This window comes from Pseudanabaena sp. UWO310, from assembly GCF_006861605.1.
Lineage (GTDB): Bacteria > Cyanobacteriota > Cyanobacteriia > Pseudanabaenales > Pseudanabaenaceae > Pseudanabaena.
The window spans coordinates 1-54,482 of record NZ_SELU01000028.1 but is presented as its reverse complement, the minus strand read 5'-3'; the positions used below and the strand labels follow the sequence as shown (position 1 = coordinate 54,482).

Annotated in this window: 65 protein-coding genes, 1 tRNA gene and 1 pseudogene (1 of these 67 running past the window's edge); 24 read left to right on the top strand and 43 right to left on the bottom strand. The window is 42.7% G+C overall.

Annotation, left to right across the window (positions count from 1 at the left end; all coding sequences use genetic code 11):
* On the bottom strand, positions 1 to 302 hold the beginning of the coding sequence (sfnG, locus tag PseudUWO310_RS11275; RefSeq protein ID WP_142601245.1) for a dimethylsulfone monooxygenase SfnG. Its footprint begins 796 nt before the window's first position; 302 of the gene's 1,098 nt are visible here — the first part of the coding sequence; its start codon is at positions 300 to 302; its stop codon lies beyond the left edge, outside the window.
* 362 nt (positions 303 to 664) lie between these two features.
* Between sfnG and PseudUWO310_RS11270 the strand changes: the two genes are divergently transcribed.
* Positions 665 to 1,651, top strand: a complete 987-nt coding sequence (locus PseudUWO310_RS11270; protein WP_223805625.1) for an alpha/beta hydrolase — start codon at positions 665 to 667, stop codon at positions 1,649 to 1,651.
* Between the two features lie 115 nt (positions 1,652 to 1,766).
* Here PseudUWO310_RS11270 and PseudUWO310_RS23615 read toward each other — a convergent pair whose 3' ends face one another.
* Positions 1,767 to 3,302, bottom strand: a complete 1,536-nt coding sequence (locus PseudUWO310_RS23615) for a tyrosine-type recombinase/integrase (RefSeq protein WP_142601213.1) — start codon at positions 3,300 to 3,302, stop codon at positions 1,767 to 1,769.
* Between the two features lie 19 nt (positions 3,303 to 3,321).
* A complete protein-coding gene (locus PseudUWO310_RS11260) occupies positions 3,322 to 3,507 on the bottom strand; it encodes a hypothetical protein (RefSeq protein WP_009627018.1) in 186 nt (61 codons plus the stop codon).
* 284 nt (positions 3,508 to 3,791) lie between these two features.
* On the opposite strand from PseudUWO310_RS11260, the gene PseudUWO310_RS11255 reads away from it, so the two are divergent.
* The 5 genes from PseudUWO310_RS11255 to PseudUWO310_RS11235 all read left to right on the top strand — a co-directional run bounded on the left by PseudUWO310_RS11255 (position 3,792) and on the right by PseudUWO310_RS11235 (position 7,499).
* The gene (locus PseudUWO310_RS11255) at positions 3,792 to 4,460 is read left to right on the top strand and encodes a cytochrome b/b6 domain-containing protein (RefSeq protein WP_142601211.1); all 669 of its coding nucleotides are present in this window, start codon (positions 3,792 to 3,794) and stop codon (positions 4,458 to 4,460) included.
* A gap of 185 nt (positions 4,461 to 4,645) precedes the next feature.
* A complete protein-coding gene (locus PseudUWO310_RS11250; RefSeq protein ID WP_142601208.1) occupies positions 4,646 to 5,200 on the top strand; it encodes a hypothetical protein in 555 nt (184 codons plus the stop codon).
* Between the two features lie 266 nt (positions 5,201 to 5,466).
* Complete coding sequence (locus tag PseudUWO310_RS11245; protein WP_009627100.1) at positions 5,467 to 6,429, top strand: ParA family protein; 963 nt, start codon at positions 5,467 to 5,469, stop codon at positions 6,427 to 6,429.
* 81 nt (positions 6,430 to 6,510) lie between these two features.
* Positions 6,511 to 6,726 carry a hypothetical protein gene (locus PseudUWO310_RS11240; RefSeq protein WP_142601205.1) on the top strand — a complete coding sequence of 72 codons (216 nt, stop codon included), beginning with the start codon at positions 6,511 to 6,513 and terminating at the stop codon, positions 6,724 to 6,726.
* Positions 6,727 to 6,761: 35 nt separating this feature from the next.
* Positions 6,762 to 7,499, top strand: a complete 738-nt coding sequence (locus PseudUWO310_RS11235) for a FecR domain-containing protein (protein ID WP_142601203.1) — start codon at positions 6,762 to 6,764, stop codon at positions 7,497 to 7,499.
* 310 nt (positions 7,500 to 7,809) lie between these two features.
* Here PseudUWO310_RS11235 and PseudUWO310_RS11230 read toward each other — a convergent pair whose 3' ends face one another.
* The 10 genes from PseudUWO310_RS11230 to PseudUWO310_RS11185 form a co-directional block, all read right to left on the bottom strand.
* Positions 7,810 to 8,169: a hypothetical protein gene (locus PseudUWO310_RS11230; RefSeq protein WP_142601200.1), complete on the bottom strand. Its 360-nt coding sequence runs from the start codon at positions 8,167 to 8,169 to the stop codon at positions 7,810 to 7,812.
* Positions 8,162 to 10,630, bottom strand: coding sequence for an AAA family ATPase (locus tag PseudUWO310_RS11225; protein WP_142601197.1), 2,469 nt, complete (start codon positions 10,628 to 10,630; stop codon positions 8,162 to 8,164). The genes PseudUWO310_RS11230 and PseudUWO310_RS11225 overlap by 8 nt, the downstream gene beginning before the upstream one ends.
* A gap of 61 nt (positions 10,631 to 10,691) precedes the next feature.
* Entirely contained in the window at positions 10,692 to 11,093 is a 402-nt protein-coding gene (locus tag PseudUWO310_RS11220) for an ASCH domain-containing protein (protein ID WP_142601194.1), read from the bottom strand.
* Positions 11,094 to 11,156: 63 nt separating this feature from the next.
* The gene (locus tag PseudUWO310_RS11215) at positions 11,157 to 11,408 is read right to left on the bottom strand and encodes a hypothetical protein (protein WP_142601192.1); all 252 of its coding nucleotides are present in this window, start codon (positions 11,406 to 11,408) and stop codon (positions 11,157 to 11,159) included.
* A gap of 94 nt (positions 11,409 to 11,502) precedes the next feature.
* Positions 11,503 to 12,048 (bottom strand): hypothetical protein, encoded by a 546-nt coding sequence (locus PseudUWO310_RS11210; RefSeq protein WP_142601190.1) that lies wholly within the window; start codon positions 12,046 to 12,048, stop codon positions 11,503 to 11,505.
* The gene (locus PseudUWO310_RS11205; RefSeq protein ID WP_142601188.1) at positions 12,045 to 12,245 is read right to left on the bottom strand and encodes a hypothetical protein; all 201 of its coding nucleotides are present in this window, start codon (positions 12,243 to 12,245) and stop codon (positions 12,045 to 12,047) included. The genes PseudUWO310_RS11210 and PseudUWO310_RS11205 overlap by 4 nt, the downstream gene beginning before the upstream one ends.
* A 34-nt stretch (positions 12,246 to 12,279) precedes the next feature.
* Entirely contained in the window at positions 12,280 to 12,612 is a 333-nt protein-coding gene (locus tag PseudUWO310_RS11200; RefSeq protein ID WP_142601186.1) for a hypothetical protein, read from the bottom strand.
* Positions 12,612 to 12,881 carry a hypothetical protein gene (locus PseudUWO310_RS11195; protein WP_142601183.1) on the bottom strand — a complete coding sequence of 90 codons (270 nt, stop codon included), beginning with the start codon at positions 12,879 to 12,881 and terminating at the stop codon, positions 12,612 to 12,614. Before PseudUWO310_RS11195 ends, PseudUWO310_RS11200 begins: the two co-directional genes overlap by 1 nt.
* Before the next feature lie 4 nt (positions 12,882 to 12,885).
* Positions 12,886 to 13,113, bottom strand: a complete 228-nt coding sequence (locus tag PseudUWO310_RS11190; protein ID WP_142601181.1) for a hypothetical protein — start codon at positions 13,111 to 13,113, stop codon at positions 12,886 to 12,888.
* A gap of 61 nt (positions 13,114 to 13,174) precedes the next feature.
* Positions 13,175 to 13,366 (bottom strand): hypothetical protein, encoded by a 192-nt coding sequence (locus PseudUWO310_RS11185; RefSeq protein WP_142601178.1) that lies wholly within the window; start codon positions 13,364 to 13,366, stop codon positions 13,175 to 13,177.
* A 116-nt stretch (positions 13,367 to 13,482) separates the two neighbouring features.
* Between PseudUWO310_RS11185 and PseudUWO310_RS11180 the strand changes: the two genes are divergently transcribed.
* Genes PseudUWO310_RS11180 through PseudUWO310_RS11170 form a run of 3 tightly spaced genes read left to right on the top strand, consistent with a single transcriptional unit; the run spans position 13,483 to position 14,637 of the window.
* Positions 13,483 to 13,833 carry a helix-turn-helix domain-containing protein gene (locus PseudUWO310_RS11180; protein ID WP_223805624.1) on the top strand — a complete coding sequence of 117 codons (351 nt, stop codon included), beginning with the start codon at positions 13,483 to 13,485 and terminating at the stop codon, positions 13,831 to 13,833.
* A 5-nt stretch (positions 13,834 to 13,838) separates the two neighbouring features.
* Positions 13,839 to 14,273 carry a hypothetical protein gene (locus PseudUWO310_RS11175; RefSeq protein ID WP_142601172.1) on the top strand — a complete coding sequence of 145 codons (435 nt, stop codon included), beginning with the start codon at positions 13,839 to 13,841 and terminating at the stop codon, positions 14,271 to 14,273.
* 49 nt (positions 14,274 to 14,322) lie between these two features.
* Positions 14,323 to 14,637: a hypothetical protein gene (locus PseudUWO310_RS11170; RefSeq protein WP_142601170.1), complete on the top strand. Its 315-nt coding sequence runs from the start codon at positions 14,323 to 14,325 to the stop codon at positions 14,635 to 14,637.
* 42 nt (positions 14,638 to 14,679) lie between these two features.
* On the opposite strand, the gene PseudUWO310_RS22900 is transcribed toward PseudUWO310_RS11170, so the two are convergent.
* From PseudUWO310_RS22900 to PseudUWO310_RS11130, 9 genes are all read right to left on the bottom strand, one after another.
* Entirely contained in the window at positions 14,680 to 14,841 is a 162-nt protein-coding gene (locus tag PseudUWO310_RS22900) for a hypothetical protein (protein ID WP_190315987.1), read from the bottom strand.
* A gap of 200 nt (positions 14,842 to 15,041) precedes the next feature.
* Positions 15,042 to 15,203 carry a hypothetical protein gene (locus PseudUWO310_RS22895; protein WP_190315986.1) on the bottom strand — a complete coding sequence of 54 codons (162 nt, stop codon included), beginning with the start codon at positions 15,201 to 15,203 and terminating at the stop codon, positions 15,042 to 15,044.
* A 1-nt stretch (position 15,204) separates the two neighbouring features.
* Positions 15,205 to 15,453, bottom strand: a complete 249-nt coding sequence (locus PseudUWO310_RS11160) for a hypothetical protein (protein WP_055077663.1) — start codon at positions 15,451 to 15,453, stop codon at positions 15,205 to 15,207.
* On the bottom strand, positions 15,453 to 15,830 hold the full coding sequence (locus PseudUWO310_RS11155) for a hypothetical protein (protein ID WP_142601167.1): 378 nt from the start codon (positions 15,828 to 15,830) through the stop codon (positions 15,453 to 15,455). Before PseudUWO310_RS11155 ends, PseudUWO310_RS11160 begins: the two co-directional genes overlap by 1 nt.
* On the bottom strand, positions 15,808 to 16,026 hold the full coding sequence (locus tag PseudUWO310_RS11150) for a hypothetical protein (protein WP_142601165.1): 219 nt from the start codon (positions 16,024 to 16,026) through the stop codon (positions 15,808 to 15,810). Before PseudUWO310_RS11150 ends, PseudUWO310_RS11155 begins: the two co-directional genes overlap by 23 nt.
* Positions 16,027 to 16,028: 2 nt before the next feature.
* A complete protein-coding gene (locus PseudUWO310_RS11145; protein ID WP_142601163.1) occupies positions 16,029 to 16,574 on the bottom strand; it encodes a hypothetical protein in 546 nt (181 codons plus the stop codon).
* Positions 16,575 to 16,668: 94 nt separating this feature from the next.
* Positions 16,669 to 17,595, bottom strand: coding sequence for a hypothetical protein (locus PseudUWO310_RS11140; protein ID WP_142601160.1), 927 nt, complete (start codon positions 17,593 to 17,595; stop codon positions 16,669 to 16,671).
* A complete protein-coding gene (locus PseudUWO310_RS11135; protein WP_142601158.1) occupies positions 17,558 to 19,483 on the bottom strand; it encodes a hypothetical protein in 1,926 nt (641 codons plus the stop codon). The genes PseudUWO310_RS11140 and PseudUWO310_RS11135 overlap by 38 nt, the downstream gene beginning before the upstream one ends.
* Before the next feature lie 31 nt (positions 19,484 to 19,514).
* Positions 19,515 to 19,823: a hypothetical protein gene (locus PseudUWO310_RS11130; protein WP_142601156.1), complete on the bottom strand. Its 309-nt coding sequence runs from the start codon at positions 19,821 to 19,823 to the stop codon at positions 19,515 to 19,517.
* Positions 19,824 to 20,115: 292 nt separating this feature from the next.
* On the opposite strand from PseudUWO310_RS11130, the gene PseudUWO310_RS11125 reads away from it, so the two are divergent.
* From PseudUWO310_RS11125 to PseudUWO310_RS11110, 4 genes are all read left to right on the top strand, one after another.
* Entirely contained in the window at positions 20,116 to 20,451 is a 336-nt protein-coding gene (locus tag PseudUWO310_RS11125; RefSeq protein ID WP_142601153.1) for a hypothetical protein, read from the top strand.
* Positions 20,452 to 20,689: 238 nt separating this feature from the next.
* A tRNA-Leu gene (locus PseudUWO310_RS11120) sits at positions 20,690 to 20,772 on the top strand.
* A gap of 96 nt (positions 20,773 to 20,868) precedes the next feature.
* On the top strand, positions 20,869 to 21,219 hold the full coding sequence (locus PseudUWO310_RS11115; RefSeq protein WP_142601151.1) for a Spx/MgsR family RNA polymerase-binding regulatory protein: 351 nt from the start codon (positions 20,869 to 20,871) through the stop codon (positions 21,217 to 21,219).
* A gap of 175 nt (positions 21,220 to 21,394) precedes the next feature.
* Positions 21,395 to 21,607 carry a hypothetical protein gene (locus PseudUWO310_RS11110; RefSeq protein ID WP_142601148.1) on the top strand — a complete coding sequence of 71 codons (213 nt, stop codon included), beginning with the start codon at positions 21,395 to 21,397 and terminating at the stop codon, positions 21,605 to 21,607.
* Positions 21,608 to 21,617: 10 nt separating this feature from the next.
* On the opposite strand, the gene PseudUWO310_RS11105 is transcribed toward PseudUWO310_RS11110, so the two are convergent.
* Positions 21,618 to 22,079 (bottom strand): VOC family protein, encoded by a 462-nt coding sequence (locus tag PseudUWO310_RS11105; RefSeq protein WP_009627075.1) that lies wholly within the window; start codon positions 22,077 to 22,079, stop codon positions 21,618 to 21,620.
* Positions 22,076 to 23,611, bottom strand: a complete 1,536-nt coding sequence (gene purF, locus PseudUWO310_RS11100) for an amidophosphoribosyltransferase (protein WP_142601146.1) — start codon at positions 23,609 to 23,611, stop codon at positions 22,076 to 22,078. Before purF ends, PseudUWO310_RS11105 begins: the two co-directional genes overlap by 4 nt.
* Positions 23,612 to 23,950: 339 nt before the next feature.
* Between purF and glpX the strand changes: the two genes are divergently transcribed.
* Both glpX and PseudUWO310_RS11090 read left to right on the top strand, forming a co-directional pair.
* Positions 23,951 to 24,994 (top strand): class II fructose-bisphosphatase, encoded by a 1,044-nt coding sequence (gene glpX / locus PseudUWO310_RS11095; protein WP_142601144.1) that lies wholly within the window; start codon positions 23,951 to 23,953, stop codon positions 24,992 to 24,994.
* A 250-nt stretch (positions 24,995 to 25,244) separates the two neighbouring features.
* A complete protein-coding gene (locus PseudUWO310_RS11090; RefSeq protein ID WP_142601141.1) occupies positions 25,245 to 26,546 on the top strand; it encodes a glutamyl-tRNA reductase in 1,302 nt (433 codons plus the stop codon).
* Positions 26,547 to 26,663: 117 nt separating this feature from the next.
* On the opposite strand, the gene PseudUWO310_RS11085 is transcribed toward PseudUWO310_RS11090, so the two are convergent.
* The 7 genes from PseudUWO310_RS11085 to PseudUWO310_RS11055 form a co-directional block, all read right to left on the bottom strand.
* Positions 26,664 to 27,131 (bottom strand): response regulator, encoded by a 468-nt coding sequence (locus tag PseudUWO310_RS11085; RefSeq protein WP_142601138.1) that lies wholly within the window; start codon positions 27,129 to 27,131, stop codon positions 26,664 to 26,666.
* On the bottom strand, positions 27,128 to 29,191 hold the full coding sequence (locus PseudUWO310_RS11080; protein ID WP_223805623.1) for an ATP-binding protein: 2,064 nt from the start codon (positions 29,189 to 29,191) through the stop codon (positions 27,128 to 27,130). The genes PseudUWO310_RS11085 and PseudUWO310_RS11080 overlap by 4 nt, the downstream gene beginning before the upstream one ends.
* Before the next feature lie 393 nt (positions 29,192 to 29,584).
* On the bottom strand, positions 29,585 to 30,970 hold the full coding sequence (locus tag PseudUWO310_RS11075; protein ID WP_142601134.1) for an FtsX-like permease family protein: 1,386 nt from the start codon (positions 30,968 to 30,970) through the stop codon (positions 29,585 to 29,587).
* 99 nt (positions 30,971 to 31,069) lie between these two features.
* The gene (locus PseudUWO310_RS11070; protein WP_142601131.1) at positions 31,070 to 32,335 is read right to left on the bottom strand and encodes an ABC exporter membrane fusion protein; all 1,266 of its coding nucleotides are present in this window, start codon (positions 32,333 to 32,335) and stop codon (positions 31,070 to 31,072) included.
* Positions 32,336 to 32,606: 271 nt separating this feature from the next.
* Positions 32,607 to 33,818, bottom strand: a complete 1,212-nt coding sequence (argJ, locus tag PseudUWO310_RS11065) for a bifunctional ornithine acetyltransferase/N-acetylglutamate synthase (RefSeq protein ID WP_142601128.1) — start codon at positions 33,816 to 33,818, stop codon at positions 32,607 to 32,609.
* Positions 33,819 to 33,966: 148 nt separating this feature from the next.
* Positions 33,967 to 34,443: an acyl-CoA thioesterase gene (locus PseudUWO310_RS11060; RefSeq protein ID WP_142601126.1), complete on the bottom strand. Its 477-nt coding sequence runs from the start codon at positions 34,441 to 34,443 to the stop codon at positions 33,967 to 33,969.
* Positions 34,444 to 34,520: 77 nt separating this feature from the next.
* Positions 34,521 to 34,904: a DUF3110 domain-containing protein gene (locus PseudUWO310_RS11055; RefSeq protein ID WP_142601123.1), complete on the bottom strand. Its 384-nt coding sequence runs from the start codon at positions 34,902 to 34,904 to the stop codon at positions 34,521 to 34,523.
* A 256-nt stretch (positions 34,905 to 35,160) separates the two neighbouring features.
* Here PseudUWO310_RS11055 and PseudUWO310_RS11050 point away from each other — a divergent pair, with 256 nt between their 5' ends.
* Positions 35,161 to 35,706, top strand: a complete 546-nt coding sequence (locus PseudUWO310_RS11050) for a WcaF family extracellular polysaccharide biosynthesis acetyltransferase (protein ID WP_142601120.1) — start codon at positions 35,161 to 35,163, stop codon at positions 35,704 to 35,706.
* A 40-nt stretch (positions 35,707 to 35,746) separates the two neighbouring features.
* Positions 35,747 to 36,694 carry a class I SAM-dependent methyltransferase gene (locus PseudUWO310_RS11045; RefSeq protein WP_142601118.1) on the top strand — a complete coding sequence of 316 codons (948 nt, stop codon included), beginning with the start codon at positions 35,747 to 35,749 and terminating at the stop codon, positions 36,692 to 36,694.
* A gap of 222 nt (positions 36,695 to 36,916) precedes the next feature.
* Here PseudUWO310_RS11045 and PseudUWO310_RS11040 read toward each other — a convergent pair whose 3' ends face one another.
* The 3 genes from PseudUWO310_RS11040 to PseudUWO310_RS11030 form a co-directional block, all read right to left on the bottom strand.
* Complete coding sequence (locus PseudUWO310_RS11040) at positions 36,917 to 37,693, bottom strand: hypothetical protein (protein WP_223805622.1); 777 nt, start codon at positions 37,691 to 37,693, stop codon at positions 36,917 to 36,919.
* 401 nt (positions 37,694 to 38,094) lie between these two features.
* The gene (locus tag PseudUWO310_RS11035; RefSeq protein WP_142601113.1) at positions 38,095 to 39,153 is read right to left on the bottom strand and encodes a pentapeptide repeat-containing protein; all 1,059 of its coding nucleotides are present in this window, start codon (positions 39,151 to 39,153) and stop codon (positions 38,095 to 38,097) included.
* Between the two features lie 153 nt (positions 39,154 to 39,306).
* A complete protein-coding gene (locus PseudUWO310_RS11030) occupies positions 39,307 to 41,637 on the bottom strand; it encodes a serine/threonine-protein kinase (protein WP_142601110.1) in 2,331 nt (776 codons plus the stop codon).
* 583 nt (positions 41,638 to 42,220) lie between these two features.
* Here PseudUWO310_RS11030 and PseudUWO310_RS11025 point away from each other — a divergent pair.
* Entirely contained in the window at positions 42,221 to 42,466 is a 246-nt protein-coding gene (locus PseudUWO310_RS11025; RefSeq protein WP_009625854.1) for a hypothetical protein, read from the top strand.
* Here the strand turns inward: PseudUWO310_RS11025 and PseudUWO310_RS11020 are convergent.
* Positions 42,463 to 43,269: a rhodanese-related sulfurtransferase gene (locus PseudUWO310_RS11020; RefSeq protein WP_142601107.1), complete on the bottom strand. Its 807-nt coding sequence runs from the start codon at positions 43,267 to 43,269 to the stop codon at positions 42,463 to 42,465. The two genes, PseudUWO310_RS11025 and PseudUWO310_RS11020, sit on opposite strands and share 4 nt — an antisense overlap.
* A gap of 261 nt (positions 43,270 to 43,530) precedes the next feature.
* On the opposite strand from PseudUWO310_RS11020, the gene PseudUWO310_RS11015 reads away from it, so the two are divergent.
* The 4 genes from PseudUWO310_RS11015 (at position 43,531) to PseudUWO310_RS11000 (ending at position 45,909) form a co-directional block, all read left to right on the top strand.
* A complete protein-coding gene (locus PseudUWO310_RS11015; RefSeq protein ID WP_142601104.1) occupies positions 43,531 to 44,127 on the top strand; it encodes a glutathione S-transferase family protein in 597 nt (198 codons plus the stop codon).
* A gap of 110 nt (positions 44,128 to 44,237) precedes the next feature.
* A complete protein-coding gene (locus tag PseudUWO310_RS11010) occupies positions 44,238 to 44,816 on the top strand; it encodes a pyridoxamine 5'-phosphate oxidase family protein (RefSeq protein WP_142601101.1) in 579 nt (192 codons plus the stop codon).
* A 69-nt stretch (positions 44,817 to 44,885) separates the two neighbouring features.
* Positions 44,886 to 45,428 carry a protein tyrosine phosphatase family protein gene (locus PseudUWO310_RS11005; RefSeq protein ID WP_142601098.1) on the top strand — a complete coding sequence of 181 codons (543 nt, stop codon included), beginning with the start codon at positions 44,886 to 44,888 and terminating at the stop codon, positions 45,426 to 45,428.
* A 58-nt stretch (positions 45,429 to 45,486) separates the two neighbouring features.
* The gene (locus PseudUWO310_RS11000; protein ID WP_142601096.1) at positions 45,487 to 45,909 is read left to right on the top strand and encodes a DUF1348 family protein; all 423 of its coding nucleotides are present in this window, start codon (positions 45,487 to 45,489) and stop codon (positions 45,907 to 45,909) included.
* A gap of 6 nt (positions 45,910 to 45,915) precedes the next feature.
* On the opposite strand, the gene PseudUWO310_RS10995 is transcribed toward PseudUWO310_RS11000, so the two are convergent.
* The 4 genes from PseudUWO310_RS10995 to PseudUWO310_RS10980 form a co-directional block, all read right to left on the bottom strand.
* A complete protein-coding gene (locus tag PseudUWO310_RS10995) occupies positions 45,916 to 46,476 on the bottom strand; it encodes a hypothetical protein (RefSeq protein ID WP_055073658.1) in 561 nt (186 codons plus the stop codon).
* Between the two features lie 104 nt (positions 46,477 to 46,580).
* Positions 46,581 to 47,003, bottom strand: a complete 423-nt coding sequence (locus PseudUWO310_RS10990) for a hypothetical protein (RefSeq protein WP_142601094.1) — start codon at positions 47,001 to 47,003, stop codon at positions 46,581 to 46,583.
* An 18-nt stretch (positions 47,004 to 47,021) separates the two neighbouring features.
* The gene (locus tag PseudUWO310_RS10985; protein ID WP_142601092.1) at positions 47,022 to 47,462 is read right to left on the bottom strand and encodes a hypothetical protein; all 441 of its coding nucleotides are present in this window, start codon (positions 47,460 to 47,462) and stop codon (positions 47,022 to 47,024) included.
* Positions 47,463 to 47,730: 268 nt separating this feature from the next.
* A complete protein-coding gene (locus PseudUWO310_RS10980; RefSeq protein WP_142601089.1) occupies positions 47,731 to 47,913 on the bottom strand; it encodes a hypothetical protein in 183 nt (60 codons plus the stop codon).
* A 126-nt stretch (positions 47,914 to 48,039) separates the two neighbouring features.
* Here PseudUWO310_RS10980 and PseudUWO310_RS10975 point away from each other — a divergent pair.
* Positions 48,040 to 48,997: pseudogene (locus PseudUWO310_RS10975) on the top strand (Rpn family recombination-promoting nuclease/putative transposase).
* Positions 48,998 to 49,346: 349 nt separating this feature from the next.
* Here the strand turns inward: PseudUWO310_RS10975 and PseudUWO310_RS10970 are convergent.
* The 4 genes from PseudUWO310_RS10970 to PseudUWO310_RS10955 all read right to left on the bottom strand — a co-directional run bounded on the left by PseudUWO310_RS10970 (position 49,347) and on the right by PseudUWO310_RS10955 (position 53,135).
* On the bottom strand, positions 49,347 to 50,555 hold the full coding sequence (locus PseudUWO310_RS10970; RefSeq protein ID WP_142601087.1) for a WG repeat-containing protein: 1,209 nt from the start codon (positions 50,553 to 50,555) through the stop codon (positions 49,347 to 49,349).
* A gap of 15 nt (positions 50,556 to 50,570) precedes the next feature.
* Positions 50,571 to 51,614, bottom strand: coding sequence for a DUF2778 domain-containing protein (locus PseudUWO310_RS10965; RefSeq protein WP_142601084.1), 1,044 nt, complete (start codon positions 51,612 to 51,614; stop codon positions 50,571 to 50,573).
* A 256-nt stretch (positions 51,615 to 51,870) separates the two neighbouring features.
* Complete coding sequence (locus PseudUWO310_RS10960) at positions 51,871 to 52,596, bottom strand: hypothetical protein (RefSeq protein ID WP_142601082.1); 726 nt, start codon at positions 52,594 to 52,596, stop codon at positions 51,871 to 51,873.
* A 230-nt stretch (positions 52,597 to 52,826) separates the two neighbouring features.
* The gene (locus PseudUWO310_RS10955; protein ID WP_142601080.1) at positions 52,827 to 53,135 is read right to left on the bottom strand and encodes a hypothetical protein; all 309 of its coding nucleotides are present in this window, start codon (positions 53,133 to 53,135) and stop codon (positions 52,827 to 52,829) included.
* A gap of 107 nt (positions 53,136 to 53,242) precedes the next feature.
* Here PseudUWO310_RS10955 and PseudUWO310_RS10950 point away from each other — a divergent pair, with 107 nt between their 5' ends.
* Positions 53,243 to 54,136, top strand: a complete 894-nt coding sequence (locus tag PseudUWO310_RS10950) for an Rpn family recombination-promoting nuclease/putative transposase (RefSeq protein ID WP_142601078.1) — start codon at positions 53,243 to 53,245, stop codon at positions 54,134 to 54,136.
* Positions 54,137 to 54,482 lie beyond the last annotated feature (346 nt).

Genomic DNA, 54,482 nt, shown 5'->3' with positions numbered 1-54,482 from the left:
GCACCAATCTTGGCGACTACACCAGGATGCCAGAGTCCTGGATGGACGGCGGCAATTAGCTTGATCTTTTTGGTGACAGGGGCTAAGGCTGCAACTGTAGTTAAGGCTTCAAGTTGATATTCTGCTCCATAGCTAGCAATAAAGCGTGCTTGAGCCAAGGCATACTCAAACCCAACTTCTTCAGCCGTTTGAGCTAGCCAAGCATTGTAGTCATAGCTCCAATCGGTGCGTTGGGGAATTTTACTGACGACTAGCCCACCACTAACATTTGGTACCCAGTATGCAAATTTAATATCGACCACGATCGATCCTCTTTGAATGAAATTTGGAGATAAATTCACAGACACCAGTTTTGACGGTTGAACTGGCGCGTGAATTTTGGCAGCTTTAGCAGTTTTTGATATGCCCGAATCATAGAGACAGGGCAATCCAAAGGATTTGTATCATCATGACTGCTTAATCTACGGTAACTCGATAGAGAAACCGTAGTAGAGTGAGTATGCCAGATTTTTTACAGAAAAACAAGTAAATAAAAAAAGTAAATAAAAGTAAATAAAAAAGTAGATCGCCACTTATCTATTTGGTTGGGATTTGTCCTCAGCAAAACTTGCATTGCTACTCCCTTCCCAGTGAAGAATTAGACATTGCGGCGCGAAGCGCTGCAATGTCTAATTCTGGGAGTATATTTGATCAAGCAGAAAGCGAGGTAGGGGCAATGGCAGCATTGAAGTTTTTTAGACTCGGAGAAAAAACTAGAAAGATTCTGTTCCTATTTGTATTGGTGTTCTTCTTATCCTTAAATGCTTTGTCTTACTTGGGCGCTTATGTGCTAACCCACTATAGTTCCTCTGGACATTGGGGTTTAGGAATTCCTAAATCTACCAGTTCCACAATTCCCAGTGATATTGGGCTTGAATATGTCACACAACGTATCCCTATCAATCAAACTGAGTGGCTAGAGACTTGGTTTATTCCCACGCAAATGCCTGTATCTAGTGGCACTGTTTTGCTTTTTCCTGGTAATGCAGGAAGTAAAGCTATACAACTTCTAGCTCCAGCCAAGGCGTTTCATCATTTGGGCTACGATACTTTGCTTATTGATTTCCGAGGTTTAGGAGGTTCTAGTGGAAATACGACAACTCTAGGCGTACGGGAAGCTAAAGATGTTGCTCTCGCTCTTAATCATGCTCAACGTTTAAATTTTCAGCGTCCCTTTATTCTCTATGGTGTGTCAATGGGAAGTGCGGCGATTCTTAAAGCAGTGGCTGATGAAAAAGTTCATCCTGATGCTGTGATTCTTGAACTTCCTTTTGCACGACTTTTAGACGCTGTTAGAAGTCGATTGAGAGAAAACTGGATTCCACCATTTCCGATCGCTGAGATGATTGTCTTTTGGGGAAGTGTTCAGCATGGGATCAATGGTTTTACGCATAATCCAGTGAATTACGCCAAGCAAGTTCAATGTCCTGCTTTGTTATTACATGGAAGGCTCGATAAATGGATTACGTTAGCGGAGATCGATCGCATCTTTCAGAATTTACAAGGTTCTAAGAAACTAACCATTTTTCCGAACGCGGATCATAGCTTGCTCGTTACGGTTGATAAAGAACTGTGGCAGCGAAGCGTTGAGCAATTTTTAAAGGGAGTTTAGAATAAATATTATTGCAGTACAAGGCACCTCATTTATTTTTTTTGATGTAGAGCTTTCCAGAGAATTGCCCCGCATATTGAACTTGCGGGGCAATTACGGGCAAAGTAATCGATTTTCAAATTAGATCGCCTAGTAAACTTGACAATTCGCCTTGCATATTCGTGCGATTGTCGTCGTAGAGCATGAGGGTGTCTAGCTTCTTATGTCGCGATAATTTTTGCACTTTGCGAACGTTGCCATTGGTGGCATCAAGGGCGGCGGTGATCGCGGAGTGGCGGATGCGGTGGGGAGACATTTTTTTAGCAATTCCTGCATCTTTAGCACGTAGATCAACAATTTGGTAAATTGCTGTACCCGTTAGTCTGTGACCGTAATTAGCAGGATCCAGAGAATGGAATAAAGGGCGATCGCTATTTTGAGTCTTAATCTGAGATAGCCAGTCTTGAATTGCGCTTGATGTTCCCAAGCTAAGACTAATGAGACTCTTTTGAGAGCCGCGTCCCTTACCTAAAATTTGAAGCGATCGCCCTTCACCATCAAAATCACCGATATTTGCGCTCACAACTTCATTACGACGCAAGGCATTATCCCAAAGCAGTCGCAAAATCGCAAAATCGCGTTTTCCCTTGGTAGTACTTCTATCTATTTTTAAAAGCATGGCACGGATAGATTCGGGCTTAATCCCTGTGGTATCGCGGTAAGTTTGGACAGTCTCGGTTTGGACATCATCGAGATTCCATTCGCATTTACCTAACTTAGCGGCGAAATTTACCAAGGATTTTAGAGCCGATAAACGACGATTAATTGTGGATTCTTTTAGCCCTTGAGTAATGAGATCTGACTTGTAGCGCAGGGCGATCGCGATCGCCTCAAATCGATTTAACTGTAAAAATTGCGCTATGACTGATTCGGTGGGCTTTTGTCCGTAGGCAGCAAGAAAGAAGTAACGTAAATCCTTCTCATAGGCGCGTCTAGTGTTGAGACTACGTTTGTCAGATAGAAGAGAATTGAGAATGTCTGGTTGAAATTCGGTCAGAGCGTAGGGAATGGTGCTTATTTGCGTCTCATGGGTATCGAAATGAGTCCTATCTTGATTCTCATAATCCAATTTAGATACTATTTTAGATACTATAGGCGATCTCATATGAGTCTCACTAGTCTCTCTTATAGTCTTATTTTGCGTCTCAATATCTTGATTTAAGGCATATTTTTCTTGGCTGAAGCGCAACTGTTCAGGGGCGATCGCTTCAGCGATCCCTGCTTTGGTTGCAGCCCGTTTGACAATGCCATAGATGGCTGTCCCCGTAAGCCTATGACCATACTTTGCGCGATCTAGGGATATAAATAGCGGTGCTTGAAGGGCGCTAGTATCCTCCGCAATATGAATCAGATTGAGCCAGTCTTGTAATGCGTCGGCTGTGTCTAATGTGAGACTAATAATTTCCGATGGATTTTGTTGATTTTGGTGTTTGTAGCGACATTGAATTTGTAGCGATCGCTGATCGTAATTAAAATCGCGAATACTAACCGCCGCTACCTGCTGTCGCTTCAGCGAGCTCCCAATTAGTAAGCACAAGATCGCGTAATCTCGCTGTCCTGCCATAGTGCAGCGATCGCAAGCTGCGAGAATACGCTTTGCTAGATCGGTCATTGAGATCGGTTATTTGCCATCATGATTTATTGCTAAACACCTTAAAAGCGATCGCCACTAAGATTGCGCCCGCTAAGAAAGGCATCCAGTTATAGCGAATTTGATAGAGCAGGTTATTAAAAAAGTAGCTAGCCTCTCGTGATACCCATGCGGCAACAACGATCGCACCAACAAACATCGCAAAGTACATGACGTATTTAAGCATTGTTCTATTCCCTAAAGAATCCTTTTCAAAAATGAATTAACAACAAAGGCAAAACGAAAAGGCAATACAAATAAGCGTCCATATTCCGTACTGCTCATGAATACCAAAACTTAACCATTTGAGCGATTGCGATATAGCTGAAGCGCTAGCCAAAGGTGACCCCGTAAAAAACATCGTAATATTAAATACAAGGTGAGCAGCCAAAATCGCTAAAACTTTGCTTATTACGCTTTTGCTCATTTTTATTTTATCTGCAATTCATTAGCAATCATAGCAAAAAGCTTATGTCGCGCAATACTCCATACCAGCCTGTTTTACTTCGCTTATTACATAATGCGATCGCTTTATTAGTCTTTGCTGCCTTAATTACGGGATTTATGGTTTATGACCGATATGACAAGCGTTTTGGAACCCTTAACTTACCCATAATTCGCGATACCCAAGGTATTCACGGCACGATCGCCCTTATATTTCTGATCGGATTACCAATCTTTGCTTTGTATTGCTTTCATATTGGATCGCGACGCTTGGTACAGCCTCCCTTATCACATTTTCAAGAAGTTGGTAAGCCGATTTGGTGGGTCGCCATCCAAAGGCTGGTTAATACGACAATCCTTTTATCGGGAACCCTTGCCGTAATCACAGGAAGGATGATGGATGAGGAATGGCTGCCCAATCAAGACTTTAACCATGCAGGATATATTGGGCATCTAATTTCATGGGTATTGATGATTTTCAGCATTGCTATGCATCTATTGATGAGTGCCAAAGTAGGTGGAATGCCGCTATTACTATCTATATACAGTTGGCGAATTCGCGCAGAAGATACCCCGAACCATTGGTTTAAAAGCTTTAAGATTAAGCCATCCAGCCCAATTCTTCTTATGATGGAAGTTCTGGTAATTGGGGGCATTGCGATCGCCTTTATATTGCCAGTCTTTTACTCTAAATAAAAGTTCGTTAATTAAGTCGCAAATCCCAAAACCTGAGTGTTGTCACACTTTCGTGAATTGGTATTACGTACAAAAAGCGGCTTTGTGTCTCAAATAGGTCTTAACAGTCTCTAAATGAGTCCCATAATGATTCTTACTTTCTAATATAGATACGTTCCTTTATTCCTCTATTTTTATGTAAACCCATGAAGAAAAAAGACTTAACTTTACGTAGCGACCATAGTTGGGAATCGCAAGAGGGGTACAAGATATTTGTAGCCGATCGCGGAGCAGTGCGGTTTGATTTCCCAAAGGATTGGATTGTTAAATTTAAAGAAAAGTCCGTTAGTTTTCACGATCTCGAACCCACCGACGACACAGGAGCCTTAGAAATGTCCTTTAATCGTCTTCCTCCCCATGATTGGAGCACATTTCCCCTCAAAAAGACCCTTCAGCAGATTCTCGATGATGACAATCGCCAAATCACCGCCAAAAGCAAAGTGACGAGCGCTAACCGTGATGGCATGAGATTGGTTTGGTGCGATATCCAATATATAGACGCTACCGAAAAAAGACCCGCCACATCGCGTATTTTGGTAGGTATTGGTGGCAATGTCCAAGTTCTCTTCACGTTTGATTATTGGACAGAGGGAGAAGCGCAAATGCGCGAAGTTTGGGAGGCAATGTTGCGATCGCTTCGTCTCGGTTTATTCATCCCCGACCCCACAAGAGGACATATCGTCAATCCCAATCTTAACTAATACCAAATCACAAAATGGCTACGCCATTTTGTGATTTGGTATAAAACCCAAAATCATGTTGTCGCGCTCCGCGCGACAACATGATTTTGGGTTTTATGTCCTGATACAGTTGGCGGTAGCTATACTTCACTAGGAAGGAAATAAACGCTTTTTTACTGATAGTCAAGCAGCTCAATGGTGTATTGTTAACTAACTTAAAATGATTTAGGATAAACGACTCAGAAAGCCTCGTCTTATTCAAACTGTATTTTGTGGATATTGAAATAATGGCAAAAGTAATAGCAACAGTAAATATGAAGGGTGGAGTCGGTAAAACCACCTTAACTGTCAATATTGCCACCTGCTTGGCTAAAATTCATCGCAAAAAGGTTTTAGTCGTCGATTTAGATACACAGATCAGCGCTACCCTAAGCATGATTTCACCCGCAGAGTTTGCCAAGTGCCGCAAAGAAAATCGCACATTGCGGAGTTTGGTCAGTCAGGCAATCTCTCACTATGGCGTGCAGATTAACGATCCTGAGGAAAAAATCTACCAAATCAAAGATTTAGTAATTCCTCATGTCTGCAAAGTTCAAGGGCTCGATCTATTAGTGGGCGATATCGATCTGTACGATGAATTTCTAGTTTCCGAAATGTTGTATAACCGATCGCTTTTATACGAAGAAAAGCAGACTTTTCAGCAGACTTGGAGCAAGTTCGAGCAGACCTTAATCAAAGGGATTCTTGCCTCGGCAATGAAAAGTTACGATTTTATCATTCTCGATTGCGCTCCAGGATATAACCTCATTACACGCAGCAGCCTTGTTGCCAGCGATTATTACCTCATGCCCGCAAGACCCGAACCTCTGTCTGTAGTGGGTATTCAACTATTAGAAAGACGGATTGAGCGACTGCGTGAAGTTTATCGAGAAGATAATTCAGTTAATATTCAACTGTTAGGTATTGTATTTAGCATGTCAGCAGGGTTTACCCTGAGTCGCTATTACCAAAAAGTGATGGATCGGGTCGCCGCAGACTTCAGCAGCGCCAAAATTTTTAAAACAAAGATTCCTAATGATGTAAATGTGGCTAAGGCTGTAGATAATTTCGTTCCCGCGTCATTAGCTAATCCCAACTCAGGCGGTGCTAAAGCTTTTGCAGAGGTTACCGTAGAGCTTTTGAAGAAGTTAGAAATTTCTCTAGGCAAAAAAGAACAAACCTCAAGATTGAGTTTGGTTGATTTAGAATAACAGCCCAATACGAGTCTTGATAAGAGTCTTGTATGTAAAAGTATTATCAAGAATCAAAATTTACTAAAAACTGCTATAGATATGCCAGAAAAGCCAGTGTACGATCGCTCTTTATCTTCTATTCAAATAGCTCAACCCTGTCATCACTGTGAAGGTAAAGGCTATACCGAAATGCGCGACTGTTCTGGGGAAATTCAGCGAGAGGAAACTTGTTCCTTTTGCAATGGCACTGGCAAAACTGAAAATTCTCAGCATAAAATACACTTGATTGCTAGTGATGATCGTGGCAAGATGTAGGCTCGTTTAAGTCCACGCTTCATGTTAAATTTGCGATGAAAACTTCTTTGTTAGTAGCTTTTTTAGCGATCGCTCTCATCGGCTGTGAACCTCAACCCGTTTCGACTCCACCTACTGCAATGAGTGCGACTCCGAAGCCCATCAAGTCAGAAAAAGCGATCGCCAAGATAGCATTGATCGAAGAAAAACCTGTATTTGTACTTTCCAGCCATAGCAATCAGCCCGATGAAGTTAATGCCAAGCGGGATATGGAACTGTACGTAGATGACAAAATACGTACCCACGGTAGAGGTAAAACTCAAGTCGAATTTAATAATGGGGTAGGATTTCGGATTGGTGGTGATGCAGTTTTGCAAATTCAACCCCAAAATCGTCTCTATCTAACATCAGGGAAAATGATTACTTGGGTCAAACCAGGCTTAAAAGTGCCAACAGAAATCACTACAACATTTGGAACTGCTGCGATTCGAGGGACGACTGCCTATGTGGAAATACCGAAAGACATCAATCAAGGTGTGAGATTTTTTTCTTGGGAAGGAACAGTAGTAGTTAAGTTACCCAATCAGTCTCAAGAGATTGTTTTACTAACGGGGGAAGAAATTATCGTGAAGCCCAATTCTCCTACCCCACCTGTAGTTCATCGTTTAGATCTCAAAGAATGGAAAGAAATTTCTAAAACAGGAATCTTGTTACGCAGCTTTAAAACTCCCATACCAACCCAAAGTATCATCGATCGACTTGTTCCAGGACAAGCAAGCCTCGACCAACCATAGCCAAAGAAAAGAATGGGACAGCGTTTTGTGCTGTCCCATTCTTTTCTTTGGCTTTTTACAGATCCAAAGCCTATAGCGCACACACAGCGTGCGCTATAGGCTTTGGGTTTTATACCAATTCATGAAAGTGTGACAGCACCTTTGTGAGTTAAGAAATGGCGGAGCCATTTCTTAACTTGGTATAAGGCTTTGATTATTGCCAATATCCACTGAAGCTTACTAAATTGATAAGCTTGCGTAAATAACCATTATCGTAAGCTCAATTCGTTCTAGGCTTACGAAATCTAGGGTGTCGCGAATTTCGTAACCATCACCGATCTGGGTCTAGTCCCAGTATCTGGTCTGCATTTATTTCTATAGCCGTACTTCTTGGCGATCGCTGACCATAAACCAGATAGGTATACCTATCAACACGTTTGAGGATTCTGCATTTTGTCGGGGTGGTAGATCCTTCAAATTGCACTAGGACTTTTTGCTTCGGATCGTATTGGTAATGGGTGACGAGCTGGGCAGTCTGAGACGGCTGTAAGGCGGGTTTTTCGTCAGCTTGCGATAATGTTTCGGGCGGCGCTTCGCGCCAATCAAGCTTACTGATTTCTGAAGCCGTTGCTAGCAAGGCATCAGAGAGATTTTTGAACAAAATCGCGGCAATTTTCGTAAGCTCAGACATTTGCCACCTCGACTTTAAAAATTAATCCAACTGGTACTTGATATGTTTTACTGTTTGCGGTGATTTTTGCCTGATTTGCGCCGCCTAAAGCATCGACAGTAAATCGGTTTGGTACGTTCTTGATTCGGGGGTATTTTTTCTGGAATTCTGCCAAATTAGCGATCGCTACCGTATCCCCCACGCCGATCGCCTTGGATTCAAGGAGGATAATTTCGTCTTGGTTGATCCACGTCGTATCGTACGGCAACTGTATTCTGTACAAAACCCCAAGCTTAGTAGATGGATCGATATCAAGAATTATTGCCGTCGATCCATCCGCCAAAGTTACGCGATCGCCAAGGTCAAATTTTGGCTTGTTGAATTCAACAACAGGGGGCTTGTTGAATTCTGTTGAATTGCTTGTTGAATTCGGAATCGCTTGCTGTGTATGCGTTTGGTCTTCCGATCCAACAGATTGAGGCATAGAGCTTTTTTCGGGTGCGACAGCAACAGAATTTTGTACCTCTGTATCTGTAGAAAAAATATTTTTTGTTTTTGTTGAATTGGAGGCTGTATCGCTTGTGGTGTCAGAATTTCGTGAATTCAACAAACAATTCAACTGTTGAATCTGTTGAATTGCGCGTATATAGACAGCATTTTGTCGAGAGCCTTGTTTGATAAGCATTCCACGCTGTACGAGACGGGTTACAACGGTATAGGCAGATTTAGCAGGTATTGACGTATTTTCGGTGACTTGTTGAATTGATGCAGCTCCAACTTTGTCCATGAACGCTAACACTTGCGCTTCTTGGCTTTCAGAGCAGTTTGGTGTCCAGTTTGACAAACATTTCCAGCTTAAAGTATTGGCATCGAGGACAACTAATAAGTCCTGTTTGCCGTAGCTGCCATTTTCGGCAATGAGTCTCCACTCGTTGCGACGGGTTTCATTGTTGGCTACTTCGGCTAAGACGATTGCACCCCGTGATTCTGAGCGAATTACACCCGATCCGCGCATGGTGTCGAATACATCAACCTCGGTGAGGTTTTGTACATTGAGTTTCTTGGTGTGATGTACCAGAATTACTGCCATATTGAGCTGCTTGGCAGCTTGTTTTAATGGCTTGAGCAAGTTGGCGACTTTGCTGGAATTTTCATCGGTGTCATCGGATCGAACGCTGGTTAAGGTGTCGATCACTAGCAATTTTGGTTTGATTTCTTCGCATACCTGTAGCAATTTATCCCACTCGCTAAGATTGAATTCGGTGAGCCAATGCACTGGGATATTTGCATCCCATCCTTGGGCTAATACCCGCTCTTTAAGTTTTGAATCACCATCTTCACAGTTGACGTAAATCACATCGCCTTGCTGTGTTGGTCTGCCTAGAAATTCTTTGCCGCTGGCGACCGCTTCAACCAGACCAAGGCTTAATAGTGATTTGCCAGCTCGTGGCGGCGCGGCAATAATTTGTAATTCGTTGCTGGTGATCAGGTCGTGGACCAGGAACTCGACAAAGTCGGGCGCACGGTCTAGTAGTTCTTGGGTACTAATTAGGCGATCGCGTATCTCGTTTTTCGGTTTAGCAGGTGTTACAGGTGTTTTGGTAGCCTCAATGAAGCCTGAAAACTTGAATCCGTCGGCTATTGCGTCGCTTGAATCGTAGCCTTCCTTGGGGTTTTCCTTATGTGGAACAGTGCAGATTTTGGCGCGATCGCCTATGGCTTGCGCCATTTTTTGAGAGCCTTCACGACCTGCTTTGTCTAGGTCATAGAAAATATAAATTTCTTTGTAGGACTCAATGGGTGACAAGTCCTCAGGGATATTGCCCTCGCCAGTGGTGTTAGTGCAGATATCGAACGGTTGGTTTTCAGTGATGGCAATGTCTGCCAAGAGCATGGCATCCCAGTCACCTGCAACTAGTAATAATTTCTCGTTCCCATCTTTCTTGGTGAAATGAAAACGGCTTTGGAGGTTCGTGTCCTGACTCCACTTTTGTAATTTTTCGGGGCGATCTACTAGCCACGGTGCAACGCGGTATTTGCACATATACACCCCTTCAGAGATTTGATAGGGAATGGTGATGCACCAATGCTTTTCATAGACCTTGCCATTGCGGACCCTTTTCTCTGCTACTCCTAGTTGATGTCGCTTTGCTATTTCTGCGGTAAAGCCTCTCTGCTTGAGGTAGTTGATGGCGTGCTTACTCTTGTTGATTAGGTCGTGGCGATATTGGTCAATCTGTTCTTGGGTATGGGTTACGGTTTTGATTGGTTTGGCTAATGCCATGGGTACGATGCGATCACTTGTTTCGCTCTTGGGTTGTCCAAGGGCTTCTCTGATTTGGTCGGTTGTGCAGCCACGATGGCATTTGTATGCACCGCTTTTCATCAATGCAAGATTAAGCCCGTCTTTGCCGTCGATCATGCAGTTTGGACATTGGGCGCGATTGCGCTGGAATGTTAAGTGGTCTTGAATGTTAAACATATATTTCTCACAAAAAAAATGGCGATCGCTACTTCACTGGGTAAAGTTGCGATCGCGTTGGTTAGTAGCTTGGATAAAAGAATTGCAACTCACCTCGACATGGTATGAATGGCAGTACTCTTGGGTTTTCTAGTACAAACCCAAAACCGCCAGTAAACCAAGGCGAATCAGACTGGGTTACGCAAGCTGTCAAGGTTGCAGCCCCAACGATGCCGCCAAAATTGAGGCTCTTTTTATCGGGCAGATGAATAATTGGTAAGGCTACGGTTGCATCTCTCCTCAGTAAGTCCAAGAAGTCCAAGCATTGCTGATATTCTTTACCAGTCATCCCTTTGGATGCATGGATGAAAAACTCTCCCCTGAAACTGGTTGACCATGATCGGTTTTCAATGTCTTTGTAGCCATTTGCGATCAGCCACGCCCAAGGCTGTCTGATAGATAAAGCTTTTTTGTGCGTTTCCATAGTTTTGAAAATTAGGTAAGGCGATCGCTACTTCACTGGGTAAAGTTGCGATCGCGTGATTGGTTACTGGATTTGTATTACTTCGATTCGGGTGATATCTGTGAATCGATCTTGAAATTCATCGTCTGTGAGCAGCAGGTAAGTTTCCCCTTCAAGGGTGACCACGAGAAACATGGATCTCTTGGAATGCAAAAGAGAGGCGGCAGCCGTCCTCGCCTTATCGAGTTTTTGTTCAGCTTCCTGATGAAGTAGATCGATTTGTTCGTATTCTTCTTTAGCCTTTATAAGAGCTAATGCAGTCTCTGTCTCTGTCATAGGTGTTATGTGGGTTTGTAAGGTGCGATCGCTACTTCACTGGGTAAAGTTGCGATCGCTGGCTTGTTGGTTAGAAGTCGTCGTTATAGGAGTGCTAAAGTGCTCGCAGGTCTTTGATTTGGTTAAGCACGGCATCTTTCAGATGATGTAGCCGTTCATCCCGTTTCCAGTGGGCGAGTCCGATATTGCCGTCACGAATTGAAGAAGAGATCAAGATATTGATTGCCTCAAACCTGTTGATTACATCGGTTTTGCGCTCTGCAATCACCTTGTCTAGTCGGGCGATCTCTTGTCTTGCTTGGTTGATGGTTTCTCGTTGCTGGTTAATGATTTGGCGTTGCTGTTTGCAGGTTTCGTTGACCTCGGCAACGGTTTCCGCCCATTTCTTGACCTGATGGTCGCCTTCGATTAGTAGGAGTGAGCTTGCTTCCGCTCTTAGTTGCCAGAGTTTGATGAACGTCTGGTCATTAAGGTCATTCTTGAGGAACCTTTTAGGGATGGGGTCGGTACCTATATTGTTCGACCATCTCGCCTCGTCTCCAATCAAGTTGGCAAGCAAGGCATCTAAGACTTCAAACATGCTGTGGGCAAAATCGACAAATCCCTCGATCGCTTGCGGGTAGTGTTCGTACTTGCTCATGCTGCTACCTCGCTTTGTGCGATTTCGTACCTGCGGATAATCATCAAGGTTCGCTGATAGTCAGTGCTTGAGAGCTTGCCGTCGGCGGGAATCTCGGTAATGATTCCTGCTTCTAGGGCGATCGCTGTGGCGCTTGCCTCTTTGATGTCATCCCAGCGCTGGAAATCCTGCACTGTCAGGTCTGCCGTCGCAAGCATCTCGCCTGCTTCCTTGTATTTGGCGTAGTGAAATTCAAAATGTGAGGTCATTGGTTGTCTCCAATTTCAGGTCAAATAGTCCGTCAAATGTTTCATTGATTGGCTCGGTGTATAGCTCTGCGAGTCGTTCCGCAGCCCATTGAAGAAAGGCGATTTTTTTCGGTCTGGGCAAGTCTTCCACCTCATCTTCAAACCACTTAATCAAGGTCATGCTCATTGCATAGAATCTTTCGCCTTTGCCAATTGTCGAGAGATGGGTTGCAAGGTCGTATATCAGATCCAAGATTTGGTCATAGGTGAGGCTATGAATAAGCAATTGCGCTGACTCTGATAGCTCTAAACCGTAATAACCTGTCGGCATCGTCATCACTTCGCGACCTCCATCAACTTGATTTCAAGCCGATCGCATAATCCACGAATCAACCCGATCTTCTCCATGTCCGAAAGCTCGTCAATATCCAATGGCGTGCTAGTGATTAGCGGTGCATCCTCGTCGTCCATGTAATGCTTGCTGCATAGATCGCTGCCTGCACGGTCTAGCAGGAAAGAGAGTTCATGCAGGGGAAGCGCGTCGATCGCTTGTTCTGTCTTGATGTCTAGATTCAAGCCGTATTTGTAGAATGGCGTTGGATTCATGGTTTTAGCCCTCGATTGTGGTGTTTTGGATGCTTACAAAATAGCCGCGCCTGTTGAGTGAAAAGATTTCTAGGGCTAGCTGCCTGCGAAATTTGCGCTCGTTGGGTTCGGTGAAATGTCCTGATGCTTTTAGGTCGCTGGTGGTATAGGTGTATCTGCCTCGCGATACCCAGATAATCGCGGTAGGATAGTACTTGCCGATTTCGGGCTGGATCCGTTCGGTCGTTTGCATGGTCATTGCTCCTAGTGGTGATTGGTTTGCAATAAAAAAAGAAGAAGCGATCGCCCTATGCCTAGTAGGGAATCGCTTCTTCTTTTTTTTTGGTGAACTTGTCGATGAAATGACGGTTTTCTAGGCAATGCAAGAGCGCCGCCTCAACGATATCGCTATTAGATTTGCGGTGTCGCACAGCAAAAAATCTCAAGGCTTCGTCAACCTTTGGCGACAGGTATATCCCAGTACGGACTTTATCAGTGGTTTGCATAAGTGACAGTGTTATGTACACAAATCACTTTATAGGTGTCATGTCTAAATGTCAACATATCCCCAACGTGACATAGTGTAATGTAGACTTGTCACTATGTATTTAGGATTGAAGCTGTGAGTATAGAAGGGAGACAGCTATTTGCGGACTTGATAAATCGGCTAGTAAATGAGCTTGGAAGCCGTAGGGCGTTTGCTAGAAAAATCGGTGTGACCTCATCTGCCGTGAGTGGATGGCAAGAATGCAAATCTATCCCTGACCTTGAAAACCTGACTGCTATTGCTGCGTATTCTGGATATTCAATCCAAGAATTGCAGAATATGCTAATTGGTAAGACAGAGGTTAGCCAAGTTAGCGAAATCGCCCAGATAAAAAACAAAATTCAAACCATGAAAGTTCATGATTTAACACAGATCTATAGGCTTGTGAGCGACAGGTTAGTTGCGATCGCGGAGAGTGCAGGTTAGAAAAGATGGAGATTGCAATATCATTGGCGATCTTCTTAGTGGGATTGTGGTGGTGTATCAAGTACAGCCAAGGAAAAGCGAAAAAAAGCAATCCCATTAGCCCGCCAACCCTTGAAGATATTCAGAAAAAATATCCCAAACGCAAATCGCAGGAACAAATTAGAGCAGAGGCGCTTCGCGCCCGTCAGGCAGATTACGATCGCAAACTTGCTCAACGGATGGCTCTCCAAGGACTAAGAAAGGCATCTGAATCTAAGCCAACACCTAATAAAAGAGAAATATCCGTCAACTCATTCAGGACACTAATAAGAATGCTGAACGGGGATGAAGCCACAGCCCGACGGCTGGTAGAGGCAAACATTAAAAGCAATCCCGAAAAATCACCAACATGGGCGTGTGATAAAGCGATCGCAGACTTGGAACGAGATAGACGAATTTAGATTTGCTACCCTCATCGATGACGACACCAAACAATAAAGGCTTAAACCGATGACCGAAAGATGGACAGATGAACGATTAGACCGATTTGCTGACAAGGTGGATCGGTATATTGAAAACAATAACGATCGCATGGATGCACTGAGTAGAGACATTCAGCAACTCATCCAAGCACTCTACCTAGAATTGCCCAACATCAAAGCCGAAATCCACAGCATCGGCGAAGAAGCCAGAGAGCAGCGCGAAACTCTTCATAGCGAACTGGTAGAAATCAAAGAAATTACCAGACAACAAGCCATCGTTGCTCAGACCCAAGCCGAAAGTATCAGGCTAATGATAGAGATGCTGAATCGTAAACAGGCTTAACAAACCAAACAATAAAGGCGATCGCTAAATTAGCGATCGCTTTTATTGTGGTTGCAGTGACAGGAATCGAACCTGTAATTTCCTGAGTGAGTCAGGAGGGCTTACCAATGCCCTACACCGTAATACAAATAAACCATACCAAACAATAAAGGCGATCGCTAAATTAGCGATCGCCTTTATTTGCAGGGTGGGACTCGAACCCACGAATTTCCTATTAGGTTGGAGTCTCTAGGAATGGTAGTTTGACCATGGCTCCAGAAATGCCCCTCACGGTAGCATCCCATCCATATTGATATCACCACACCAGCATCATGCCCACTGTGCTACCTGCATCACCATTATAAGAAAGGCGATCGCTAAATTAGCGATCGCCTTATTAATTGTGTGGCTGTGCTGAGAAATTATTAAGGCAGTGGTTGAGGCTCCGAAGCTTGAATTCTAAGCTGATCGGCGATACCTTGCAACAAATCAGCAACCTTAACCAAATCACGCTCATGTCCAAAGAGCACCGAATAGACCACGGGCAAAATACCCAAAACCAACTGAGAAACTTCTTTAGCAACCATATCAATCACCTCTTAGATTATTTACCGTGTTTTCTATATCGTAGAAATTGGATTTTAATTGATTAATTTGCTCAGCTAACAACTCGCACGTACCACCCTCAAGAATCGAAACGCGAGAGCCTAAGCCATTCATATCATTGGCAATTTTGTCCAACCTTTTATCAAAGCCATCATGGACTTTGTTTATCCAAGCGAAAGCACTACCAAGCAAAGCAATAATTGCGATAAGTTCAGATGCGCCGATATTCATTAGAGTGACCCCACATAACCATCAACCTGCAAAGAAATCTCGTCAAACCAATACGGAGGGGCGACTGTAATTCTGTATCTCTCTAGATAATCAGGGACTGCAATGATTACCGCCTTGTTACAGGCAAGCGATCTCCTTAGCACCTCAGCACCGCTTATCTCGTCAGTCAGGAAATCAATATATCCACCGTATCGCCAAGTAGCCTTAGCATTTTGGTTATTCGCCGCAACGCGCAAAAAACGGTAGGGCAAAGAAAAGCTTAAAGATATTGGCGGTATGGGGATATAAACGTCAGGATTGCGACTGGTATAGACAGCCCGTGTCAGGTTGTCATAAATCAGTTGCCAGTTAGTATCATCGACAAAATTCGGTCTCACCGCATTGCTCTACCAGATAATCCATGTCGTAGCCCTGAAACTCAACCAAATCCAGATAATCATCTATAGGAATCTCCCCTCGCATTGCCTTGTCGAGGGCGGTCGATCGCGCGAACATAGCCGCAATTTCAGCATCAATATCCGACTGGGACATCCCAGAAAAATACTCAAAAGGCAATATGAGGGGAGATTCCATAATTAACCAGAGGTAGGCAGATATTCAGGAGTGAACCAAAGGCGACCATAGCCTCCTTCACCAGCGTTGAAGTCTGCGGCTACAGCCTCAACGATGGATTGGAATAGAGTGCGTTGTGTCACGTCGGTGCTTCCGCCGATCGGCGCGGTAAAGTTAGCCTTCGCATCCCCCGACGCTTCGGCAGAATATTTCACTACGCGCCGCCCAGATACAGGCGATGTTCTTACGGTGGGGGTATCAGCCCCTACCGTGCCCTTGATTTTTGCGGGACGAAACCCCTTAGGCGCTAGTACTGCCGTAGGATCAGTCGCGACCAATCCTAATGCATCAAGCCCACCGAACTTATCGATCGAAGATTTGGACGCTTGCAGTTTAAGCTTTACGCTTGCCGCCCCAACCTTATAGGTAGAGCACTCGTAAACAACCGTATCCTTAGGATTCGGATCTACCGTGGTTTTCCCCGGCCGAGGTGTTGAATAATAAGTTTGCCTTGCTGTCGCGAACTCCAACTGTTTAGTAAGTAGAGCAACCGATTTAACTCTTCCCATGCGTTCTAATTCCTAGAAACTCTATAAACCATATCTAGCACATTAAAAATCGTAATTTTCCCAGCGAACCCTATAGGGTTCCAGAAATTTTCTATCAAGACCCATCGGTCACATATGGGTTAGGGTAATAGCCCGAATTGTCGTATAACACTTCAGGTTTTATCAGTGAGTCTATGTACAAAAACGCCGCGCGGAGCTTTACCGTACAGACTGGGCGACGTACCCTCGTTTTTACGGATTTTTCCAGTCTTTGAACTGTCTGCTGAGTATCTGGAAAAGCCTCTGTGGGTGCTTCATTGTCGTTAAAGGTTATCCGCTTACTCTCTACTTCATGATCGCGGAGAGACAAAACCTTAGTCAGCACCTCAAGCCCGCCCTCTCTGGTGTCGTAAAGGATCTGAATGTTGTAGCCTTTTTCTGGGTCTGAATACGAGAGATTCCCTTTGCCTTTTTGCCATATAAAACCGCTAAAAGTATCCCTGATTTTCTCCCCCAATGCTACGCCATCGGCTCTCTTGATTGTTTCAGAAGTGAATTCTACGAGCCTTATCCCTGCTATCTGTCCGTCTGCTATCTCTCGCCCCGAATCCGTCAGATAGTTAGTCTCAACAAAATACAATTTCAGCTTAGGCTTATCTCTCAAGTTGATGTTCGCAACTTCCGACGGCGGGAGTAAGTAGACTTCATTCAATGCGCTCAAGTCAAGTCCTTTGATTCGAGTGAAAAGTCTATCCTTTCCAAGGATGGCAAAACCTCCATCATCCTCGCTCATCAGTACTGCTTGAGTAAAATAATCTTTCTGAGATTCCAGCGGCAAACTATCATCATTTTGTTTTTCAAAATAAGCATTCACTTCAAAATTGTGAAGCTTCACAAATACCTGTTGCCAAGTGAGCGTAGACTTCTCAATTACAGCCTGAGCATTGATGATCGCCACATCATCAGCATCAATATTATCAATAGGCGATTGTAGGTCAATCGCCTCATCGGAAGGGATTAGAGTTAGGTCGTTTTCTGGCATCTATTTTTAGTTGTTGAACATCTACAATTGTATAAATGGAGCGCTTCCTAGTCTTAGTAGAAATCTGAGTATATAGATTCTTTCTCACCGTACTGTCAGCATTCGCAAGTTGCGCAAGCTTCCCAAATTCAGTATTGATTTTCTGAACATTTCGAGCGACGGTGAGAACTTCCTTCGTGACGTTAGTCAGGTTTTTGATGGAACTCTGAACACTGCCAACAGTGCTAGTCAATTCGTCAGCAGTCTCACTATCAATCGGATCATTTGCCGCTTTCGTCGCGGCAACTTTTGGGTAGCTATTCTTGGAAATCAATCCATTAACGAGCATCGCATTAGCGAGATTCCCAACCTGTATTCCAGTTTGTTGGCTTACTTTCCCATTCTTATTAACTACATTCTCTACCCTATTTAGAAGGTTGGTGCTCGACCTGATTATTCTATTTGAAACCGCCCAAGTATTACTCAGATTCGTATAGTTTTCTACTCCAATAATGTTAATAAAGAACGCCTCAATATTCTGACTGAACACCCTTGATGCTGTGGTCGCACTTCCATTTGACGCGACAAATCTAAATGGAGTGAATTGAATCGCAGCATCCACAAGTCCCGCCGCAGTTCTTCCTAAATCAGCCGACAGCATTAAAGCATTATGGATATTTAGAGCAGTGTTAACTACTCCCATCGCCCTATCGACATATTGGTTATCCAAGAAAGAGAACAGCTTAGCAAAGTTATCAAACAATCCCTTAAATGCTAGATCCTGACCAAACTGATTAGCTGCTAGCGTATTTCTTGCAGCATCAATATTTTGATTTAATGGATTCTTGATATTGTCTTCCATTTGCTTAGTACAGCTCGGAGAATTCAGAGCATTACAAGCACCTGTTTTTGCATTGGCTTGCTGATTTTCTGGGGTCGTATTATTTTTAATGTCAGTAACCTTAATGTTTACCGCACCTAGCATTAAGCCAATAGAAGCCAATTGCCCCGTCACGTCGCTAGGATTTGGCTCGTAAGGCTTCAATGGATCTAAGGGAGCCTTTGGCTTTTCTAATGGCGGGGTAGGCTTTTGGAGTGGTGGTGTACTTGGCGGGGTCTGTACGGGCGACTGTGGCGGCGAAGTCAAAGGCGGCGATTGGGGGGTCGCTGGTGGTAATAAATCGCTAGGAGTGTAGCTGCGCCCCCCACTAAGGCTAGGGCTACCCCCACCCACAGCCCCAAAAGATTTCACCCCCGACGCTCCAAGGGTAGAGGCTATCTTAGCTGGCAATATTTTTTTAGCCTTCTCTTCTGGGGTTAGACCATTAGTCCCCGTATATCCGCTAGGCTGTAATGTCGATACCGTAGGGTTTGTGTCCGATAGACCATCCTCTCTCTCTACACCGTAGATTTGAGGGAGATCGCCGCCACGGTAGGTTATGTTACCCTGGCCTGTAGATATAACCCAATTGTCAGCGATGCCATCGTTATAGCCAAAATGAGGAGCGCCGATCGGACCTTGTATGTACCTACGGAAATCGTCATACGCAAGTCGAGAGCCGTATCTGACGTGGAATCTATACTGTACTGGCAGTTGACCGCCTGTAAAAGGAAGTGTATTCGGTAATTCTGTTTGTACCGTCTTTACACCAGTATTGAAATTTTGTACCGCTTTTGATTCATTTGGATCTCCAGCGGCTCCCGGAAACAGAAAGAAAGCGCCAAAAAACGCCGCGACGGGAGCTAGCAGACTTAAAGCCCCAGCTGCGATACCAGCGGGGACTGGGGGGAGCGGCTCTGGTGGAATTGGAATCCCTGATGGTGGCGTGAGGAATCGCGCCCCCCCCTGCAATCCGCCTACGGATGAGCCTACGCTTTGGCTGATGCCTGATTCAAAACCTATTCCCATCCCTTTTCACTTCCTAGTCTGCAATTCCTTCCTACTTCAGCGAGGCGGGGATTGGAGCCGAATCCATTTCTTTAACTTTTTTCCAATCGGGCAGCGAAGAGCCAAGCAAAGATAAGTCTTCTTCAAATACGCATAGAGTTTGCATGCGCTGCGTATTATCCGCGTCTACGCCACTATTAAACTGCGCTCTATTCTCCGATGGGGATCCAGCGGTGCGGACAAATTTCTTTGTAGGGTTATTTGCCAATAAAATCAACGCTGTCCATGCGTTTAGCTGCTCGATTGTGGTGCAAGCACGATCGCCTGTAGGTAGATCAGTTGACGGGTTAAAAGATGTCATAAAAGATAAGTCCTATAACGAGATAATCAATCTCATTATAGGACTTAATCTGAGACTCTTAATCTTACGAATTTGCCCATTTCCATAAGCAGAATGCGTTGTAGGTGTCTAGATATAACCATTATCGTAAGCTAAGTGATTTTAAGTAAATTAGTAAGCTTAAATTCGATCGCGAAACATAGGTTGCACCTTTTTTCCAACATTGAAAGGTTAAATTTTTACTGTTGCTTTGCGTAGCTGGTAAAACCTATGATGAAATCTATATGAACTCTAAAGTGAGGGCAAATTTTCTATGACTACTATCCGTGAAGTAACAGGCGATCCTAATGAATTTTGGAGTGAGTTAAGCTGGTCAGACTTGACTAGTGCTGAGCAAAATCTCTGGACTCAATTAGGTTGGAACGAAGAAAATTGGGAGGAAGAAGTAGATTTTCCTGAGTGGGATGACCTTTCTAGTGAAGATCAAAAACTTTGGGGCATCTTGGGTTGGACGCAATCTAGTTGGGAAGGAGAGGACGATATTCCTGAATCGGCTGAAAAACTATGGGAAGACCTCAGTAGTGAAGAAAAAGCCGCTGCTACTGAACTTGGATATACCCAAGATAAATGGGACGACGAAGAAATCTAGACTGAAACAAACAAGTAATACCAATTCACTGAAGTATTGGCTCGCTTCAGTGAATTAAAAAACAAACCCATTTAAGTTATACCAATTTCCAAAATGGTGTTGCCATTTTGGAAACTGGTATAACCATAGAAACATAGTCAGGGATTGCCTTTGAGAGTGTTTCCTTCAAGTATCAACATAATTTTAAAAAATTAGATCGCAAATCTACCCATTCCACGTTATAATAACAAAGCCTTTCGGGGGTGTGGCGGAATGGTAGACGCTACGGACTTAAAATCCGTTGACCGTAAGGTCGTAAGGGTTCAAGTCCCTTCACCCCCATTTCAGTTTAACAAGGGAGGAGTGCTTTGCACTCCTCCCTTGTTTTTGTGATATCGCTACAATAGCGAAGTAACTAGTCATAATTTGAGTAAATCTATGTCGATTCAAGTTTATGGTATTCCTAATTGTGGTACATGCAAAAAAGCGATCGCTTGGTTAGAAGGTCAAGGTATTGCCTATGTATTTATCAATACCAAAGACTATCCTCCCACGCGGGCGACGATCGCTGAATGGGTAAATGCCTTAGGTGAAAGATCGATGCGAAATACCTCAGGGCAATCCTATCGATCGCTTGGTGCTGAAAAAGAAACTTGGTCGCATATTCAATGGATTGAAGCCTATGCCAAAGATTCGATGTTGTTGAAGCGCCCTTTGTTTGTGAAAGATGGCAAAGCGATCGCGATCGGCTTTAGAAATCCTGAGGAAATCAAACAGAAATTAGTCTAAGTAACAGAGAGGACTTTTCCGATTCCATTCCTCTCTCATTCTTCAGAGCGATAGAAATCCTGAGACAACTTAAAGTATATTGATAATGTAGTTAACTGGCTAATTTACAGACTCTAAAAATAGACTATAAAAACAGACTATAAAATTTATCCAGCCCACCTGAGGTTAATCTCCTATGAATCAACGATTAAAGCGATGGGAATCCCCGCGCAAAGAAGGTAGAAATGATAAAGGCAAAGGCGGCTCCGCTCGTCAGCGTCAAAAACAAAAACAATTCCGAATGCTTCGTAAAAAATTAAAGGAAGGAATCAATCAGCAAACAAAAAGAGATGGCGCTAGCGCCATCTCTTTTTTGTGGGAAATTTTAAAAGTTAGTGCAAAGTACTAACTTTAACTTTTTAATGCGTAACAACAGGAACCTGTTGCGCAAAGTTGGCATCGCCAACCTCATGAAAATCAGTCTCACCAAAAATTGCCGTTTCAAACTTGTAATGCTTGAATTCTAGGATATTGCCAGAATTATCCGCCAAGAAAAAAGTTCGATGCTCTAAAGGAGTATCCACAAAGCGAACTTTTGGTTTCTGATAAAACTTCAGACGCTTATCATGGACTTTTTCTAACAAAGCCATCCAATTATTTTCCGAATAAAACACTAATCCGAAATGGCGCGGATAAATACCACGCTGAGACTCAAGGTTCTCATGAGTAACATGGGCAACCAGCTGGTGACCGTACAAACTCATGATCAGCGAGTCACTTGACTCGCGTCCTGCCAGACAACCCAACCCATCAATATAAAAAGCTTTAGTGCTTGGAATATCTTTGACTGGAAATGCGAGATGAAAGAGGATCTTGGTCATGTTGCCGTATTTTCTAGCATAAGTTTGGTGCGCTTGAGCTTATCAGGAACTGCAATGGGATATTTTCCTGTAAAACAAGCCGTGCAAAAATGCGTGGTATCAATTTGTGTCGCTTTTAACATTGCATCATGACTGAGATACGCAAGCGTATCTACCTCAATCTGTTTGGCGATCGCCTCAACAGAGTTGTGCGAAGCGATCAAATGGTCTTGCGAGTCCGTATCAATACCATAAAAGCAAGGGTGAGTGACAGGAGGAGAAGAAATACGCATATGTACTTCAGTCGCCCCAGCCTCACGTAATGCTCTTACTATTTTACGACTCGTCGTTCCTCTTACGATCGAATCATCGATCACAATTACCCGTTTATCCTTCAAAACATCCTTCAGGGTGTTCAGCTTCATTCTGATGCCAGATTCGCGCATCGCCTGAGTTGGTTGAATAAACGTACGTCCTACATATCGATTTTTAATCAAACCTTCTGCGTAAGGAATCCCTGACTCACGGGAAAAGCCGATCGCCGCAGGAATACCAGAATCAGGTACACCAATGACAATATCTGCATCAACTAAATTCTCTTTAGCCAGTTGAGCGCCAATTCTCATTCTGTAAGTGTAGAGACTTTCATCATGCATAACGCTATCGGGTCGTGCAAAATAAATCATTTCAAAAACACAGAGTTTTGGGGTTGATTCTTCCCATTGTAGAGATTGGATCCCATTTTCCATCGTGATGATGACTAATTCTCCCGGAAGAACCTCACGCACATACTCCGCACCAATAATATCTAGCCCACAGGTCTCTGAAGATAACACATAGGAACCCTCAGCCGTCTTGCCAATCACGAGGGGGCGAATCCCATAGGCATCGCGAGCACCTGCGATCGCATTAGGCATAGCCATCACCAAACTAAATGCACCGTGACAACGATGTAATGCGGTTTCGATCGCTGCTTGCCAAGTCTTACCATCTGCGACTGCTTCAGAAACCGCAAAAGCAATTCCTTCCGAGTCCGTAGTGGATGCAAGATCATGCCCTTGTGCCGATAGCTCGCCACGCAACTCAGTAGCATTTACCAAGTTGCCATTGTGTGCTAATGCAAAATCTCCCAATCGAGTATTCACAATAATTGGCTGAGCATTGCAGACCTTACTGGAGCCAGTAGTCGAATAGCGATTATGACCAATTGCCAAAGATCCTTTCAGCTCTGACAAGATTGATTCATTAAAAATCTGAGCAACAAGCCCCATTGCTTTATGGGTATGGGTATTGCCAAGCGCGTCATATACAGTGATACCTGCGGACTCTTGACCACGATGTTGCAATGCATATAGTCCAAAGTATACGAGCTTAGCAACATCCCCCTGCGATGCTAGTACTCCAAAAACGCCGCAAGCCTCTTGGGGCTTGTCAGTTTCAATATCATCATCACTATCAGCCTCTAGATCATCAGCATCAAGATCTCTAGGATTTACAAGGTCTTTAGGCATCTCATCAACAAAAACAGAGTGGTCAGAATAGTCTGGCAACATAGCAGTTATACGCAATACATTTAGGTTGGGTAGAAGAGAAAAGCCCACCACTAGATCGTACCAGTGTTAAGCATTTCTTAACCAATATCAACCCAGAAAAGCGGGTGAGATAATTTCAATATCTCTTTGCTCTTTAATGGCAAGCAAAATTATTAAAATTTAATATAACTCATTTAGTCTTCTTATAGGTTTGTGGACAGTCTGCCCTGTAAACTTAATTACGAGGTTGTGTAGTAAGGCACAACTAGACTTAATTTTGTTTTCTGATTCTGGAAAATTTCTAGAACATAACAAAAGCTTAATAGTTGCAAAATTTAGATAAATTAAGGATTCCTACGCATGGATAATACAATCAGCCTTGAGATTATTGAGGTCGTCGAACAAGCGGCGATCGCATCTTCTCGGTGGATGGGCTTGGGCAAAAAAGACGAAGCCGATGAAGCAGCCGTTGAAGCAATGCGCGAACGCATGAATAAAATTCACATGCGCGGACGTATCGTTATCGGCGAAGGCGAACGCGACGAAGCACCCATGCTCTATATCGGTGAAGAAGTTGGTATTTGTACACAGCCAAATGCAGCCGAATTCTGCACCCTTGAAGAATTACAAGAAATTGACATTGCTGTCGATCCTTGCGAAGGCACAAACCTCGTTGCCTATGGTCAAAACGGTTCGATGGCTGTTTTAGCGATATCTGAGCGTGGAGGCTTGTTCCAAGCACCCGACTTTTATATGGACAAACTAGCTGCACCTCCTGCGGCAAAGGGTCACGTAGATATCCGCAAAACACCTACCGAAAATCTGAAAATCCTTTCAGAATGTCTTAATCGTTCGATCGAAGAATTAGTCGTTGTGGTGATGGATCGCCCTCGTCATAAAGGTTTGATTTCGGAAATCCGTGCCGCTGGCGCTCGTGTCCGTTTGATCAGTGATGGTGACGTATCTGCGGCCATTTGCTGCGGTTTTGCTGGCACAAATATTCACGCCTTGATGGGCATCGGTGCGGCTCCTGAGGGTGTCATCTCTGCTGCGGCAATGCGTTGCTTGGGCGGACATTTCCAAGGTCGTCTCGTTTACGATCCAGCCGAAGTTAATACTCCTGAAAGCGCCAAGTGGACTCGTGAAGGTAACTTGGCTCGTCTTAAGGAAATGGGCATCGAAGATGGCGATAAGGTCTATGATGCTCACGAATTGGCCTGTGGCAAAGATGTATTATTTGCTGGCTGTGGGATTACTCCAGGCACTTTGATGGAAGGTGTTCGTTTCTTTGGTGGCGGTTGCCGTACTCAGTCTTTGGTCATCTCTACCCAATCGAAGACTGCTCGTTTTGTTGACACCATTCACTTGACTGGTGAAAGCCCCAAAACTATTAACTTACGTTAGTCATGGGGATGTCTTTACAGACAAGTTTGCTCAGATAAACGAAAGAACGAAAGATTAAATACAAGGGCAATTATATATACAAGGGGCTTAAGCCCCTTGTTTTTTCTGGGTTTTTTCTGGTTAGCATCTATCCATACGTTAAGTATTTTGAAGCAGTAATAAGTACCTACTACAGTGGTAGCTATCTCCTGATAAGCTCTTCCCATAAGATAATTATTTCTAGTCCTAAATTAAGAAACGCATTTACGATATGAATATTGCAGTTGTTGGCTTGAGTCATAAAACGGCGACTGTGGAAGTAAGGGAAAAGTTGAGCATTCCCGAAGATCGCATGGAAGCAGCGATCGCTCAACTGATGAGCTATCCGAATATTGAAGAAGCTGCAATTTTGAGTACCTGTAACCGCTTAGAGTTATATGTGGTTACTAGTGAAGCCGAAGGTGGCATTCGCGAAATCATGCAGTTTCTGGCGGAATTTAGCCAGTTACCTCTACAGTTTCTCCGTCGCTATCTGTTTATTCTGCTCCGTCAAGATGCGGTAACTCACCTAATGCGGGTTGCTTCAGGCTTAGACAGTCTCGTGCTTGGTGAAGGACAAATTCTCGCTCAGGTGAAAAACACCCATCGCCTTGCCCAGCAGCATAACGGCGCAGGTCGCATTCTCAATCAACTTTTTAAACAGGCGCTGTCTGCTGGTAAAAGAGTTCGTACCGAGACAGAAATTGGTACGGGTGCAGTATCGATTAGTTCGGCGGCTGTCGAGTTAGCTCAGATTAAGCTACAAAATTTGTCAGATAAACACACCACGATTATTGGTGCTGGCAAGATGTCACGCCTATTGGTCAAACATTTGATCTCGAAAGGAGCGCAAAAAATTGCCATTGTCAATCGATCGCGCGATCGCGCGGCGGCGATGCTCAAGGAATTTGAAGCCAGTGAGGCTCAGTTTGACATCCGTCCCCTCGATCAGATGCTAGATTGCGTCGCGATTTCCGATCTGGTATTTACCAGTACTGCATCGACAGAAGTAATTCTCAGTCGCAAAAATCTGGAAGCGATCGCGGTCAATCACACAGGTTTGACCCTCGTAGATATTTCTGTACCTCGTAATATTAGTTCTGATGTAAACGAGCTGCCCAATACTAAGGCTTATAACGTTGACGATCTCCAAGCGGTAGTTGCCGAAAATCAAGAGAGTCGTCGCCAGATGGCAATGCAAGCGGAAATCTTATTAGAAGGTTGTGTTGCCGAGTTTGATACATGGTGGCGATCGCTTGAAACTGTTCCGACGATCAGCAAGCTGCGTCAGAAAATGGAAATTATCCGCGAACAGGAGATGGAAAAAGCTCTGTCTCGCCTTGGCAATGACTTTGCTGATAAGCATCAAGATGTAATCGAGAGCATGACTCGCGGCATTATCAATAAAATTTTGCATGATCCGATGGTGCAGTTACGCGCTCAGCAGGATATTGAGACGCGCCGTCGGGCTATGCAAATGTTACAGGTACTTTTCGATCTAGATTCGCCATCTAGTCAATTGAAAGAAGGTTAAAAATAAAAAACAATAAAAAAGTCGCTAGCTAGCGACTTTTTTATTGTTTTTTATTTTTAGCACCCCCAAAGATCGCGGCGCTTCCGCCGCGATCTTTGGCGTTTATATCGAAGCTTTTTAGAAATTGGGAGAGCGATTAATTAAAACCCAATAAAATCCTAACTGTTCGACAGATTTATAAAATTGTTCGCAATCAACGGGTTTCACGATATAACTATTGACCCCCAGTTTATAGCTTTCGATGACATCGCTCTCATGGGAAGAAGAAGTTAATACTACAATCGGAATCGTTTGCGTACGTGGATCTGATTTAATCTGTTGCAAAACCTCTAATCCACTAACTTTGGGTAACTTGAGATCTAACAAAATCATTTTCGGATGATCATTTATTTGGCGAGAGGTATACTTACCCCGACAAAAGACAAAATCCAGTGCTTCCGCACCATCCTGTAGGAGTTTAATTTGATTGCTGATTCTGCCACGACGTAAAGCACGGATTGCTAATTCTGCGTCAGCAGGATTGTCTTCAACTAGCAAAATGAAAACACTTTGATCGGTATATTGATCGGGAAGTAGGTCTATCATTGATTGATATATCGATCGGGGATCGTAAAATAAAAAGAAGCACCTTTCGCGATCGCTGCCTCTGCCCAAATACTACCACCATGTCTTTGAATAATTCTCTGGGCGATCGCCAGTCCAATACCCGTACCCTCAAAATCCTGTTCGAGATGCATCCTCTGAAATACACCAAATAGCTTATCGGCATATTGCATATCAAACCCAGCGCCATTATCGCGAATGAAATATATAACGCAATCGGTACCAACTTGATAACCAATTTCGATCCGTGCCTTCTCCGTTTTGCCCGTGTATTTGATGGCATTGGAAATCAAATTAGTCCATACTTGCGTTAACAATGAGAAATCAGCTTCGCAGTCGGGCAGATCGGCTATGACTAATTCAATGGAGCGTTCTTGAATTATTGCCTCAAAATCAGCTAATACTTTTTTAATCAGACTGTTAACGGCGATCGCGCGGCGGGAGAGAGTTTTTCGGCTCAATCGCGATAGATTTAATAGATCGTCAATTAATTCACCCATGCGTTTGGCGTTGTCGCGCACAATTTTTAGGTAGCGACTACCTTCACTATCTAAGACATTTTGGTAGTCCTCCTGTAAAATCCGTGAGAAACCATCGATCGCTCTCAGCGGTGCGCGGAGATCGTGGGAAACTGAATAACAAAAAGATTCTAATTCCTTATTTGCCGCCTCTAGTTGGGCTGTCCGTTGTTTCACCCGCGCTTCAAGGAATTGATTGATTTGAGATAGCGACTCATTCGCTGCTTTGCGCTGTAGTTCAGCCGTTGCCCTTGCGGCAAAAACTCTGAGAATATTTTTAATCTGGTCGATATTGGGTAGCGGTTTCGTATCGAGAATACAAAGATTACCGATCGCATTACCATGAGAGTCTTTCAGGGAAATGCCGATATAACTATCGGCTTGCATGGTAACCAGATCCCTATCTTCAGGAAAAAACTGCTGTAACGAGCTATTACAACAGAACTCGCCATTTTTTAAGGTCAACTCACAGGGAGTATTTAAAAAAAAATAAGTCATGGGGGGGTGGAAATCATCGTTCGCCCAGAACGCCAATGTCCGAAATTGACAATTGTCTACCAATTCAGCCACCGAAGCATACTTCACATTTAAGGTCGTTGCCATATGCTTTACGAGCGCGATAAAGAAATCTTCCCCAGTAACCGCCGCCGTCCCAGCCACTAGATTTTGCAAAGTCATTTCCGATCGCTTAAGGGCTGCTTCTCGTTCTTGAGCTTCCGTCATATCACGCATAAGCATTGATATATATTCCAATTCGTCGTGGGGTGTGGAGATGCCGAGAATATCCGTGGAAGCTTGGATAATGGCAACTAAGCGATCGCATTCTTTTTCCGCGAGTTTGAGATCGGCAATTTCCGCCTGTAAAGCCCTATTCAGCTCTGACTGCTGCTGGATCAATCGAGACTTTACTAGCGAGATAGCCGCTTGGGTAGAGAGTAAATTGAGCATTTCGACCCGCTGCGGGGTAAAGGCATCGGTGATGAGATTATTTTCTAGAATTACAATCGCGGTAATATGCCCCTGATTGAGTAGAGGCATACATATCAAAGACTTTGGCTGACATTGCCTAATCCAAGGATCGTCCTGAAAATCCTCAGTCTGGGGCACATTATTCAAGATGATAGTTTCTTGGGTGCGTGCTACATAATTAACTATAGAAGTAGGAACATAGGTATGATTTTCGACGATCGCTTCTATGGGAATTGATTCCACCAAAGTTCGCTCTGAGTTAATCGTCTTGATGGCTTCGATCTGCCATCGATCGCCTGAAGCTTGGGATGGATCGGGCAATAATAAATATCCTGCTTGCGCTCCTGAAATCTCAACTAAAATATCGATCAATTTTGCATGGAGATCGTGGAGGTCTATCTCGCTAGCGATCGCTTGAGAAGCTCTGAGGACAGTCTCTAGGTCGAGAGCTTTGACATTACTTAAATTAGAGCTTAAACTTTGCAACCTTGGCTGGGCTGCCCGAGCGATTGGTTGATTTCCCAGATTTTCCGTAATGTCCTGTTTCCCTAGCATAATCATTCCCATTAATTATTGAACGAGATTCTCAACTAGATTTCCCAAAAGACCAGTTAGCTCAGATTTTCCTATGGTATATACCAAAACACAAAATGGCTATGCCATTTTGTGTTTTAAGAACTCTTATACCAAATCACAAAATGGCTATGCCATTTTGTGATTTTAAGACCCTTACTGGGTTTGGGTTTCAATTGCCAAAAGTGTAGCTACACTTTTGGCAATTGGTATTACTGGATTTAATTTTTAAAAATACAAAAGCCTAAAACCTGCGGCGCGTGCGCCGCTTGCGCCGCAGGTTTTTTTAATTATCCTTTTATTTATCCTGCATTACTTATTAAAATACTCTTAAAAAGCGAAAAGGCGATCGCTTAGCGATCGCCTTTTTGCTTCCTATCCAAAAATTTCCGCAGGATCGGCAGATTGAACTTTGCGTAGCGATATTGCGCCAGAAATCACACACATCACGATGGTCAAGATCATCACGGGAATTGCTTTGTCCCAGATATAGAGCGGCAGTAACGTGGCATTTTTAGTGAGGTTATATAGCCCAAAGGAAATGCCTAAGCCTGGAATAAAACCCAAAATTGACAAGACAAAAGCTTCTTGAATGACAATTTGAGCTAGATATAAGTTGCCATAGCCCATCGCCTTTAGAGTGGCATATTCGGCAAGGTGATCGGAAACGTCGGTATAGAGAATTTGATAGACAATCACGATACCGACAATGAAACCCATGACCGTACCGAGGCTAAAGATAAAACCGATCGCGGTACTTTTTTGCCAGTAACCTTTTTCAAATTCGATATAGCCTTGCATCGTCAGAATTCGGGTATCATCGATCGCCGCATCTTGAGTTTTTTTGAGATCCTCAATGGTTAGATCGGCTTTAGAAATAACGACCTTATCTTTGTTCTCTTCACGAAGGATTTTGCCATCAGCACCAATACTTTCCTTATATAAAACCTGTATTCTCTTACCATCGGGCTGGAGCTTTTCGCGGGGTAAAACTACGGATTCACTTGGTTGACTGAGGATAAAGTTCCGCATGGCTTCGTAGGGAGAGGCTTCAGGGCGCAAATTGATCAAACCCACGTTAATTAATCCCGCGCGGCGCGAATCAAAAATCCTGAGGAAATTAGTATCACTGGTAATCACCGTACCATCGGCAGCAAAGGAAGCTCCTAGCTCAAATAATCCTCCGACCATGATTTTGCGGTTAGCAACTTCCCGATTGACAGTGTTGTTACAGCCAAAAGCATCATCCGTAAACTTAGTTTTTAGAGATAACATGCCGCATTCCGCAACAATTGGGCCAAATTCAGCCCGCGAAGCCCGATCGAATAGAACTACGTCTTGAGTCTTAACGCGATCGATGTTTAATTCGGCTCCTGGCATTTTAAAGACCTTCGCATCTGGATTGGCTCCTAATACGAGAATGTTACGGGTCTGTCCCGCAGGATCTTCTTTGATTTTCCAAGCTCCCGTAGCAATATAAAGAGGATTAACCGATGTGACATCCTTCATCCCCAAAGCCTGATAAAGACGACGCTGGGAGAAGTTCCGCATTCCCACCAAGTTAGTTGATTGCGGACTGATAATCACCAAATCTCCCACCAAATTACTTTGGAGACGAACTGCACTGGTAAAGAGAGCGTCTCGAAATCCTAATTGTAAAAACATGAGGACTACGGCAAAAGTGATTCCTGCGATCGCCACTAGCAGACGGCTTTTTTCGTAAGTAAGTTGCAACCAAGCAAGAGGTACGGCAAAAATCATAAATTCACGTGACGGTTTTTAAAATAGGTACAAGTTAAGCTGTGGTCTTTAGAAGCACATTAAAAAAAGCAAATTAAAAGCACATTAAAAAAAAGCGCATTAAACTTCAACCTTGACTCTGACTTGTAAATTGGTAAGCCCTGAAACCTTGGTGCTTTCATCTAGTTTGATCTTGACTTCGATAATTCTCACATCGGTTTTGGCGGCAGGATCGGTACCGAGAACATCATTTTTGGCAATTCGCAAACCAATGCGATCGACCTTGCCCGTAATTTCACCTTCAAAAGCTTCGCTTTCGATCGTTGCCTTTTGTCCGACTTTGATTTTGCCGATATCAGTTTCATAGATCTCAGCTACGACATACATTTGACTGGTATTGCCAATTTCGATCACTCCACCCGTCTGGCTGACTATTTCACCAACTTTAGAATTGATTTTCAGAACTTGTCCATCAATGGGAGCGCGGACTTGGGCTAGATCGAGAGCAACTTCAGCCTTTTTGACATTAACGATCGCAGTTTGTAATTGGGCTTCGGCATATTGCACATCAATCGGACGTACTTCTTGCACGCTGCTGAGCTGTCCCTGAGACTGGCGCAATTGAAATTGAGCCTGCTGCACCTGTTGCTGAGCCTGTAAAAGCTGTCCTTGTAAAGTATCAACCTTGAGCCTATAGGTGTCGAGGACGGTTTGTGAAATTGCGCCTTCTTTATAAACCTGTAAAAAGCGATTGTAATCTCTTCCAGCAATCTCTAATTCAGCCTTGATTCTGGCGGCATTGGCTTCCAGCGATTTGATATTCGCCGCCGCAGACAGGACATTCCCTTCTTGGGCGACAATATCTCCACTTTTTGCCCCAGCACGGACTTTTGCTAAATTGCGATCGCTCTCTTGGGCTTGACTTTGGGCTTGGAGCAAGGCTGCGACCGAGGTGTCGTAACTATCGAGTATGGCGATCACCTGCCCTTGTTTGACGACATCTCCCTCTTTAATCATCATCTTCACAATTCGCGAAGTACCCAGTGCCGAAGGAGACGCAACTTTGATTACCTCTCCCTGTGGCTCTAGGCGACCTAGGGCACTAATTGCCTTGGGTTGGTCTTTACTGCCAGACACATTAGTTGAGGTTGCCGTTGGGGCTGGATTACTGCTAAAACGCCCAAGGACAAACCAAATGCTGATGCCCAGTGCTGCAAGCGCGAGGGCGATCGCAGGGAGTAAAAATTTATTCGATTGTTTGGGTTGTAGGGCGTTTTTCATGGGACTGGTTTGATTTCTGGCAGAGTTACTTTGTGCATCTTCCGCTATATTACCGATTTCCGTCGCCATTCCTACCTGTTTGTCCGCCTGTTCGTCTACCTGCATAGCTCCTCACCTCTAATTACTCAAAATTCAATCCAAATTAAAAATAGACCACAGTCTATCAAGCTAAGTAGCTAAGCATATGTAAACTTAAAACCTAGAAGAGCGTACCGCCCGCTACGCGGGCGGTACGCTCTCTGGTTTTGGTTTTTAATTATGCCCAGCTACTTATCCAGCTACTTATCAAGCAATAACATTTGTTTGTTCTGGTTACATCCTACGTTTAGGCTAAAAATTGCGTAGAGAAGGCGTGCATAGCACGCCTTCTCTATCTTTAAGTAGTGTACTCGGCGTTGATTTTGACGTAATCGTAGCTGAGATCGCAGCCCCAAGCCGTACCATCACCACCACCATCGCCGACCCCGACGTTAATAACTACGGTGTCATTTTTGAGATAGTCGCTAGCGGCTTGGCGATCGTATTCCTGAGGCGTACCACCCTTCATCATCACAAAGTCGCCCAATTGAATATGCAATACATCTTGATCGAAATCCACGCCCGATCGCCCTGCCGCAGCGGCGATTCTGCCCCAGTTAGGATCGTTACCAAAAACGGCGGATTTAACCAGTGAAGAACCGACTATGGTTTTGGCGATTTGCCGAGCGGCGATCGCAGTTGAGGCTCCAGTGACATTGACCTCGATCATGCAGGTTGCGCCTTCCCCATCACGGGCGATCGCCTTGGCTAATTCCATACAAACCTCTTGCAGCATGGCTTGAATTTGCTGTGCGGCGGCAGAATTCTCATCGCTAATGACTACGCCCGACTCGCCATTGTTCAGAGCTAGCACCATGTCATTAGTACTGGTATCGCCATCGACAGTCACTTGGTTAAAGCTAGCATCGATCGATCGCGACAACATGGTTTGCCATAGCTGGGGCTCCACGCCCGCATCGCAAGTCACAAAACCAAGCATCGTCGCCATATTGGGGTGAATCATTCCCGAACCTTTACAAATGCCGCCAATGCGGACGGGCTTGCCATCAATTACCGTTTCAAGGGCAATGCTCTTGGGAACCGTATCCGTCGTCATGATCGATCGCGAAGCAGCTTCACCACCATCCGCAGAAATTAGGGGCGCGATCTTGGCAATTCCCGATCGCATTTTATCCATCAGCAATTGCTTGCCAATGACACCCGTGGAGGCAACCAATACGCCATCTTGGGTATTTAAGGCTTTTTGGACTAATTCCGCACATTCCACCGCATTTTGCCAACCTTCTGCACCAGTACTGGCATTGGCTTGTCCTGCATTGCAGAGAATCGCGCTGACTTTACCACCCTTAGCTAATACTTCCCGATTGAAGTCCACACAGGCAGCTCGGACGCAGGATTTGGTGAATACTCCTGCGGCGATCGCAGGAACATCCGAGGCGATTAGGGTTAAGTCGGGTGCGCCCGATGGTTTTAACCCAGCGGTAATGCCTGCTGCTTTGTAGCCCTTTGCAGCGGTCACACCACCCGCGATTACTTGCCAATTTGCCATAATTTTGATTTAGTTCCTTTCATCTTTATTATTATCTGTCAGTAGCTGGGCATAATTAAAAACTAGAGCTAAAACCTGTAGTACAAGCGCAGCTTGCGCTACAGGTTTTATGTTTTTATTTAGACCGTGCGGCGTTGCGGCGCGATCCTTATATTTCCGTCAGCTTGGCGATCGCTCCTTCTAAGGAGCTAGGTAGCGATCGCAACAGCTTACGTTTTTCAAAATCTACAGGTACGAGGGTAACCACTGCTGTTACACATAGATCTGTTTCGGTGCGAATTTGGTATTCCCAATTAAGGCGGACTTTATCGGGTACGAGCTTAGTCATCACCAGCAAATTGTCACCCATCCTTGCCGAACGATGATAGCGCAAAGACATTTCCACTACTGGCAAATCCACACCTGCGGAAACTAATTCTTCAAAACTCATGCCCACAGTACGCAAACATTCGACCCTTGCCTCTTCCATCCAATTAATATAGGAGCCATGCCATACCACACCCGAATAGTCCGTATGGTGGGGATAGACGTGAACCGCATAGTTAAACCAGCCTTCATTCTCAGGATTTGGCTCAAACTTGGTAATTGTTTTCGTTAATGCATTAGAAGTAAGTTCAGCCGTCATATTGATACCTAAAACAAATTCTTATAGGGCTTTGTTCGGTTATGAGAATACGCTCGGAAGAACTGTACGCTCATAACTCATAGTAAATTCTCTAGACGACGACGCATCATCGCAATTACGGGATCTTCTACCTCGGCATCAGTCTCTGGTTCCGAGAGCTTTTGAACGCGATCGGGCGACCAATCCGTTTTGTCAACATTTTTTTCTGGTGGAACTAACAAAGCATCAGTTGGTACGATATTTAAGTCGTAGTTAGCATCCTCACAGAATTCCTTTAGCTCTTCACTGTCAATGCTTTCCACTGTCGGCGATAAGAAATCCTGTGCTTCCAGTAAACCTGCATAACGAATGGCATCATCCTCTTGCTCAAAGGCGACAATGATATTATTGCCTTCAATTTCCAGTGTATAGATCCCTTCGTTATCAGTGTTGGCGTTAAACAGCAATACCCAAACTTGCATAGAAAAAACTCGACCATTAGAAAAGCTCTAATATTGTATAACATTGCCCAATCCCAGATTTTGGTTGAGAGTGTTGCTTTGCAACACTCTCAACCAAAATCTGGGATTTAGGACTGCTAGGACTGTTAAGTGACTGGGCATAATTAAAATCCAGATCTCAAACCTGCGCCGCAGTTTTGAGGGGTTTATACCAATTCACAAAAGTATTGTCACTCTTTCGTGAATTAAAAACTAAATCTAGTGAGGAGTCATCACTTTGCGTCTTGATCGCTACACAACGGGTAAATACACCATAGGCGTAACCATTGCCAAGCAGCTACTTTGGTACTTTATTGGCGCAACCTTGGTGCGTAGTTACTTAATTCCTTTTTCATGGCTAAAAGTTACCATCTTGCGCTGGTTTGGCGCGGAAATTGGTCAAGGTGTGAGAATCAAAACGGGGGTACGGATCAAATTCCCTTGGCGCTTGATTGTCAAGGACTTTGTCTGGATTGGTGAAGATGCTTGGTTAGACAATCTCGATCTAATTACGATCGAAAGCCATTGTTGTATTTCTCAGGGAGTTTATCTCTGTACGGGTAATCACGACTGGTGCGATCGCCATTTTGCACTGCGTACGGCTCCAATTTATATTGAGACGGGGAGTTGGATCGCGGCAAGGGCTACCGTGAGCGCGGGGGTGCGGGTCGGTCAGGGGGCGGTGTTGGGGATGGGTAGCGTGGCGACCCGATCGCTAGAACCAATGACGATCTATCTTGGCAATCCTGCGATCGCTATCAAGTCACGTAAAATCAAAGAGTAATTATATTTTTTATAGTAATCATCTTTTTTATTTTTTATATATGACTATCACTACTTCAGCCCCTAACCCTAAAATCGGACTCGCCTCCCGTATCGTCAATGGCATTTTAGCGATCGCGCCTTTATTTAACCTTGCCAAGCAACGCGCTCGCAAAATGATGATCGAACGCGCCGAATCGATGGGCGTAAACTGGCGACAAATTGTTGCCGATTTACAAAAACAGGATCTTGAGGCAGAACTAGTTAAAGTTCAAAATCCCAACTTAAAATATCCCGAATATTATCTCAAGCATTTTCATGCTTACGAAGAAGGGAATCTCGGTTGGTTGCCCGCAACGGAAGTTGAAGTAGCCGCCTATGCCGTCCATTCGCGCATCTGGAATGACGATAAACCACCCGTGCAAGGCGATGCCAGACTGCGTCAAAGCTATCTGGATATCGTCAAAGAAAAAATGCCCGCACCTCAAAACATTCTCGACATCGGTTGTAGCGTAGGCATGAGTACTTTCTCTCTACATGAGAACTATCCCCTTGCTAAGATTACGGGGCTAGATTTGTCACCTCATTTTTTAGCGATCGCTAACTACAATACCAACCTCAAATATCCGCAACTAACCGAAAAGGGGCAAATACAATGGATACATTCCACTGCTGAAAACATTTCCTTACCTGATGCTTCCTGTGATTTTGTTTCCTGTTTTCTGCTATTCCATGAATTACCGCAAGATGCAACAAGGCAAATTCTGAGAGAAATCCGTCGGGTTTTGCAGCCCAACGGATATTTCGCCATGATGGACATGAATCCCCAATCCGATATCTACCAGAAAATGCCTCCCTACATCCTCACCCTCCTCAAAAGCACTGAACCCTATCTCGATCAATACTTCTCCTTCAATCTTGCCCAAGAACTAGTTGCCGCAGGCTTTGCCTCTCCTACCATCATCGCCAATAGTCCCCGTCACCGCACTGTCATTGCTAGAGTCGCTTAATAGAGTAAGGCAGCGCAATCGCTGCCTTACTCTATTAAGCATTAGATCTCTTACAAAACTCAAAATGAGAATGGGCATTATAGCTGTATTTACTTAAGTCAGGAAATCAAACCCAATAGATAGTTGCGGCGCTTCGCGCCGCAACTATCTATTGGGTTTGATTTTTGTCCTAATATTACTGACTATAGCTATATCTCAAACATACTTTGCTAGCTAAAAATTTTAGAACCATTTTGTATAAAGCGAAACAATCTTAGTTTTATCCAATAACTCAAAGCTGAGATTATTTATATCAAGATCTAAAATATTTAAACGCACTTGAATAATGCTTTTTTCGACGTTATTAATAAAATTATTGAGCTTTACTTTCTCCAATTCTTTACTGTAAAAAGAAAAATTTTCTTCATTCCATGCCAACTCCTCATTCCAAGAGAATTGCTTTGTTATATTGAGCTTTGGAAATATTGCTAAAAACTCATATTCAAGTCTTATAGAAAAATTATTTGTACCTTTATTAAGAAAGTTATAGCTTGCCCTTAGTTCTTGTTGACGATGAGATGTTAAAAATGCTTCCATATACCTCGTTGTCTCTAGTAGAACGGGAGCGAATTTATTTCGATGCCAACCTACAATTGCAAGAATATCTTGGCTAACACCTGAACCAGTAGCACCTTCAAGGTTTTCAACTATAATAAATTCTTTCCCATTTCCCAACAAATCTTCATAGCGTATTTTTCCTCTTCCATAGGGCGACAGAATTGTAAATTCTGTGTCTTTATAAAATTCACCCGCGCTATTTTGTTCGTAAATATTTAAAATTATAGATCGCTGATAAAAAGCGCGTTTAGTGTATACACCTCCATATTCTCGTTCTTCAATTACACAATTTTTTTTATCCTTGTCCTTTAGTCTATGTATTTTACAGTTTTTGCTTAATGCTTCAGATTCATCTTTAAAACTAATAGGAATACCCACTACATGATTTTGGACTAATTTCATGTATTTTTTAATGGGTAAATAGTTTTCATCAAAATGCTGCCCACTTACTAAAGAATGAGTGGGTAATAGAAAGACACTAAAGAAGAATAATATCCTTGATATCAAAATAACAGTCTTCTGAAAAAATATAAAAATATCTTATAACAGCAATTATCGATCAAATGAATCAAAAGAAAATTTTTGAAAGCTTTGCTTTGCAAAGCTTTTAAAAATTTTCTTGGTTTGGGTTTGAGTGCAAAGCGCTGTATAAGTAAGTGGGCTTAATTAAATATAAAACCTAAAACCTGCGGTGCAGGTTTTATACGAAGTTAAGAAATGGCGTAGCCATTTCTTAACTTCGTATTAGATATAAAGTAAATTTTTTAGCTCTCTTATATTTTGGATCCTGCGAGTGGCTTCTCCTATCTATGAACTTTCCCATCTGGAAGGGTTGCGCCTTTGAGAATTGCGCCGACGAGATTAGCACTACTCAACTCGGCACGGTTGAGAATTGCGTCCGTGAGATCGGTCTCTGCTAGATTTGTCCTTGCGAGATAAGCTTCGATCAGATTTGCTCTGATCATAATCGCTCCCCTCAGATTGGCGCGGCTGAGATCGGCACGGGATAACTTGGCATCCGTCAGATCGGCTCCTTGCATCTGTACTCGACTGGCTTTAATATCTGCCATGATTGCACCATTGAGGGCAACCCCGTTAAAGTCAGCATCAATTAAGATAGCGCGTTCTAGTTTGGCATTATTTAAAACTGCGCCCGCAAGACTAGCACTGCTGAGATTTGCCTCAGTTAGGAATACGCCCTGCAAGTGAGCATTATTTAACTTGGCTTCGCTGAGGTTCGCGCCACTGAGGGTTGCCTCTTGCAAGTTTGCTCCGCGCAGATCCGCCTTATAGAGATCGGCTCCCGATAGATTTGCTCCCCGCAGATCTGCCCCAGAGAGGTTTGCTCCGATCAAACTAGCGATGCTCCGTTTCTTTCTACTGACATCGATTTCATCCCGATCGCCAACCGCTCGCTCTTGCCTGAGATTTGCGCCGCGCATACAAGCACCACCCAGATTTGCCCCACTCAAGTTAATCGTCCGCATATCCGCATCAATTAAGTTCGCATCCATCAAGTTAGCAAGGCTCAGGTTTGCACCAAATAACGTCGTTCCTTGCAAGCTAGCACCATGAAGATCGGCATTAGACAAATTGACGTTACTCAGGCTGGCTTGATTGAGATTTGCACCACAGAGATTTGCCCCTACCATCAAAGCTCCACGCAGATTTGCCCGAGTTAAACAGGCAAAGGTCAGAACCGTACTATTGAGATAGGCTTTGGATAAGTTGACATCAAGCCAATCTGTACGGCTGAGATTTGCCCCACTAAGTTTAATGCCACTCAGATTGCATCCGCTAAAGTCGCGATCGCCTTGGGCATAACGTCGCAGGATATCTTGAGAAGTGAGCGCTGCATCCATACCGATCGATCCTTTTAACTAATGTGAGTGGGAAGTCCTGCACCCTATCCGTTTACAGGATGGGTGACGGGATGAAAACGAACCAGAAAATAAATTGAGCGCTAGCGAATCCATGTTTATCTAGAGAATAGCGGCGCAAAGTGCCGCCATTCTCTAGATAAACTGACAAGTGTCATCATCGTCACTGTTGCGAAAGATCAAACTAGGCTGGGTAAAGTCCGTATCGTCAGAGGGCGATTGACGACCTTCCGCAGGATGTTGCATCGATTTAACCTCAAGCAGATCGTAGAGAGAACTAACGGCTTGCAGGATATAGCTAGCTGATTGATCGTAAGCATTCGGTTCACTTAGCGATCGCGCCGTTTGCCAGATTGATTTTTCCGCCCTATCAAAGGATGCATAGGCATAAAAAAATTGTCGCAGCAGCCCATCTAGTCCATGACTGCGTAAATCTTGCCAATTATCGCGATCAGGATCGAAGGGATAGTAGAGTACGGAAAAAAGTAAAATCTTGGCTCGCATAGAACTGGTAAATCGCATTAGTTCTAGCCTTAGATCAAATAGATCGCTAGCAATTTGGGGATTAAAGGGAATCTTGCAGGGACTCTTGCTAGGACCTTGTAAATCCATTGATGATTCTGTTGGTAATTCGGTTGGCAATTCCGTTTGCGGTGAATTGCTGGTTGCCTCTATAGCGCGATCGGGGTAAAGCGGTTCTAACTTGATCAACAATAAATTACCGATCGCTAAATACTCCGTAGGCTTAGAAACTCTTTGGACAGCCCCTTGAATCAATGCGGTCAACTGGGCAAATGTGGGCACAAAGGAAACTAGTTCTCTTAGTAAATTTGTCCAATTTATACTGTTCAACTGGCGGAGATCGCTCTCCCATACATCTTGGTAGGTATAAAATAACAGCTTTTTGAGCCGCATTTGCTGGGTATCGGTGTCAATGTCATGGGCAACCCATGCATAAACATCCGATTCATCATAGGTATAGGGATCGATCGCTGCTATTTCATGACCAACTATGCCCAATTCCGAACTCATTTGCATGGAAGTTACATTAACTGCCTCTGGTTCAGATGCCACTGGTTCTAAACTATTGTAAGAATTATCAATCGGAGCGATCAGTTGCGCCGAATCTGCATTAATTACTAGATGATTAACTGAATAAACTTCTGGACGACTAGGTGGAGATGGAAGAATAGATGGAGGGGAAGCGACAGGCGCGGCGATCGCTGCTGTTTTTTGATACATCTGTGATGCGGCATTAAAAACGATCTTCGCCACGATTAAATATTGGCGCTGCTTTTGTACGTCAATTGTTTTAACTGCCTTAACTAAGTTCTCTTTAAGCAATTCGATCGTGGGATATTGCTGATATATGTCCTGAAGTAATTCCCCAAAACTAAAATTATTTAAACGGTTGAGATCATTTTCCAGAATACCCGTACAAACGAGGCATACGAGCTTCTTTGCCCTGACGGGATCTTCACACATTTCTAAATCATCGGAGACATCATCGATCAGCTGATCGATCGGACTTTTGACCGTATGCGCGGGAATAGGATTTGGAGATGCATCAACCGATGGAGTCACTACACTGAGAATCGTGTGAGCGAGCGATCGCGTTAACAGGGGTTGGAGCGCATCTAAAACTTCACTCGCCGATTGATAGCGCTGCCGAAAGTCAAAACGCACCATTTTATCGATTACTTCCGCCAAGGTTGGGGTAACTTTGGCAAGATCGCGCCAGCAAAACTCGCTTGTTATCGGATCTTCAGGAATCTGATTGGGCGATAATCCCGTCAGGGCTTGCAAAGCAATCATCCCGATCGCATAGATATCACTGGCATACATTGTCTTGCCACTATATTGCTCGTTTGGCATATAGCCGGGGGAGCCAATCACTAAGCTCGAAGTGTTGGTATTGCCTAACTGGCTGATCGGCTGGGTACTAACCTCTTTGACTGCACCAAAATCAATCAAGACGATCTTCTTATCGCTGGTACGCCGAATCAGATTGCTAGGTTTGAGATCCCGATGAATCACCTGTTGTTGATGAACAAAATCAAGGGTAGGGAGAATATCCGTTAGAAAATCAATCGTATATTGCTCGCCCAAACATTGACCGCGCTTAATCTCTTGGGTTAAAACATCACCTTCAATGAGTTCTTGGGCGAGAAAAAACTCTTCATCCTCTTCAAAGTGAGCCAGTAAACTGGGAATGCAATCGTGCTTACCCAATCGATAAAGCACCTTTGCCTCTTTATCAAATAGTTCACGGGAGATTTTTAAAATTTCTGCTTGGGATGAGGCAGGCTTAAGTTGCTTGATCACGCAGGCTGGGCGATCGGGCAAATATCCATCTTCTGCAATAAATGTTTGGCTAAAGCCACCTCCGCCAAGCATCTTAACGATCTTATAGCGCCCAGTCAGGGTTTTACCGAGCATAATCATTTCAGCCAATACTAACTTCAATATTTTTGCACTTCCTTAACGTCCTCGCAAGTTAATTGTCAGGGCTTTTTGCAAAATATTTAGGATTATGACACTTAATAGAGAGGTGGCGCTTTGCGCCACCTCTCTATAGCAATCAAATAAGCCTTCGGCTCCTCTCAACTCATTTAGGATTGCTACAAGTAAGTGGGCTTAATTAAATATAAAACCCTAAAACCTGCGGCGAACGCTGCGCGTTCGCCGCAGGTTTTAGCTCTGGATTTTAATTATGCCCACTTACTTAACATGAGTTCGGGATAACTTGAAACTGGCTTTGAGAAAGGGTTTGCTACGCAAACCCTTTCTCAAAGCCCAAAAGTAAAAGCCTTGCTACGCAAGGCTTTTACTTTTGGGCTTTTAAAACTTGCCAACTTAACTCGAATGGACTAAAAATTAGCGATCTTCTTCGGTTTTTTTTGTGATTTCGATCGCATTTTTACAACATCAACATCACAGGATCGAAGATTTGCGATCGCAGCAGCAAAAAAATTTTAAAGCGATACTCATAACCATAGAGAAATACCTTTAGCGCACTAACAATCTCATTAACAATCCTACTAACGCCATGATTCTTAATTCCCTAAACCAAGTTCGCTCGATCATGATTAATACAATTGCTGGCACAGAAAAAGCAATTATGTATTTGGGCAAAATCTTTGTCATCGATAAAGCCTATAACAGCCTCACCGATGCCATTGCAGGATGCCGAAGAGATCTAGACTTGGGCATGGCAATCTTGATCGTACCCGACGCTAACAAGTACTGCGTTTGGGTCGTCATTCCCGACGAGTTAATCGTCAATCCCTGCTAAATTCTATCAATGCTAACACGATCATCAAAGACGAAACATTCTCCTTCCCAAACGCTTTCTTCTGGCGGAACTTCTTCGATATATTTGAGAATGCCCCCCTTCAGGTGATATACCTCCCTAAAACCCTGCGATAACATATAGGCACTAGCCTTTTCACAACGAATTCCTCCCGTACAGAACATAGCAACTTTTTGATGTTTCTCAGGATCGAGTTGCTCCTTGACGTAGTTAGGGAATTGTCCAAAGACTTCTATATTCGGATCGACCGCGCCTTTGAATGTTCCAAATTCAACTTCGTAGCTATTGCGCGTATCGATTACAATCACCTCAGGATCGGCAATTAAGGCATTCCAATCCTTTGGCTCCACGTATTTCCCAACTCGGTGTCTGGGATCGATATCGGGAACGCCTAAAGTTACAATCTCTTTTTTGAGTCGGACTTTCATGCGTTGAAATGGAATCCCCTGACAATAAGATTCTTTATGCTCCAAATCTTGAAGGCGCGGATCGCTCCGCAGATAAGCTAATAGAGCATCAATCGCTTCGCGTTTACCTGCGATCGTCGAGTTGATTCCTTCCTTAGCTAAAAGGATTGTGCCTTTTAATTGGCGATCGGCGCAAAACTGTTTGAGGGGAGCCTGCAACGATTCATAATCTGGCAAGTCCGTGAAATGGTAGAAAGCTGCCACTACGCACAATTCCGTGCCAAGTTCCGTGCCAAGTTCTATATTTTCTTGAACACGACCTTGGGCGTTGTTGATAATTTGTGCTTGCAGACGATTTATTTGCTTGATCCTACTCATTTACTCAAAAACTTACTAAAGCATCATTTCAATATACAACATTTACCATAGAAAGCTTGACTAAGCCTTCTTTACCTGTAGCGCAGGCGCAGTGTGTGCTACAGGTTTTGGGGTTTTATATTTAATTGCGCCTAGCCACCCCTATCCAAAAAAGTTTTAATGCATCCATTGACAATTGTACCGAACGAACGGTACAATAATTTCGTGCTGAATGAACGGCATAAAAAATATTTCCTCGTTCCTTCTCACCATTAAAAAACTATGATTAAGCTATATGGTCACGAAATATCGGGTAATTGTTACAAAGTAAGCTTGATGCTGTCGCTACTCAACCTTGATTATGAATGGGTTAGAGTCGATCTCCTGAAGGGTGAGCAGAAGTCAACTGAGTATTTGGCAAAGAATCCCTTTGGGCAAGTGCCTCTACTAGTGGATGGGGATACGAATTTGGCGGATGCTCAGGCTATCCTTGTTTACTTGGCGCGAAAATACGGTGGCGAGCAATGGCTCCCGACGGATGCTTTGCTGATGGCAAGGGTAATGCGCTGGCTATCAACGGCAGCAGGTGAAGTGCGTCAAGGGCTTGAGAGTGCAAGACTGTTCCATCTGTTTGGCGCAGGAACGAATATTAATATCGAACGAGCCACACAAAAGTCAATTTTCATTCTTCAGCAAATCGATCAGCATCTAAGTGAGAGACATTGGCTAGAATGCGATCGCCCCACAGTTGCAGATATTGCCATCTATCCCTATCTTTCACTCGCTAAAGATGGTAAAATCGATATCGCGTCTTATTCTAACATCCTAAATTGGATGGAAAGAATTAAAGATCTTTCAGGCTATATTCCAATGGCATAACGATGAATAGAATCTTGGCAATCTCTAGTAGTCTTAGATCGCCATCTACGAGTAAGGCTATATTACAAGCTTTCTTTATTCTGCTCTCTTAATTCATGAGGAGTTAAACTATGCCCCGTCAATTTGGTACGATCGCTTTTACTCCAGCAGTACAAGCAATGCAAGAGAGAATGGGTTCTCGCGAGAATTACCAGCGCTTTGTCGATCAGGGTGCAGATAATAATACCATTACTCCCGACTTAGCAGAATTTATTGCTAGCATGGAGGGCTTTTACCTTGGTACGGTTACTGCCAATGGATATCCTTATATTCAGTTTCGTGGTGGTAAGGCAGGATTTTTAAAGATTCTTGACGAGCGAACTCTGGGATTTGCCGATTTTCGCGGTAACGTTCAATATATTTCCGTAGGGAATCTTTCGGAAAATGATAAAGCCTTTTTATTTTTGATGGATTATCGCCACCGTCGCCGCCTCAAGATTCTCGGACGCGCTCGTATTGTTGAAAACGATCCTACAATTCTCTCGCAGGTAAAAGATCCCAGTTATGCAGCAGTAGTAGAACGCGCAATCGTATTTGAGATTGAAGGTTGGGATTGGAATTGTCCGCAACATATTCCTATGCGCTATTCCCAAGCAGAGGTGGATGTGCTGCTGGCAAAAATCCATGAATTAGAAGATCTTCTACCATAGGGATGATTGGCTGCGTAAAGCGCCGCCAATCATTCCTATGGTTTTGTGTCCTACACAAATTTTAAAAACATGAAAATTAAAAGCGTTTTGAGTAATATTGTCTTGTATGGGCGATCAACATGGCAGATCGTCAAATCTCGCCTACAACCCAAAAAAGGCTTAGATGATATTCTGAACTATCGGTATATCTCAGATCAATTGGCGACAAGCGGACAACCAACTGCTGAGGAATTCTCCTTGATTCGCCATGCAGGGTATCAAACGGTTCTCAACTTAGCGCCCCCCAATGCCTCCAATGCTTTGCCCAATGAACCAGCGATCGTTCGTGGTTTAGGAATGGATTATATTAATATTCCCGTAGTTTGGGATAGCCCTACAATAGCTGACTTCACTAAGTTTTGTGATGTGATGCAAGCGCATAGGGAAAGACCAATCTTCGTTCACTGTGCTATGAATATGCGGGTATCAGCGTTTGTTTATCTCTATCGTCGCTTGATCATGGGTGTCTCAGAGCCAGAAGCCTATCAGTTAATGACGACTATCTGGCATCCCAACGAGACTTGGCAGCAATTTATCGAAAATGCGATCGCTTCCTACAGCAGTTCGCCTTGAATTTTTGCATTAAAATTTTAGAACTTTCAATTAACTTTTTATCAATATTAAAAAAACTATGGAAACTAAGCCCCCACTCCCTCCTTTTACGCTCGAAACCGCCAAAGCCAAGGTACAGGCAGCAGAAGATGCATGGAATACCCGCGATCCCGAACGAGTTGCCCTTGCCTACACAGAAGATTCAGAATGGCGGAATCGATCGGAATTTTTGAACGGGCGGGATGCGATCAGAGATTTTCTCAAACGCAAATGGGCAAAGGAACTAGACTATCGTTTGAAGAAAGAGCTTTGGTGCTTTATGGATAATCGGATTGCCGTGCGCTTTGAGTATGAGTGGCAAGATGAAGCTGGTTCTTGGTATCGTGCTTACGGCAATGAGAACTGGGAATTTGCAGAAAATGGTCTGATGATGCGTCGATTTGCTAGCATCAACGATTTACCAATTCAAGAGTCAGAACGAAAATTTCGCTGGGAGCGTTAATTGTCATCATAAGCTTGACTGTATAATTTTTTGGCGTTGCTTCCACATGTTATGACGTTGATTCCATTCACTAGTTTTTATTTGGGATTTCTTTTTTCTCAAATAATCATACCAAGCTCCAATTATTTTTTTGCGCACTTCTAGATCATGAAAATTTTCATGGTTTTCAAGGAGATGATCTGGGACAGTGCTCTCTGACTTACCAGATTCTATAGAGATTAAATCCATAAGCATACCTAAAGAGAGAGATAAGGAACGATTGAATTCCTTTTCACTAGAAGATTTCGCAAGATGCTGGTCTACAATTAAGTATAAGTTTTCATAGCTTGAATATGAAGAAAGTACTCCTGATGCTCTTTGACTGAGAAATAGCTTGTTGTCTAATGCTGCGAATGAAAGAATTTCAATAATCTCGTCTTTCGATAAATCGTCTTTTTGCTCCAGTTGCTCAACTCGCTGTAATCTTCTATCTGTTTCAGTAGGCTGATTTATTGAAACTTGGCAAGAGTTGAGGAAAATAGATAATGCTATAACAAAAACAATGTCTAATTTTAGTTTTCTATCCATAAACTTGACAGAGTTGCTTGTGTTAGACTGCGGCTCTTATTATTTCAACTTTACCTGTAAGTGGACAATACCAGTATTTTTTTCATAGTATTTTTTTTAAATTATTAAAATTTTGGTGGATAAATTTTACGTTGAATCATTTTAGTCTTGTCTGCATCCCAATTGTTTTTTATCCATTTATTGGAAACTTTTCCCCAGAAAAAAATTTGAGAATTATCAGTATTATAAACCCAAGCTCTATCATTTTCATCCCAAGCAATCTTAATGTTGAGATAACCCACAAAATCTGAATCTTTATCTTCATATATAAGGTTATTCTGTTTGTCGTGTATTGATACAAACCAGAAGTATCTGGGATTTTCACGAGAGTCATCATTTTTAGATTTGACAGTTGCCTTTAGGATATATACCCCAGATGGAGCAACAAGTACTTTCTCTCCTGAAGTAATATCACCACATGATTGAATAAGAATAGCTATAAGGAATAGAAACTTTAAGAATAAAGACTTATGAAATTTTTTTAGCATAATACATATGGGAAATAATTATACAGGTGAGGGAAATTCGACAGTCCAAATATTCTCAAGTTGATCAAATTTAGGAATCGGCTCTGAGGAATTTGGCTTGATAGCTCTCCATGTAGCAATCGAAGCAGCAACTTTTACGGAATCCTCTGTAGTATCAACTTCAGTTCCTATAACCTTAGTAATCTTTACAAAAAAATATTTATTGTATGATGACCTTTCAAGATAAGTTAAAGTTTCTTTAGCCCCTTCAATTGCCGCATTAATCCAGTCATCGTGAGTTCTAGAGTTAACCTCACCTAGTCCAGTATTAACTTCTTGACCTATTGCATCAATCACAGAGTTTTCTATTAGAGAGGGTTCTGCCTCCACCCAAACACGAACACCAAAAAAGGGATGACCTATTGTGCCATCTTTCCAGATTCTAACTACTACTTTCGACAAAGTGTATTCTCCGATCATATTTTTCTTGATTCTTTTATAAAGACATTGTAATTATGGGGAATTCGATTTTCTATCTATAAACCTCACTTTTTGTTATTTGAGTATTGTAGTAACGATGACAAGAGGTTAATATCCAAGAGTTCTTCCACGAAAAAACGAAGAGAAAACATTACTTGCAAAGTAGTGTTCATAGTTTGGTAGGATGCGTTAATGAAATGTAACACCCATTTTTTTATGAAATGAATAGACAATCGTAAACCTATCAACAAGCAAGAGGCGATTTTATCTATGGAATGAATGGAGCGTAGGATGCGATCGCACCAGTTCCATTGCTGTGAGTGATATTGGTGAGGCAGTTGAGATTGTCGTAGGTGTTATTTGTCTCAGCAAATCGCACCAGTTCCATTGCTGTGAGTAATATTGGTGAGGCGGTTGAGATTGTCGTAGGTGTGATTTGTCTCAGCAACAAGATTATAGAGGGTCGCCAATCAGTGTAGAGTCAAAAATGCTGGAGGAACTGATAGAATCAATTAGCAGACATTCCTAAAAAACTATAGTTCTCGCAAAAAAATAACGAACTACTCAAGATAAAGTCATGTCTAACCCTCTTTCAACTCGCCACAGTCGCGATCGCTACATCAACCTACTCACAGACTTTGGCTTCAATCGGCTATTTGGAACAGAGCCAAACAAAAACTTGTTAATTGACTTTTGGAACAGAGCCAAACAAAAACTTGTTAATTGACTTTCTGAATGTAATTTTACCCGCCCAGCATCGGGTCAAAGATCTAACCTACCGCAGCACTGAAAATCTCGGCAATACCCCAAGCGATCGCAAAGCGATCTTCGATCTTTATTGCGAAAGCGAAAAAGGCGAAAAATTTATTGTCGAAATGCAAAAAGCTAAACACAACTACTTTAAAGACCGCAGCATCTACTACTCGTCTTTTCCGATCCAAGAGCAAGCTGAAAAGGGAGATTGGAACTACAAACTCGCTCCAGTTTATACAATCGGCATTTTAGACTTTGTGTTTGATGAAGATAAAAATGATGACACTTTGTTACATATCGTTGAGCTAAAAGATCAAGACTGCAAAGTCTTCTACGAGAAGCTCAAATTTATTTATCTCGAATTACCAAAATTCAAAAAATCCATCGACCAACTAAATGACCACTTTGACAAGTGGTTATTTCTGCTGAAACATCTACCTGACTTGGAAGAGCCTCCTTTACCTCTGCAAGAAAATGTATTTATGCAACTGTTTGAAGTAGCTCAGATTACTAGCTTTTCCCCAGAAGAAAGAGAAGCCTATGAAAACAGCTTAAAGTACTATCGAGATATGAAAGGTGTCATCGAAACGGCAAGAGAGGAAGGTATACAAGAAGGCAAAGCTCAAGGTATTGTGCTCGCTGAGCAAGCTAATTTTATTGCCGATCAGGAGCGGCTGGCTAAAGAACAGGCAGAGGCGATCGCTGAGCAGGAGCGTAATGAAAAAGAAAAACTTGCCGCATACCTCAGATCGCTTGGCATTGACCCAGACGCTATTCCATAGCGATTGCTCACCAAATTCTAGAAATAGCTGATCGCTCACTTTCAAGAATTTCTAGTGCAAGATTTTTTCAATTTCAAATCAATCGCTGAAAGTATTGCTATATATTGCTTTCAAGCATGTCATGATACAGTTTTATACGAATAGTTGCCATACCCGGAATTCGGATGGTTAAAGTTTGGTGAGGTTGATGGGGCTTCCCAAGAGCCAACTGGCGAAGTCGTTGGGAAGGTTTCGGCGAGGAATTTGCAGGTGTTGTCAAAGCTCATTGCTGGATTTTATCATTTTGGGCTTTGTTTGCATGATTTTTGCGATCGGGATTCTATACTCGAAACAATCCTAAGAAAATTAATTACTCTACTTTAGGTTGAAATACATACATACCTTTACGATCAATATAAGAAGCATCAATTGCATCATCGAAATCATTATAGTCATAAGAATATTCTTCACTCTTGATTCCAATACTTTGGCTTGGGTCTCTTACTGATGCTAGCCCTCCTCTAAAATTTAATGCTTTACTGAATCTATAGGGAATAATTAACTTGTCATTTCTATCAATGTACCCCCAAAGATCTTTAATTTTAACTGCCGCTAAATCTTCGGAAAAAGAATTACAATATCTATAAATATTAGGTATCTCAAATTTACCAAATTTATTGATATATCCACATTTACCGTCTAATTCTACAGCAGCCAATCCGCCTGAAAAATGAAACGCTTGATCGAATAAGAAAGGAATCACTAAATTTTGATCTTTATCAATATAGCCATAATTTCGACGATCTTTAAATTCATCTTGAATTGTATTTGAAACTACGGCTAAACCTTCTGAGAAAGAATCTGCCCTTAAATATTTTGAAGGAATTACAATTTCACCTTTTGTATTAATAAATCCATATTTTGATTTTTCTTCACGAGTAGCAAATACAGCTAGACCTTCTGAGAATTCGTAAATATCTCCAAAAAATGGACTTGGTTGAATTACTACTTTTCCATTAGTATCAATAACTTCAAGTTTTACATCGTTGTTTTCAGAAGTGTGCACGGTTGCCAATCCCTCGCTAAAGTTGCGTGGAAATCCATTAGCATCGCTACTATATTTCGCTCCAATTACAAACCATCCAGACTCATTAATATATCCCCAATATGCTCTCACTGAAAAAATACTATCAACCCTAACTGGAGCTAATCCATTATTAAATTTACCAACATTAAGAAATATTGAAGATATAGCTATTTTCCCTTCTTTATTTATAAACACGCAATTTTCTTCGCGAAATTCCTGTGAAGGCTTTTCACAAACAGGTGCTAATCCATTATGAAAATCATCTTTTAAGTATTGATATGGAGACAATTTTTCAATTTTAATTATCGGCTTTCCATTTATATCTATGAACCCTGTAAAATCTTTATTTTTTACTCTAAACAAATTCTGTTCGGACATATTGTCAAGCCTATTAATAGAAATGATTCCATGATTATCAAATGTATTGTATATAGAAAATATCACAATAAGTAATGTCAAAAATATTACAACTAACTTAATTAAAATTTTCATCGGATTGACTTCAATTTACTTAACAACAAGCTCACCAAATTTTTTCACTGTTGGGTAAGTCAGGGTGTTCAAAACTGATCTACCAAAAGACTTGAAAGCAGATAAATTATCTTGAGGATTGGGCTTTGGAATAAAATTATCTGTAACAAGAATAGATTTTCTATTGATAAATTTTCTTACTCGCCTAGCTATAGATTTAGTCTCTTCGTCTTCATTTGTATCACTATCAAAATAATTTCCTTCTTTGACAGTAACGCAACCTGCTGACGAATTCCCATAGGAATGAAGTCGATATCCAAATCTGCCATTATATTGATCGATATCGTCTCTTGGAATAGAATCATGACGATCTAAGCGATAACCATAGTCAGGATCGATAGCAAATTCTAAAATATCATATACTCCTGGTGGAACACCGCCAAAGTCTCTAATATGAGTCAAATCTCGTCTGTTGACATAGCCAGTGTCTAGAATAGCGTGAACTGTTCCTTTTTTGCCGTTCTTCCTATAGAGATATTTGCTGTCTTCCAAGAGTTGATTATTTACACCCGTGACATAGCCATCATTAGTTCTATTCCTATTGCCATCATAGCTATAACTCTCATTGTCTTGAAAATCATATTCACCCGAAATTAGCTGATTGGTGTCGTCATAGTTATAACTAGAACTTCCATCATTGCTACTAACACCTGTGATCCTGTCGCCTTGATTATAGGTTTGGCTGTAGGATGCGATCGCACCAGTTCCATTCCTGTGCGTGATATTGGTGAGGCGATCGCGATCGTCGTAGGTGTTATTTGTCTGAGCGACAAGATTATTGTCACTGTATCGATATTTGTTGGTGACTTGACTAATCGCATTGTAAGCATAGTTCACCCGCTTATAGCCTTGAGCGTTAACAGTCAAGCGATTTAACGCATCATACTCACGGGTAGTCGCGACACCGAGACTGCCATTGATGGTGTCGATCATCGATAACACATTGCCTACATTGTCGTAGCTATAGCTCATGATCGTCGTGGGAAGATTAGGAGTCCCTTCGTTACTGACTGCCAACATCCTACCATCAAGGTCATAGGTATAACTGTAGGTGCTGTCTCCGCAGTAGCCAACTGGCGAGCCGCTGGGAAGGTTTCGGCGAGGAATTTGCAGGTGTTGTCAAAGCTCATTGATGGATTTTATCATTTTGCGCTTTGTTGCTGTATGGTTTATGAAATTGTTTTTTGAATTTAGAGCGTTAATTACAACCAAACAACAAAGGAATATGTAAAGCTTTTACTTTCTTCGTGCTTTAGGAGATTAGACAGGGGGAGAGCTAATTTTCGTTGAAATAATTTGTATACCAGTTATTTAAACCTTTCAACCATGCGTCAGCTTTTCTTTCCTCTTCTGTATACTCTGAAGGAGTTATATACCAATATGGTTCTCGGTCTGGTTCGATTCCCAAGTATCTTACACGATATGCTTGAGGAAAGGTTCTCCAATAACTATACTTCCAAGGAGAAACAATATCCCATTTAATTTCACCAGAATGAATCCAAGTGAATCCTAAAGAAAAATATGTCTGAATTTCGAGATACTCTTCCAGTATATCCTTACTTAAGCATATAAGCGTTACTTCCCAATTTGGATAACCATCAATCTGAGAAGCTGAGTTCTCTAACAGATTTTCCCATGTAGGATTAGAATATCTTTCCCATTTTTCTCCGCCCTGTTTGGTTAAACCATATGAAAATAGATTTTCGTAGCCTTCTCCATGGCTACCAATTATAGACCTTGAACCTACTTCTAAAGCCTCAAGAATTTCGTCGAAATTTGGTGTAAATGGAATATCTCTCATCTCTGGTCTGATTCCATTAGAGTAAGCAAATATATCTCCTCTCTGGAATAAATTATCAAGGGCTTTTGCCATCTCTGGTAGAGACAAGTCTAGTGGTGCTCGATTAACTGCCAAATTCCCTCTAATATCAGGAACAATCCAGCACACTCCTATATGCATATAAACGGCAACATCAAGAAACCAATATTCATATTTATCCATTTTAGTAACCTCGGTTAAAGTATTTCTGTCCTGCTTTATCTTTGATATTTAGGATGCCAAAGACATCAATTATACGGGGTTTCGGGGTTTCAGTACATACACGGATCATTTCAATTGATCCTCCACTTTGTTTTTCACCTCGATTGTACAAATCTTTTATAAACTCATTAGTCGATTTATCAGTACGCTTGATTCTATTACCCACGATGTCATACTCATAGAGATATTTGTTATCTTCCAAGAGTTGGTTTTACACCCGTGACATAGCCATTATTCTTTCTATTACCATTGCTGTCATAGCTATAACTCTCATTGTCTTGAAAATCATATTCACCCGAAATTAGCTGATTGGTGTCGTCATAGGTATAACTAGAACTTCCATCATTACCAGTGACACCCGTGATTCTGTCACCTTCATCGTAGGTTTGGCTGTAGGATGCGATCGCACCAGTTCCATTGCTGTGGGTGATATTGGTGAGGCGGTTGAGATTGTCGTAGGTGTTATTTGTCTCAGTAACAAGATTATAGAGGGTCGCCAATCAGTGTAGAGTCAAAAACGCTGGAGGAACTGATAGAATCAATTCGCAGACATTTCTAAAAAACTATAGTTCTCGCAAAAAACTAACGAACTACTCAAGATAAAGTCATGTCTAACCCTCTTTCAACTCGCCACAGTCGCGATCGCTACATCAACCTACTCACAGACTTTGGCTTCAATCGGCTATTTGGAACAGAGCCAAACAAAAACTTGTTAATTGACTTTCTGAATGTAATTTTACCCTCCCAGCATCGGGTCAAAGATCTAACTTACCGCAGCACTGAAAATCTCGGCAATACCCCAAGCGATCGCAAAGCGATCTTCGATCTTTATTGCGAAAGCGAAAAAGGCGAAAAATTTATTGTCGAAATGCAAAAAGCTAAACACAACTACTTTAAAGACCGCAGCATCTACTACTCGTCTTTTCCGATCCAAGAGCAAGCTGAAAAGGGAGATTGGAAATACAAACTCGCTCCAGTTTATACAATCGGTATTTTAGACTTTGTGTTTGATGAAGATAAAAATGATGACACTTTGTTACATATCGTTGAGCTAAAAGATCAAGACTGCAAAGTCTTCTACGAGAAGCTCAAATTTATTTATCTCGAATTACCAAAATTCAAAAAATCCATCGACCAACTAAATGACCACTTTGACAAGTGGTTATTTCTGCTGAAACATCTACCTGACTTGGAAGAGCCTCCTTTACCTCTGCAAGAAAATGTATTTATGCAACTGTTTGAAGTAGCTCAGATTACTAGCTTTTCCCCAGAAGAAAGAGAAGCCTATGAAAACAGCTTAAAGTACTATCGAGATATGAAAGGTGTCATCGAAATGGCAAGAGAGGAAGGTATACAAGAAGGCAAAGCTCAGGGCATACAAGAAGGTAAAGCGATCGCTGAGCAGGAAAGACTTGCTAAACAACAAGCTGAGCTAGCACAACGACAGGCGGAGGCATTGCTAAAAAAATACAAAGATCTTTTCGGTGATATTCCTGAATAGAGCGATCGCTTGTAGATTCTTGCCCATACCATTTTAAAATCGCTTGTTCAGTTTGTGAACTATTACAGAGCGATGACTGATCAATTCAAAAGCGATCGCCTGCAAATTTCAAAAAAAACTAATCACTATCCAAATTTGTTGATGACTTGACTAATCGCGTTGTAGGCATAGTCTACTCGCTTATAGCCTTGAGCGTTAACAGTCAAGCGATTTAACGTGGAGAGTGTAGAGTATTTTGTGTAAAGTCTGGGATATATACAGAGAGACAATCTAGACACACAACTACTAACACCAAAACAGATGAATATACGCAAAGAACTGCTCGATGAATTGTTGCAAGAATGTA

Bases quoted from the DNA above. Each gene is read 5' to 3' on its own strand.
- PseudUWO310_RS11270 (WP_223805625.1), top strand. From the start codon at position 665: ATGTCTAATTCTGGGAGTATATTTGATCAAGCAGAAAGCGAGGTAGGG.
- PseudUWO310_RS23615 (WP_142601213.1), bottom strand. From the start codon at position 3,302: ATGACCGATCTAGCAAAGCGTATTCTCGCAGCTTGCGATCGCTGCACT.
- PseudUWO310_RS11260 (WP_009627018.1), bottom strand. From the start codon at position 3,507: ATGCTTAAATACGTCATGTACTTTGCGATGTTTGTTGGTGCGATCGTT.
- PseudUWO310_RS11255 (WP_142601211.1), top strand. From the start codon at position 3,792: ATGTCGCGCAATACTCCATACCAGCCTGTTTTACTTCGCTTATTACAT.
- PseudUWO310_RS11250 (WP_142601208.1), top strand. From the start codon at position 4,646: ATGAAGAAAAAAGACTTAACTTTACGTAGCGACCATAGTTGGGAATCG.
- PseudUWO310_RS11245 (WP_009627100.1), top strand. From the start codon at position 5,467: ATGGCAAAAGTAATAGCAACAGTAAATATGAAGGGTGGAGTCGGTAAA.
- PseudUWO310_RS11240 (WP_142601205.1), top strand. From the start codon at position 6,511: ATGCCAGAAAAGCCAGTGTACGATCGCTCTTTATCTTCTATTCAAATA.
- PseudUWO310_RS11235 (WP_142601203.1), top strand. From the start codon at position 6,762: ATGAAAACTTCTTTGTTAGTAGCTTTTTTAGCGATCGCTCTCATCGGC.
- PseudUWO310_RS11230 (WP_142601200.1), bottom strand. From the start codon at position 8,169: ATGTCTGAGCTTACGAAAATTGCCGCGATTTTGTTCAAAAATCTCTCT.
- PseudUWO310_RS11225 (WP_142601197.1), bottom strand. From the start codon at position 10,630: ATGTTTAACATTCAAGACCACTTAACATTCCAGCGCAATCGCGCCCAA.
- PseudUWO310_RS11220 (WP_142601194.1), bottom strand. From the start codon at position 11,093: ATGGAAACGCACAAAAAAGCTTTATCTATCAGACAGCCTTGGGCGTGG.
- PseudUWO310_RS11215 (WP_142601192.1), bottom strand. From the start codon at position 11,408: ATGACAGAGACAGAGACTGCATTAGCTCTTATAAAGGCTAAAGAAGAA.
- PseudUWO310_RS11210 (WP_142601190.1), bottom strand. From the start codon at position 12,048: ATGAGCAAGTACGAACACTACCCGCAAGCGATCGAGGGATTTGTCGAT.
- PseudUWO310_RS11205 (WP_142601188.1), bottom strand. From the start codon at position 12,245: ATGCTTGCGACGGCAGACCTGACAGTGCAGGATTTCCAGCGCTGGGAT.
- PseudUWO310_RS11200 (WP_142601186.1), bottom strand. From the start codon at position 12,612: ATGACGATGCCGACAGGTTATTACGGTTTAGAGCTATCAGAGTCAGCG.
- PseudUWO310_RS11195 (WP_142601183.1), bottom strand. From the start codon at position 12,881: ATGAATCCAACGCCATTCTACAAATACGGCTTGAATCTAGACATCAAG.
- PseudUWO310_RS11190 (WP_142601181.1), bottom strand. From the start codon at position 13,113: ATGCAAACGACCGAACGGATCCAGCCCGAAATCGGCAAGTACTATCCT.
- PseudUWO310_RS11185 (WP_142601178.1), bottom strand. From the start codon at position 13,366: ATGCAAACCACTGATAAAGTCCGTACTGGGATATACCTGTCGCCAAAG.
- PseudUWO310_RS11175 (WP_142601172.1), top strand. From the start codon at position 13,839: ATGGAGATTGCAATATCATTGGCGATCTTCTTAGTGGGATTGTGGTGG.
- PseudUWO310_RS11170 (WP_142601170.1), top strand. From the start codon at position 14,323: ATGACCGAAAGATGGACAGATGAACGATTAGACCGATTTGCTGACAAG.
- PseudUWO310_RS22895 (WP_190315986.1), bottom strand. From the start codon at position 15,203: ATGGTTGCTAAAGAAGTTTCTCAGTTGGTTTTGGGTATTTTGCCCGTG.
- PseudUWO310_RS11160 (WP_055077663.1), bottom strand. From the start codon at position 15,453: ATGAATATCGGCGCATCTGAACTTATCGCAATTATTGCTTTGCTTGGT.
- PseudUWO310_RS11150 (WP_142601165.1), bottom strand. From the start codon at position 16,026: ATGGAATCTCCCCTCATATTGCCTTTTGAGTATTTTTCTGGGATGTCC.
- PseudUWO310_RS11145 (WP_142601163.1), bottom strand. From the start codon at position 16,574: ATGGGAAGAGTTAAATCGGTTGCTCTACTTACTAAACAGTTGGAGTTC.
- PseudUWO310_RS11140 (WP_142601160.1), bottom strand. From the start codon at position 17,595: ATGCCAGAAAACGACCTAACTCTAATCCCTTCCGATGAGGCGATTGAC.
- PseudUWO310_RS11135 (WP_142601158.1), bottom strand. From the start codon at position 19,483: ATGGGAATAGGTTTTGAATCAGGCATCAGCCAAAGCGTAGGCTCATCC.
- PseudUWO310_RS11130 (WP_142601156.1), bottom strand. From the start codon at position 19,823: ATGACATCTTTTAACCCGTCAACTGATCTACCTACAGGCGATCGTGCT.
- PseudUWO310_RS11125 (WP_142601153.1), top strand. From the start codon at position 20,116: ATGACTACTATCCGTGAAGTAACAGGCGATCCTAATGAATTTTGGAGT.
- PseudUWO310_RS11115 (WP_142601151.1), top strand. From the start codon at position 20,869: ATGTCGATTCAAGTTTATGGTATTCCTAATTGTGGTACATGCAAAAAA.
- PseudUWO310_RS11110 (WP_142601148.1), top strand. From the start codon at position 21,395: ATGAATCAACGATTAAAGCGATGGGAATCCCCGCGCAAAGAAGGTAGA.
- PseudUWO310_RS11105 (WP_009627075.1), bottom strand. From the start codon at position 22,079: ATGACCAAGATCCTCTTTCATCTCGCATTTCCAGTCAAAGATATTCCA.
- purF (WP_142601146.1), bottom strand. From the start codon at position 23,611: ATGTTGCCAGACTATTCTGACCACTCTGTTTTTGTTGATGAGATGCCT.
- glpX (WP_142601144.1), top strand. From the start codon at position 23,951: ATGGATAATACAATCAGCCTTGAGATTATTGAGGTCGTCGAACAAGCG.
- PseudUWO310_RS11090 (WP_142601141.1), top strand. From the start codon at position 25,245: ATGAATATTGCAGTTGTTGGCTTGAGTCATAAAACGGCGACTGTGGAA.
- PseudUWO310_RS11085 (WP_142601138.1), bottom strand. From the start codon at position 27,131: ATGATAGACCTACTTCCCGATCAATATACCGATCAAAGTGTTTTCATT.
- PseudUWO310_RS11080 (WP_223805623.1), bottom strand. From the start codon at position 29,191: ATGCTAGGGAAACAGGACATTACGGAAAATCTGGGAAATCAACCAATC.
- PseudUWO310_RS11075 (WP_142601134.1), bottom strand. From the start codon at position 30,970: ATGATTTTTGCCGTACCTCTTGCTTGGTTGCAACTTACTTACGAAAAA.
- PseudUWO310_RS11070 (WP_142601131.1), bottom strand. From the start codon at position 32,335: ATGCAGGTAGACGAACAGGCGGACAAACAGGTAGGAATGGCGACGGAA.
- argJ (WP_142601128.1), bottom strand. From the start codon at position 33,818: ATGGCAAATTGGCAAGTAATCGCGGGTGGTGTGACCGCTGCAAAGGGC.
- PseudUWO310_RS11060 (WP_142601126.1), bottom strand. From the start codon at position 34,443: ATGACGGCTGAACTTACTTCTAATGCATTAACGAAAACAATTACCAAG.
- PseudUWO310_RS11055 (WP_142601123.1), bottom strand. From the start codon at position 34,904: ATGCAAGTTTGGGTATTGCTGTTTAACGCCAACACTGATAACGAAGGG.
- PseudUWO310_RS11045 (WP_142601118.1), top strand. From the start codon at position 35,747: ATGACTATCACTACTTCAGCCCCTAACCCTAAAATCGGACTCGCCTCC.
- PseudUWO310_RS11040 (WP_223805622.1), bottom strand. From the start codon at position 37,693: ATGAAATTAGTCCAAAATCATGTAGTGGGTATTCCTATTAGTTTTAAA.
- PseudUWO310_RS11035 (WP_142601113.1), bottom strand. From the start codon at position 39,153: ATGGATGCAGCGCTCACTTCTCAAGATATCCTGCGACGTTATGCCCAA.
- PseudUWO310_RS11025 (WP_009625854.1), top strand. From the start codon at position 42,221: ATGATTCTTAATTCCCTAAACCAAGTTCGCTCGATCATGATTAATACA.
- PseudUWO310_RS11020 (WP_142601107.1), bottom strand. From the start codon at position 43,269: ATGAGTAGGATCAAGCAAATAAATCGTCTGCAAGCACAAATTATCAAC.
- PseudUWO310_RS11015 (WP_142601104.1), top strand. From the start codon at position 43,531: ATGATTAAGCTATATGGTCACGAAATATCGGGTAATTGTTACAAAGTA.
- PseudUWO310_RS11010 (WP_142601101.1), top strand. From the start codon at position 44,238: ATGCCCCGTCAATTTGGTACGATCGCTTTTACTCCAGCAGTACAAGCA.
- PseudUWO310_RS11005 (WP_142601098.1), top strand. From the start codon at position 44,886: ATGAAAATTAAAAGCGTTTTGAGTAATATTGTCTTGTATGGGCGATCA.
- PseudUWO310_RS11000 (WP_142601096.1), top strand. From the start codon at position 45,487: ATGGAAACTAAGCCCCCACTCCCTCCTTTTACGCTCGAAACCGCCAAA.
- PseudUWO310_RS10995 (WP_055073658.1), bottom strand. From the start codon at position 46,476: ATGGATAGAAAACTAAAATTAGACATTGTTTTTGTTATAGCATTATCT.
- PseudUWO310_RS10990 (WP_142601094.1), bottom strand. From the start codon at position 47,003: ATGCTAAAAAAATTTCATAAGTCTTTATTCTTAAAGTTTCTATTCCTT.
- PseudUWO310_RS10985 (WP_142601092.1), bottom strand. From the start codon at position 47,462: ATGATCGGAGAATACACTTTGTCGAAAGTAGTAGTTAGAATCTGGAAA.
- PseudUWO310_RS10970 (WP_142601087.1), bottom strand. From the start codon at position 50,555: ATGAAAATTTTAATTAAGTTAGTTGTAATATTTTTGACATTACTTATT.
- PseudUWO310_RS10965 (WP_142601084.1), bottom strand. From the start codon at position 51,614: ATGTTGGCAGTCAGTAACGAAGGGACTCCTAATCTTCCCACGACGATC.
- PseudUWO310_RS10960 (WP_142601082.1), bottom strand. From the start codon at position 52,596: ATGGATAAATATGAATATTGGTTTCTTGATGTTGCCGTTTATATGCAT.
- PseudUWO310_RS10950 (WP_142601078.1), top strand. From the start codon at position 53,243: ATGTCTAACCCTCTTTCAACTCGCCACAGTCGCGATCGCTACATCAAC.